Here is a 55,558-nt window from a genome sequence, read left to right as displayed (position 1 = left end):
CGCCGACGAGGCGGACGACGTCGCCTGTGTCTACTTCGGGGTACGCGCGGACGCCAGCCTCTTTGAACGCGGCACAGTCCACGACGGCGGTTTCGTCGCGCAGTTCGAAGACGGTCGGGCCGCTGGTCTGACTCGCGCCGACGATTTCGCCTTCGATTCGGACGCGTTCGCCGACTCGGTCGCTCAGGCTGTCGATGGTGACGCGCTCCAACGGTTCTTTGTGTTCGGAGACTGTCGCGCTACCGACCGCGTTTCCCGACCCGTCAGTGGTTGGTGCGGGTTCGGGTGTCTCGTTTTCTTCCTGTTCTTTCTCTTCGTTCGCTTCGCTCGATTCGGTTCGTGACTGTTGGTTCGACTGCTCTGAGTCGTCCTGTTCCGTTCGTTCGGTTTCGGATTCGTCGGGAAGGTACGTGTTTTCGGCGTCCTGAATCAGTTTGCCGCGGAACTCGCGTTCCGACTGGCGGATGGACGACCCGAGGTCGACGTTGCCGTTGTCACGGACGCCGAGAACTTGGATGAAAACGGTGTCGCCCGAGTTCCAGTCGATACTTTCGAGTCGCTGGTTCAGTTCGCTTTTGTGGAGGAGGCCGGTGACGTTTTTACCGATGTCAATGAAGACGCCGAAGTCGGCGAAGCCATCGACCGTACCTTTGTAGTATCGACCCACAGAGAGTTGCTGCGGGTGGTTTCCTTCGAATTCGAAGAGAACGTCCTGCTCGTGGCTCGAACAAATTGGGCCGTCGACAGACGTTCCGCAAATGACGCAGTTACCCATTTATACTGGGACAAAATAGTTCCGGCCTAAAACGGTTGTCGAAATCCCGGCGAACATTCGACCCTATCTGTTTCGGACGAACGGGGGTCAGTAGTAGTAAAACGAGAAGTCGTCGCCGCAGTGCTGACAGTCCACTCGTCTTCCTTTGAGGCGTTCTTGGTTTGCGTGTTCGGCCCCATCGGTGGTCGCTAGTTCGACCGCGGATGCCGTTCCGCAGTGCGGGCATCCGACGGACATGGCTGACTGGGACATACCGTTTCATGCGGGACGAAATGGCATAGTTATACTCTCACTAAGGCAAATGACATGGTTAATGCTAACATCTACCGTTCTGATTAGTGACCTGTTAAGCCTTTTCGCGGTGTCGATGTCCGATGAGGAGTGCAGTCATATTTATCGCGACCAGTATGAGAAACGTCTGTAACTGGCCGGGCGTGTTGAGGCCGGTTGCCAGCAGGGGCATATACAGGAATGGAAGTGCGACGGCCGTCCAAAAACCGATACGCTGAATCGGGGTCGAAAGCGAGTGGTCGGACGACTTCGCTTCCTCGTCGCTCGTCCGGACAGTCTTTGTCTCTGGGTCGGTAATCGTGGACATGCTCGCCACATCATGATACTACATACCATGATATTATTATAGGGTCGCTAACGTTTCGAAGGCACTGCAACACGAAAAAACACGCCGAAACAGGGTTTCGTTTTTCGCTTACTCGAAAACAGGACTGTCTTCTTCGAGATTTTCGATCTCGCCCGCGATTTTCCGGACGTGATCGGGAAACAGGGCGACCTGTACCTCGTTTCCGTCTTCGTCCTCGAACACGAGTTTGACGCGCTTGTCGCCGAACTCGCGTGCTTCTGCCGATTCGACGTTGAACAGTTTCGCCGTCCCTTTTTTATTCGTCGGCCCGACGTTTTTCAGCGACCCGTCTTTCAACTCGACCATGAAATTGTCCATACGCAGGTTGAGCATACCTGCGATACGCCCCCCTTGGCTTAATTACCACGGGACGACGCCCGCGAGGGAGGGGAAGACGGTTGCGAAGGCATCGAACCCGCGAAACCCATAGCCGAACACGAGCGCGGACGGAATCGCGGTGACGACGGCCGCACGGACGAGCGAGGTGTCGTGCACCTCGCTCGTCCCGACAGCAAGCAGTATCGCGCCGTACAGCGTGCAAGCCGCCCGTACTTTCGGGAACGGCAGTCCGGCGAGCAGGCAGGGAGCAACTGCGTAGCCGATGACTTGTACAGTTTCGCTGATTCCGCCGCGGTCGGGAACCAACGCCATCAGAATGACCGTCTGAAGCGCCGCCGTCAGATGGAGGGCGGCAGGCGCGATGAACAGGCCGACCACGATTAGCGCGAACAGTTTCGAGAGCAGGGAGTCGCCGACGGACACCCCACCGAACGCTATCCGAGAGGAAACCTCGATGAGCGTGACGAGCACACCGAACACCAGTCCCGGCGCTTGGTCGCCGGGCGCGACACCGACGTTGAAAAATCGTCTGGGCCGCACCATCACTTCGACCCACGCACGGACGATTGCCTGCGGCCCTCGGTCACGCCCTCCCGCCGGATTTTCGACCCACTGTGTCACAGTTTTTCTTAGTCACTTCGGAGGGTATGACAGTTCCGACACCGCGCTTCGTAGGATTCCTGTGCCCCCACCAAAATCGTCGGGTCGTCTACGTGTGCCGGTTCGCCGTCGATGAGTCGCTGATTCCGCGTCGCGGGTTCGCCACATTTCGCACAGATTGCTTGCAGTTTTTCGACGTACTCCGACACCGAGATGAGTTGGGGAAGCGGGTCGAACGGTTCGGCTCGGAACGTCTGGTCGGTTCCGCTGATGACGACGCGACGTTCGTCCTCGGCCAACTGTTCGCAGACAGAGACGAGTTCCGCGGAGAAGAAGTTCGCTTCGTCGATGGCGACGACCTGCTCGCCGTTCAGTCTCTCGGGAATCTCCCAAACGCCCTCGTCGTCCGGTTCGACGACCGTCGCGTCCCACGACGCGCCGTCGTGTGAACCGACAGTGTCCTCGCCGTACCGGTCGTCCAGCGCCGGTTTGAACACGGCAACTTCTTGGCCCGCGATTTCCGCGCGACGAAGCCGACGGAGCAGTTCCTCGGTTTTTCCGGAGAACATACAGCCGGTGATTACCTCGACCCACCCGCTGTTCGTGATTTTGTGCATATCCGAACTGCGCTCAATCCGACTTCAAAAGGATTGCTCATTCAATCGACCGCGCCGATATTTTCCTCGCTCTCGAAACTCGCCGGGCACGGTTCGATTTTGCAGTACCGAACGACTTGTCCACCGAGCGTCGCCACCCGCTCTGCCAGTTCGTCGTCGGTGAATTTCCCGTTCCGCACCGCGCTGTGTGCCCGCGGCACGGCGGCCTCGTAGGGCAACACCCACGCATCGAGCGACCGACACACCGACCGGAGGTGGTCCATCGCGGTAATCGGGAATCGCCCGCCCGAAACTGCGAGCAGACCGACCGTCTTCTGTTCGAACTCGTCGAATCCGCAGTAGTCGAGGGCCGTCTTCAGCGGCGAGGAGTACGACCCGTGGTACATCGGCGTCCCGAGGATGACCGCGTCCGCCTCGCGCACGCGACGTTTGAGTTCCACCGCATCGCCCGCCAGTCGGTCGTCCGCGTCGTACAGCGGCAGGTCGAACTCCCGCAAATCGAGGAGTTCGCCGGTTCCGCCTGCCTCTTCGACGCCGGAGAGTGCGCGAGAAAGCGCGACGCGCGTCGCGCTTTCGTCCCGGAGACTGCCGCAAATCGCAACGATGTGTGGTTGGTTGGGCATGAGATGAAATGGGTCGGAAAGAAGAAATAGATTGTAGTCGAGTCGGTCGTTCGACGATTCGAGGTTTCTATTGTCTCAGTCGCACTACCCAGTTTTTCCCTTCGTCGCTCCTCTCACTCTCCAACTCCACTAGCCCATCCTCAGCCAAATCCGAACACAACTCACGAAGCCACCCTTCACCATATTCTCCGCCGTAATCGACTCGGACGCGGGGGCCGAGTTTCGACAGCGGGAGTTCGTCGTACTCCTTCAAAATCGAGATGACGCGCCCGCGGAACTGTCTACGCGAGCCGTCGAATTTCGGTTGCGTGGGTACGTCGGGGGCCGTGAAATCGCCGATTTCGTAGGCGTGACACCATTCGCGCCACGGGCATCCCGCCGCATCGCAGGACGGTGTTTTCTTGCAGGCGACACCGCCGAGTTCCATGATGGCGTTGTTCCAGACGCGCGATTCGCCGTCCGGCATGAGGGCGGCGGCAGCTTCCTCGAACGCGGTGTCGTCGTCCGGTATATCGAAGGCGCGATAGAGAACGCGCTTGACGTTCGTATCGACCACCGCGTTTCCGTTGTTGAACGCGAACGAGGCGACTGCGTTCGCGGTGTATGGGCCGACGCCCTGCAAATTTTGGAGTTCTTCGGGCGTCTTCGGAAATTCGCCGTCGTACTCCGTGGTGACCTGCTTTGCCGACTCGTGGAGGTATTTCGCCCGGTTGTTGTAGCCGAGGCTGTGACTCGTCCAGAAGCCGACTACGTCCGAGCGGTCTGCCTCCGCGAGGGCTTCTGCGCTCGGCCAGCGGTCGAGGAAGGCTTCCCACGCGGTCACGACGCGCCCGAGTTGCGTCTGTTGGCTCATCACTTCGGAGACGAGGATGGCGTAGGGGTCGTCCGTCTCGCGCCACGGAAAACTTCGGTGGTCGTCCTCGTACCACGAAACGAGGGCATCGCGCACCGCTTCTCCGTCGTCCGGGAGCGACCACGACGTGTCGGTCATTGTCGAGGCTTTGTGTGGGTTCGGTTTACCGGTAGCGATTCAAGAAGACCGTCTCAGAGCAATCGATTTGACCTATGCCATCGCACAGCACACACAATCGAACAACCTGAAGGCTTATTGCCCGTTCGTTGCAATCTCCGGAAAATGCGCGTCCGGCCCTCCACACTGTTTCTCGTCGGCGTCGGAATTATCGTCGTCCCGGTTTCGCCGTTCGTCTTTTTCCGGAGTCCGACCGCGTGGATTGCGCTGGGCGGGACGTTCATGCTCGCCGGAATCGGAACTGCACTCCACCGAGGCCGCGGAAAGCGGTCGGCGCGCCAGTCGAGTCCGCAATCTCACCACTACATCATCTGTCCGCACTGTGCGACCCGCAACTTCGCCAGCCGAAACGTCTGTCGATACTGCGACGAGGAATTTTGACGCGAATCGAGAACGAAAACCGTATCCCACGCCCGACCCACAACCCGTCCATGAGTCTGGACGACCTGAACGACGACGTGAAAGCCGCCTACTCCGACCTCGATTCCGAACTTTCCGTCTCGCTCGACCGGGAAACGCGCAACGAACTCTCGATGCTCTCTGCGTCCCTCGACCCGGAGGACGAAGACGAACTGGTTCGTCGCGCGGTTCACCTGCTGTTCCAATCGACGGTCGAAACCGGAAAACTGGATTTCCACCTGCGGAACACCTACGACGTAACCTACGACGAGTATCTCTCGGGCATGACGTTCGAGGAGATGACCGGCGCGACGCAGTACCCGCAGCGCGACGACGAACGCCGGTATCAGTTCTAGCTAATCTTTATTGTCCCATCAGGCACCCGAAGACGACGGTTTCGCGGTGCGGCACCCACTCCACCAACCCTCCTTCTGCGAGTTTCGGTAGGTGGATGTGCCGAAGTGCCGTCCGCGCCCGTTTTTCGTCCGATTCGACACCGGCGGTTACGAGATGAGTCGCAAGTTCCGCCATCGTCGCCTTGCCGTCGTTTTCGTGCAAGTAGCCGATGACGGTGCGTCGGTGCTCCGAGGACAGCGCGTCGTACACCTCCGGCGGAAGGCGAAGGAGTGCGTTCAATCCGAGCGTCTGTATCGCACGTCGAAACGAGGATGTAATCCCCGTTCGCCTGCGAACGGCGGTTCGGTCGTCCCGTTGGTCGTCTCGTGTTTCGGCCATCGTAGTCAAAACCAATGGCGTAGCGAGAATAGGGCCACTGCCTGTTATAACAGTCCACTTTAATGGGGTCATGCCCGATTCGCGTTCGTCTCGAAGAGGACGGATTCGAGCACGCCGCCAGCACCGCGCCGAACGCGCTCGGAGACGGATTGCTGTGAGACGCCGATTTCGTCGGCGAGTTCTCCCAGCGTGACACCGCGTGGGACATCGAAGTAGCCGCGTTCGACGGCCAACAGGAGGGCTTCCCGTTGTTCCGGTGTTAGCCCGAACTCGTTTCGTTCGGTTTCGGCTTCCGTCGCAACGCGGTCGAGATGAAAGTCGATGTCGTGTTCGTCGCAGTACGTTTGAAACTCTGAGAGCGATTCGTGGTCGTTGAACCGAAGTCGAAACCGCCACAGGTCGTCGCCGTGCGCTTCGAGGATGGTCGCGCCGACTTCCGCGATTCCGTAGATGAGACTTTCCACGGCCTTGCTCCACTCGACTCGGTAGAGCACGCGGTTTCCCACTCTATCCAGCGAAACGAGATGTTCGACGTTTGGATTTGACTGTACGTCCTGCTCGAAGGCGTCGAAATCGGTGCCGATAGCCCAAAAAAACGGAAGCACCTGCCGCGATGCCGGAACCACTCGTTCCAGTTCGACGTGAACGTCCGTGTCGGTGAGGAGGGCAGTTCCGAGAAGGAACTGTTCGCCGAGAATCGAGAGGTCGGCCGTGACGCTCATGCGAAAGGGACGCCGCGAGAGAATATAGCCTTGTGTGGGGTACGAATCCTCGCGCTCGGGCGCGAGGATTCGCGTTCACGCCCTCGAAGACGCGCCGCGTCTTCGAGGGCGTAGAGGAAGAGGTTACGCTGCGTCTTCAATGGCGTCGAGCAGGAGGTTGACGCCGATTTCGATTTCGCGCTCGGTCACGTCGAGCGGCGGAAGGAGGCGGAGCGTCTTGTAGCCACACCCGAGGGTGAGCAGGCCGCGGGAGAGCGCGCCGTCTACGACCGCTTCCCGGCGGTCTTTCGTGTCGAACTCGATGGCCAGCATCAGCCCTCGACCGCGGATGTCGATGACGTTTGCGGGATTCGCGTCCTCGATGAGTTCGCGGGTCTGTTGGCCGCGTGCTTCGACGTTCGAGAGCAGGTCGTATTCCTGAATCGCGTCCATGCTGAGAACGCCCTGAAGCGACGAGAGAACGTCGCCAGCGCCCCACGTCGAGGAGAGTCGGCCTTTTTCCTCGGGGAACACGTCCGAGCGCGAGACGGTCGCGCCGACGCGGAGGCCTTTCGCGCTCGTGATTACGTCCGGTTCAAGTTCGAGGTGGTCAACGGCCCACATCTCGCCGGTTCGGCCCATGCCGGACTGGATTTCGTCCGCGATGATGTTTATGTCGTAGGTTTCCTGAATCTCGGCGATGTCTGCGATGAACTCGTCGTTCGGAACGCGGTAGCCACCCTCCCCCTGCACGGGTTCGAGGATGATGTAGGAGACTTCCTCGGCGTCGATGACGCCTTGTGCGGGGTCGAGTTTGTCGGCGATGGCGTTGCCGCCCGGGCCGTTCGTCTTCCAGCCGCAGTCACACTCGCCCCGGCAGGAACAGTACGGAACGCTCACGACGCCCGGCACTTCGGGATAGCCCTTTCGGTGAGCGACTTTCGAGCGGTTGAGCGAGAGCGCGCCGAGCGTCCGCCCGTGGAACGCGCCGTCGAAGGTGAACGCCCGGTGGCCGCCGCGGTTGTAGCTGATTTTGATGGCGTTCTCGACGGCCTCCGCGCCGGAGTTCGAGAGGAACACCGTGTCCATGTCGTAGTGACTCGTCGCATCGACCAGTCGCTCCATCAACTGCGTCGGGCCGGGGAACTCGGGGTCTTCCGGCGGCCAGCCGCCCGCGGCGTAGAAATCCTGACCCGCGATTTTCGTCGGGTCGGGCAGGTCGAACTCGTCGATTTTGTCCATGATTTTCGGGTTGTTGTACCCGAGTGGGGCGGCGGCGACGTGGCTAGTAAAATCGAGAAGGACGTTGCCGTCGACGTCGGTACAGAATGGGCCAGTCGCCTCTTCCGTAATGTCCCAGACGAAATCGTAGACGTACGTCGTCGGGGCGGCAAACTGGTGATGATAGTCAGACCACTGTTTCGCTTTCTTTCCGGGCATCTCCCGGACCTGTGGCTCGGCTGTTTCCCGGTCCATGTACCCGCTACGAAAAGCCCCGGTTTAAAAAGTTCGAAAGTTAGCTATGCGTATTCAAACCACGGCGACGATTGCGCTCGCCGCCGTTCCGATTAGGAGGACGCCGCTCCACACCGCAACTTTGTAGGCGAACTGACGATTCGGTGCCGAAATCGTCAGCGCCGCTTTGACGACGATGCTTGATGCAGTGGCCAACAAGATACCGAACACGGCGGTCTGCTGGTCGAGATTGCCGCCGCTGTAGAGCGTCACCGCGGAGGCGGTGACGCCCGCGCTCGAAACGAGTCCGGACAGCAGGGCCGTGATGTAAAATCCGGCTTCCCCGAACTGGCTTTTCGCCAGCGCGCCGCCGACCACGACGAACAGGAAGATGAGGCCGAATCCGAGGACGTTCCGGAGCGAGAACGGACTTTCGAGGTCGATGTCCATCTTCTGCGACCAGTCCGCCGAGTAGGCCGCGATGGCGACGCTCCCGATGATAATCGTTCCGAGCGGAATAATCGCGCCGTACAGCGTTTTGTCGGGGTTGCCGACCGTGAACGCCAGCGCGATGACGAGGTTACGAACCGCCATCGCGGCGTCGGCGAGCAAAATCGCGGCCACGCCGTAGGAGGCCGCTTCCGGTCGTTGCCGGACGTGGTCTAACATCGTCCCGACCACGGCAGTCGAGGACGCGAGGCCGCCGAAAAATCCCGTGACGGCGATGCCCCGCCCGCCGTAGGTTTCGACGATGGCGTAGTTGGCGATGCCGATACCGGCCACGGTGACGACCATCAACCAAACGAGGCGGGGGCTGACCATGACGCTCCCCATCTCGATTTCACCCGGCGGGAGCAGCGGGTAGATGACGAACGCGAGGATGGCGAACTCCCCCGCAGACCTGAGTTCTTGGCGCGACATTCCCCACGCGAAACTGTGGAGCTCTCGCTTCAACACGAGGAGGAGCGAGGATACGACGGCGACGGTGACGCCGACGAGGATGAATCCCTCCGCGACGAGGACACCGACGCCGAAGGTGACGAGCATCGACACGGAGGTCGTCAAGGACAGTCCGGTATCCTCCTCGTCGTCCAGCAAGCCTTGCACCGCGAGGAGAATCCCCTGCACGATGACAAGCAGGCCGCCGAGTGCGAGTAGAATATCCTTATCGACGATGGTGAACGCCGCACCGAGGAGACTGATGAGGGTGAACGTTCGAATACCCGCGGATTTCTGCGACCATTCGCGTTCGAGGCCGAGAAACAGACCGAGCGCTCCTGCGATAGCGATGCGGACGACATCGCTTTCCAACGTAGCCGACGCGAAAACGTCTTCTAATCCGGTCACTCTATAGACTATATAGTCGTACAGATAAAAGAATTGCTGCCACCGCGTTTCTTGCGCGAAATCTTTATGTTCTGGCAACAAACTTCCCTCGTATGGTCAGCGGATGGAATATTGACAAATCTCGTGCCGCGTGGTGGTCGATAGGCGCGGTACTCGGACTGGCGACGCTGTTCGTCGTCTACTCGTTTATCGGGACTTTCGTCTTCGGTCTGTTTCTCTACTACGCGACGCGTCCGGTGTACCGCCGGTTGAAACGCCGCATCCGACCGCCGAGTCTTGCCGCTGGCATCGCGCTGTTGGCGCTCGCGCTCCCAGCGATTTTGCTCATCGTCTACACGCTCGCCATCGCGGTGCAGGAACTCACCGCCGTCGCGCAGACGACGAACATCGCGTCGCTCCCGGAACCGGTTCGTCAGTACGCGAACGTCTCCGAAATCGCCCAACATCCGGAACAGTTCATCACTAACGGAAACAACTCCCGACTCATAGAGCAGGCGTTCGGTTCGACGCTCAGGTACCTCACGTTCATCGGGAACGGTGCCCTGCACCTGTTCGTGATGATAGCCATCGCGTTCTACCTGCTCCGCGACGACCACAAGCTTTCGCGGTGGTTCCGCCGGACGTTCTCCGACAGCGAAGGCGTCCTCGAAACGTACATCCAGCGGGTTGACACCGACTTCAACAGCATCTTCTTCGGCAACATTCTGAACGCCTTCATGACCGGGACGATTGGCGCGATTTCGTACAACATGCTGAACATGGTCGCGCCCGCCGGATTGGGAATCCCGTATCCAACGGTCGTGGGACTACTGACCGGGGTCGCCAGTTTGATTCCCGTCGTCGGGATGAAACTCGTCTACTTCCCCGTGACCGTGGTCGTCGGCGCGAACGCGCTCATGGACGGTGGGCCGGACGTGCTGTGGTTCCCCGTCGTGTTCGCCCTCGTTTCGTTCGTCATCGTGGACACCATCCCCGACCTCGTGTTGCGACCGTACGTGTCGGGACGGAATCTCCACGTCGGGATGGTGATGTTCGCGTACATCTTCGGCCCGCTGCTGTTCGGGTGGTACGGCATCTTCCTCGGGCCGATGATTCTCGTCCTCGTCGTCCACTTCGTGGAAGTCGTCCTGCCGGAACTCATCGCTGGCAGACCGATTCAACCGTGGGCGGTTGACCCGACATACATCCGCGGCGACGAACCGCTTCCACAACCGCCGCGCGACCCCGAAGAGGCGGTCAGCGCGGATATGGTCGGCGATGGCGGGAATGCGGAAGACGAAACGAAAACAGAAGGTAGCCCGCCGGAACCGACATCTTCGGACGACGAATCGACGAAATAACCGCAAATCGACTCGCGTTAGTGGTCGACGAACTGCCGTTCCCACTCCTTTCGTGCGTCGATGTGGTTCTTTCCGCGACTGGTGAGTGCGTAGTAGTTCGTCCGTTCGTCGCGTTTTCCTTTCTCCACGAGGTCTTTTTCGACGAGCGTGTCGAGGTTCGGATACAGTCGTCCGTGGTGAACTTCCGTATCGTAATACTGCTCTAAATCCTCTTGAATGGCCAGCCCGTGCGGTTCGCCGTTTCCGGCGATTACGTACAAAATATCGCGTTGAAACCCCGTTAATTCGTGCATCGTCAATATTGCCTATTTTTGTCTACATAGCATAAATATAACGGTTCCCGTACTTTTCTATCGGGAGTGTCTTTATCTTCGTGTGCCACCTTTGGGGAGATATGCCAGAAGAAGTCCTGTTCGAAACCGAGAACACACAGAGCCGAACCGAAATCGCACGATATCTTCGTGCTGTCGCGGATAAACTCGACGGTGGCGATGCGGTAACGCTAAAGGCGGGTAATCAGTCCGTTACGCTCGACCCGCCGACCAACCCCGTCTTCGAAGTGAAAGCAGAACGGGAAACCTCCTCGTCCGGCTCCAGCGAACTCAGCGTTGAGTTCGAACTCGAATGGAAAGAAGGCGACAGCGGTGGCGACGGCGGTGGTGGGTCGCTAGAAATCGAGTAAGTAACACTCCCTCTCGGTAAAAATCCGCAAAATCCGTTTTTGATTCGTTCGAAACGGCGGCGGCACCGAACGCTATCGGTTCGCGTAGTACACTATCGGTATTCAATCGAGATTCGTGTCAGAACAGTGCCGTCGCTTGGTAGGTAGTTTCGAAAGGAAAGCGGAACACGCGGGGATGAAAACACCCCGCGTACCGCTTGCCGCCCTGAATTGGTCCCCGCTGACGCTTCGGCCCTCCAAAGCGAAGCGTCAACTGCAACAAGACGGTGTAATGACTTAAAGGTAACGATTTAGATAACTCCCGCGCCGATGTAGAAAAAAAGTCAGATATGCTCTTCTTCGAGCACCCAGCCGATAGCGCGCTTGTAGTAGGTGAACATCTGCCGAACGCCCTCGTGGTTCATCTCCTCGCTGTCGAGCTGTTCTTTGAGGTATTCGTACTGGTCGCGGATTTCGTCTTCGTCCCTCATGCGTGGGCAGGATTTCGTGTTTCAGTCGGTTAGCAGTATCGGCATTTTCGAGACAGAGAGAAGGGATTTTTGCATCAGTTACACTGGCGAACTACATCGTTCTGTTTCGTCTGTCTGTACAACCGTAGGGAACCGTCGACGAAGTGTTGTAGGTTGTTCTGAAATAGAGTTTGCAAATCACGACTCCAGTGAAACCGCTACCGCACCGCAACCGCCCACGTTCCTCCCCAACCGACTCCCTACGGTCGTCCCTCGCGCGGTAATCTGGAGGCCTGCGGGCGGTGTGCCCGCAGGCTTCCAGACGCACGCGCCACCGGACCTGCGAAGATTCGTGAATTTGGACAAATCACACGGCGCGCGAAGGCGAACCGAATGGTTCGCCTGTGCGAGGGATGAGTGAACGAACGAAACGAGTGAGGAAATCGGCTGGGGAGGGCGTGGACGGTTGCGGTTTGATTGCAGTCGTGACTTACAATCGACTCGTTCGAAATAATTCATCACCAGTCTCCAGCGACTCATGCTCGCGTCTTGCTGGAGTCTCCCCTTTCAGATCATTTCCGTTCTAAACGCGAGAGTCCGTGCCAAATCGCATCAACCATTTTCTCTTCTCCCTCTCCAGAAGAATCGCCCCATCCGCGGGCAAGTGCGTCCTCCAACACGGCGAGCGAATGATTTTCGAAGTTGTTCATCGCGCGGAACTCTTCGAGGGCGTCTCGTTCTTCTTCCCCGAACGCTTCGGATGGCGTCCCCTCGAAAAAGCCGAGTTCGGCGAGCGTTTCGGCGACTGCCGCCGCCGTTTCACCTGACAACTCCCGCGTTTCGTCCGGTTCCGCGCGCTCCAGTAGGGTCACGTCGTAAATTTTGAACACGCGCTGCAGTTCGTCGATTGGGGCTTCGTGGTCGTCCACGCGCACGTCAACCCAACGGTCGTTTCGCCCGTCGTACCCGCCCTCGGGCTTGGCGACGTAGAGCGCCGCGCTCTGCTCGCCGCGCTTGTCGCCACCTGCGTCGTTGCCCGCGTGGAGCGCGGCGATGAGTCGCTCCGGAAGGCCGCCCTCGGTTTCCTCGAACGTCTCGGCCATGGCTTCGAGCGTTTCGCGGTTCTCCAAAATATTCCCCTGCACTGTGTAGTTCTCGCCCTGAATGTCACCCGCGTAGTCGAAGCAGTCGTCGCCCGTGAATGCCGCAATCGAGCCGTCCTGTCCGACGACGCCGACCTGCCGGGATTCGAACTCCGGGTCGGCCCCGGTGAGCTCCATCACGACTTCGTCGGCGGGTCGCCCGTCTCGAAGCAGGTCGAGTCCGTCCGGCCCGTAGGCGACGTTGGCGTAGCTCTGCGTGGCGACCGCGCCCGCGTCGGCACTGACGAAGGGGACGACGGCCCCGACGCCGACGAACTTCGATTGGACTGCGACACCGACCGCGTCCCGTTCGGGGTCGCGCGCGACGATGGAAAACGTCGATGGTCGTGACATACGCGGGAGAATGGGGGCAATCCCGAAAAGCGTTGACCCCGCGGAAACGCGAGTGGGGAGTTTACTCCGAACTCTCCTCCTTTCTCGCGGTGAGCGGTTGGCGCGAAACGAGTTCGCAGTCGAACTCGGGATGTTCCGCGAAATGGTGAACAAGCATGTGCCTCCGGCCGCCGGTTAATCCACGTTCTCCGGCGTCTTCAGCAGTGAACTCGGGCGGTAGTCGGTCGTACAGTTTCGCCACCGCGTCGAAATTCTGAAACACCTTCCGGTGCCCGGACGAATCCGCGCCTCTGCGCGAAACGACGTAACTTCCGTCGTCGCGGTGTTCGCCCACGGTGTTGAAAAACTCGGTTCGCTCGGTTAGTGCCCGTCCAAGCGCGTCCCGCAGACGGTCGGCTTCGCGTCTGGAGAGGTCGTGTTGCTCGCCACGAACCGTCACTGAAACGCCATTTTCGCCACCCGTGACAGAAACACTGTTTTCGGTGTCTGTAACAAAAACATCCTCTTCGGTGTCCGTAGCTGAAACCGGTGGCTCGCCGGGAGTGGAGACGTCGGTAGAACGAGTGGAATCTGTGCTATCCGTGGCCGAGAATTTCTCGACCAGTCGCCGGGAGGCGACTTACTCTATCCTCAGAGTGGGAATCACTCGACATCGTGCTAACAGATAGTCCGAGACGATTGATAAAGCTACGGGGAGATTTGGAGGGAGGTTACCGGAGGCGAGTCGAATCACCGACGGTCGAACCAAACCACGCCAACCATCAGTAGGTTGTAAGCGACCAATCCGGCGGCGAGCACGCCGACACAGAGGCCGACGAAGACGGCGACGACTGACACCGCTTCCACGCCTGCAACCGCGAACATCAACACGAGCAACACGCCGGTCATGAGCGCAAGCGGTGCCGCGTAGTCCGACCAGACCCCTGTGGAAATCGGCGCGCGAAGTTTCAGCAGTGGTTCTTGGCGTTCGTGTTTGCTCATAGGTTGTTTTTTATTTCGGATATAATTAAACTTCTGTCAGTTCGGAGCGGCCGCGTGAGAGTTTTCACCCCAGCACGAGAACGAAAGGACATGAAGATTCGAGGCACCCGCGAATGCCAAAACTGCGGCACGCAGTGGTCGTACTACGACACCGGGAGCGTGACCTGTCCGACCTGCGAGAGCATGCAGAGCGTCGGACTGGAAGACGACCGCGTTCAGCACACGGACAGCGCCATCACGCTCGATTTGACGGAAGCGCAGGAAGCGGTCGATGAACGCCCCCTCCGCGAAGTTTCGACCCTCGTAGCGGACACCGCGCGCGAGTACGTCACCAAACGCGGCTTCATCAAGGGTGGCGAACTGCAACCGCTGGACGACACTTATCTCGTGGCGCAGGAACTCAGACACATCGCAGACGTGTTCTCGCGCGCACTGGAAATCAGCGACGACGAGGAACTGTACTTTTTGTCCCTCCTTCGCGGGGCAGAGGCGGGGGAGCGCCCCGCCACGATGGACGTACCGGACTCACTGCACGAAGTCCGCACCCTCGCGGATTCGGAGTCGCTTCGGGAATATCACGACGAAATGGGCGAGTGGGTTCGGGAACACGACGTAAGCCGAGAAGGAAGGAATACGCTCGAAACCCTCGGAGAACACATTCGCCGTGCGCGCGCGCTCGAAGGTGGGTTGGACATCGACACGGCGGATGCACTGGTGTCGTCCGCACGCGACCTCGCGCGCTACTTCCGCGAGGGTGACGAGGATGCGTTGGTTAGCACGCGCGATACGCTCGGTCGAATCGAGTGAACGAACATTTGTGTTGCTTTCTTCTACTCGACATGAACTGCCGATTTTGATTCTCGAATCCAATTCCACAGTATCTGATAGAATATTTTACATAGCTAAATTATAAAGATTAAAGTCAGAGCACTCCGGATAATGTTTCGAAGCATGAAACAATCACGACGGACATTCCTCAAAGGCGCGACGGCAAGCATCGCAACGGTCGGCGGTATCGGCGCTCTCTCGGGGACGGGTGCCGCGGCGCGATACTCCATCGACAGCGACCTGACGAACACCGAGGATATTTCCGGCAGTGACCTCGATTACGCGATTCAGCAGGTTCGCTCCGACAGTCCGCTCATCGGACTCGGAAGTACGTGGGTCGATGTCGGCAATCAGGAAGGCATCAACGCGGTTTACATGGCCGCCCACGCCGCGTGGGAGTCCGCGTGGGGTACCAGCAACATCGCACAGGACAAGAACAACATCTACGGCTGGAAAGCGTACGACAGTTGTCCGTACTCCTGTGCTGAATCGTTCTCCACGAAATCGGAATGTATCCGCACGGTCATGCCCGTCATTCGAGACGAGTACCTGACCCCCGGTGGCGACCACTACTACTCGTCCTACGGCCCGACCCTGCGGGGCATGAATCAGGATTACGCGACGGACATCAGTTGGGCGGAGGGCATCCGCGACGTGATGAACTCACTCGCAGACCACATCGACTTCGGTGACGATGGTGGCGACGGCGGCAGCTACAGTTGGCCGGTGTACTCGCGCGGCGACAACGGCGAAGCAGTGTACTCGATTCAGTTCCTGCTCGAACATCACGGCTACAACCTCGCCCACGACGGAAGCTACGGCCCAGAAACCGAGAGTACGGTCGAGAGCTTCCAGTCCGCACAAGGACTCACCGTTGACGGCGTCGTCGGCCCGAACACGTGGAGCAATCTCATCGTCTACGTGACGAGTTCGAGCGACGACCCCTATTGGCCGACCTACGCGGTTCAGCACCAACTGAACTACGACGAAGGCTACAACATCTCCGTGGACGGCTACTACGGTCCGGAAACCGAGGGAGCTATCGAGAGCTTCCAGTCCAGCGCCGGACTTACAGTTGACGGCATGGCCGGCCCGAACACGTGGCAGGCCCTCGTCGACATCGGCAACTAACCGAAAAGAGTGGTCGGTAGGAGATTTTTTTCGAAACGCGGCTTACGGCAGTTCGACGTCGATGTCCGTCTGCTGACCGGCGGCCTTCACAGTGTTGTAGAGCAACATCGCTCTGGTCATCGGGCCGACGCCACCCGGAACCGGCGTAATCGCGCTCGCCTTCTCCTTCGCGCTGTCGAAGTCCACGTCGCCGACGAGTTCGTAGCCTTTCTCCGTATCTGCATCGACCCTGTTCACGCCCACGTCGATGACGGTCACACTGTCGGAAAGCATCGACCCGTCGATGAGTTCCGGGACGCCACAGGCCGCAACGACCACGTCCGCATTCCGCGTTTTTTCCGCGAGGGCGTCGGTGCGCGAGTGACAGACCGTCACCGTCGCGTTGCCGCCGTCTGCCTTCTGGATGAGCAAGTTGGCCAGCGGTTTGCCGACGATGTTCGACCGACCGACGATGACCACGTCTTTGCCTTCAGTGTCCACATCCGCCGATTCGAGGAGTTTCTGCACGCCGTGGGGCGTGCAGGGTTTGAATCGCGGGTGTCCCGCGACCAGCATGCCGACGTTTTTGGGGTGGAACCCGTCCACGTCCTTTGCCGGGTCGATGGCTCGGATGACCTGTCGGGAATCGACGTGGTCGGGGACGGGCATCTGCACGAGCATCCCGTGTACCTCTGGGTCGTCGTTCAGTTCCTCGATGGTGTCGTACAGTTCCTCGGCGGGCGCGTCGGGGTCGATTTCGACGTGGATGCCGTTGATGCCAACCTCCTCGCAGTCGCGCTGTTTCATCGAGACGTAGGTTTCGCTGGCTGGGTCGTCGCTCATCAGCACCGTCGCAAGCCCGGGTGTCACGCCCTCGTCGTTCAGCGCGTCGATACTCGCTCCGAGGTCGTTCCGAATCTGCTCGGCAACCGAGTTCCCGTCGATGATGTCCGTCATTGGCAAATCCTCCGGTACGAAGCCCCTTCAACATTCGGGTTCGTGCGTATTTTTGGCCTCAATAACCACAATATATACACAAACTTGCTCATGTGTGGGCGCGAAAAACGTTGGTCATTGTCGTACCTGTTGACCTCTCTTCACCGATTCGACTGAATCCGGTCTACCTGCTCGCGAGGATGGAACTGGTTCGTGGACTCGGTCTGGATTCGTATCCATCCCGGATAGATGGCGACAGTCACGTCCGCGAGCGATTTTCCGTCGGTGAAAACGATGTCCGCGCTTTTGAAACCCGCTAACTGTTCTGACATGCGTGATAACTCACCGCGTGCGTAGTTAAGTCGAATGCATAGAAAATAGGCGAATCTGCGGATTTCGGGTTACTCGTACAGCGGGTTCGCGTCGCAGAGCGCCTGCACTTCCTCCGCGACTTCCGCCTTCACGTCCTTGTCGTCTATATTGTTCACCACGCGTGCGATTAGGTCGCCGACGCGTTCGATGTCGTCCGTATCGAACCCGCGAGTCGTGAGCGCGGGCGTTCCGGCGCGGATACCACTGGCGACGAATGGCGAACGCGTTTCGCCCGGAACTGTGTTTGCGTTCAGGACGATTCCGACTTCTTCGAGGGCTTCCTCTGCATCTTTTCCGGTTACGTCCTCGTGGGATTCGCGCAGGTCAACGAGAACGAGGTGGGTGTCGGTGCCGCCCGAGACGAGGCCGAAGCCGTGGTCTTGGAGTGTCTCGCCGAGGACTTCCGCGTTCTCGACGGTTTTCGCAGCGTACTCCTCGAACTCGGGTTCGAGGGCCTCTTTGAATCCGACCGCCTTGCCAGCGACGTTGTGCATGAGGGGGCCGCCCTGCATACCGGGAATGACCGCCGAATCGACGGCGTCGGCGTACTCCTCGTCGCACATGATGATACCGCCGCGTCCCGAGCGAATCGTCTTGTGTGTCGAACCGGTGACGAAGTCCGCGACGCCGACCGGCGTGGGGTGTTCGCCCGCCGCCACGAGGCCGGTGATGTGGGCGATGTCCGCGAGGTGGTACGCGCCGACTTCGTCTGCGGCCTCCTGAATTCGCCCCCATTCGACTTCACGGGGGTAGGCCGAGTAGCCCGAAACGATGATGTCGGGTTCGAACTCGACGGCGTGGTCGTACAGCGCATCGTAGTCGAGATAGCCTGTCTCCGCATCGACCTTGTACTGTTCGACCTCGTACAGTTTTCCGGCGAAGTTGACGTGGTGACCGTGGCTTAGGTGGCCGCCGTGGGTCAGGTCGAGCGAGAGGATTTTGTCGCCGGGGTCGAGGACGGCGAGGTAGACTCCCATGTTCGCCTGCGACCCGCTGTGCGGTTGGACGTTGACGTGTTCCGCACCCCAAAGTTCTTTCGCGCGTTCGATTGCAAGCGATTCGACGGTGTCGATGTGTTCACAACCGCCGTAATATCGCTCGCCGGGATACCCTTCCGCGTACTTGTTCGTCAAGGTGCTTCCCTGCGCTTCCAGCACTGCTTCGCTGACGAAGTTCTCGCTGGCAATCATCTCCAGCGTGTCGCGCTCGCGTTCGACTTCCGCTTCGAGAGCGTCCGCGACTGCCGGGTCGACCGCCCGAACGTGGTCGTACTCCATGTGCAATCCCGCGACACGACGGCGTATAAGTTTACCTTTCGCTGAGTAGGGGACGAATCCCCGACAGAAATATAAACTAACAGTGAGATAACGATTCTATTACCGGTATGATTGAGTGGGAGGAAACGGATACCGGCCTTCGGGCGTTCGACCGGACGAAAACCGAGATTTCGGTAGGTGCGCCCGACTGGCAGAGTGGCGGGCGGGGGTGCGACATCGAGAGACCTATCGACGAAACCGCCGCCGGATACGCCTCAGAACTCCGATTTCCTCCGAATTTGGTGACGATTATCGACGTCGAATCGGACGAGCGACACCATCACGGAAGCGATACTGAGCTACTTGAGCTACCCGAGGGAGAATATTTAGCGAACATTCACGGGAACGTAAAGACGTATCTCCGGTTTTCCGGTCCCGCGACGATTCGGAAAACGTCCGATTTCGATGCGTTAATTGTCTCTTTCCACGATAGGATTCCGGTGACGCTTGGGTTCAGAAGCCATCACGAAATCCCAGTCGATACGATAACCGTTCCGCCGACGACAGAGGGATTGGCGACGGCGATTTCGTACGCCTCCTCATCGCACAAAGTAACCGGGGCAGACCGGTCATTTCCGACGCTTCGGGGCCATCCGCCACGGTTCGAAGTGGGCAACGAACTTCGAATACCCGAACCGGTTCGGAAAACCAAAAAAGACGCCGGAATCGAAATGCGCGTTCCAGACGATTTCGGGACCCTGTTCGTCACCGCGCCGCTTGCGTATTACCTGCAAGCGGACGTCATCGTCGAAAACCGGCCCACACCGGTTCTCCGGGCACCTTCGGTCAACTTCACATACACGTTCAGTCCGCTTCCGGATTATCAACACGAAGTCGCGGAGATGCTCCGGCAGGTGTTTTTCATCGACTGCCTCGTCCGAAACGCCGGGCCGTATCACTGGAATCTCGCGGAGATGTCGCTTCTGGACGAGCTCGAGCTGGATTCAGAGACGATTTATAAATCGACGCCCGCCGAACAGCTCGTCGCCTACGACCTCTGTGAGTTCGGGCGAATCGACGACGAACTGCCGGATTGGCATCTGTCGATGTACGTCGAACCGTCGGTCGAGAACATCTCGACGCTTCCATACCTGCTTGCGAACCTCAGTCTCATCTACCTTCCCAATTCGTCGAATCTCAACCGGAACGAACTGTTGGACGCCTCGCTCGGCGACTTCTACCGCAACGCGCCGAGCGAGGTGAACGAATCGAGCGAACTGAACGTTACCCAGCGCGCAACTGCTGGCGGCGGGTCGTATCGAGCGATGCGCGCGGAAGAGGTCACCTCGGTCGAGCGAATCAACCCGACACTGCACCGCGGCCGGGTTCACGGCTGGCTCGCCGAGGGCGTCCCCATCGACGTGTTCAAAGCCGACCCGAGCGCCTACGAAAATCGGTTCGCGTATTTAGACCGCGACAGCGACGACATCGAAGTGGAGTTAGTGCTGAACGACGAGGAGATGGGCGACGAACACGAAGACGCTGCCGACATCTATCTCGACCGCGCGGAAGACCTTCCCATCGAGGTCACCATTCACGAGAATTTGACCCGCGACGAACTCGCCGAGTTGTTGGAGACGCCGTGTGACTACGTCCACTACATCGGTCATTGCGAAGAAGACGGACTTCGATGCCCGGACGGCAATCTCTCGGTCGAAGATATCGAGGAGAGCAAGGTGCAGACGTTCTTCCTCAATGCCTGCGGGTCGTACTACGAAGGGATGGAACTCATCAAGAAGGGGAGTGTCGCGGGCGCGGTTACGTTCAACAAGGTGCTGAACAAGCAGGCGGCGAAAGTTGGCGTGTCGTTCGCTCGGCTTCTGATAAATGGGTTCAGCATCCAAGACGCGCTTCAACTTGCGCGACGGCGTATCATGATGAACAAGGATTATGCCGTTGTCGGCGATGGAACGCACATTTTAACCCAGTCCGATAACTGTATGCCGTTTTTAGGGAATGTTGAGCGACTTGGAGAAAAATTCCGTATTACATTCAATTCGCTCTCGGTATCGATGATCGGCGGTATATATCAACCGTATATTGAAAATAATAATGAATCAAACCTACACGAAAATGAATCTAGTTTCGTTTTAACCGCGAATGAACTTCGTTCGTTTCTCAAACGAGCTGAAATGCCTATTCTGTACGATGCAGAACTGTATTGGTCGGAGGAAAGTCAACTTCTTGACCAAATAACTCAGTACTAAGGCCCTGCACTGGAACCAGCGCCCGCGAGTGGGTCTACAGCAGTTTGAAGATACGTATACCCCAGCACCAACCCGAAAGCCGCGTTCATTGCTTTTGGATGCCGAACAAACCACTCTCGAATTTTATCCCGCATGACATATGTTGATACTTCACATCCACACTTCATTCTTTCGGACTGTTCATGGGGACTGTAATTGGTAATTAGCGATTACTCTCCGTATTTATTCTAAGAGCGTCGTTCAGCAACGCCTGCGCGTGATGAAAAATTTAATTTTTCGCCGTCTCCGACTCTCTTCGAACGGATTCTCAGAGTTGTAATATTCCGAAGGGTTTCTGGCTTTCAGGGTGGTATTATTGGAATTACACGATTATAATTACAGCATTGACTAATTGTTCATGCTACATAACCTATGATTTCCGTCGATTTTGAGCGTTAAAATTAAATAGACGAATCTCGTCCCTCCGAATATGGAAACAAAATCGAACCTCTTGAACCAAAGCGTCCACGAAATCCTTCGTGCCGTCATAGACGAAGGCCCAGAAGTGATGGTTGTCGTCAACCCATCCGGTAGCGCCATCGAAGAACTCATCGACGCCGCAACCGAATACGACGGCGACCTTCCCGAGATGCGCATGCTCGCGGACGAGGGCACGCTCAAAAACGTGATGGAAGACTTCATCATCGCCAGCAACGCCGCAGACCTCATCGACGAGGGTGCGCTCACCCTCCGCACGACGGACGATTCCTCCGGGAACTCGCTCCTCGTCACCGACGATGTCGTCATCGCACTCGTCACCGCGGGCGACCGCGTGGGCGGACTGACCTCCGACGACGACGAGTTCGTTGACGCGGCTTACAGCACTTACACGTCGCACTGGGAAGACGCGAGCGACTTCTCGCTCCGCACGCCGCCAATCACGCGCGTCCGCGAGACGCTCGGCGACGAAATCAGCCCCGAGGCGGAAGACGACTTCAACAGCGTCCTCTCCTCGCTCGAAACCGCCCGCGGAGACGGCGACGGTCTGGACGAAGTGACCATCAGCCTCCTCGTCGCGGCGAAGAACGAAGCCCTGCTCTACGACATCAGCAAATGGGGCGAGGACGTCGGCATCGCAAGCAAAGCGACGTTCTCCCGCACGAAGACGAAGCTCGAAGACATGGGCCTCATCGGCACGGAGAAAGTCCCAATCGACGTCGGTCGCCCACGCCTCCGCCTGAAACTCGCCAACGACGAGCTTCAGACGGCGGACACCGACCAGCTCGCAAGCGTCGCGCAGGGCATCCTGCACTAACTCCCACTGCAAACTTTTCCATTTTTCACGGTCACCAGCGATAGCTATCCGTCGCGTTTTTGCCACCTCCCCGTCTCGTCCCGCGCATGAGCAACCTGCTGGGCGTCGTCGGAACCGGCCCCGCGGCCGACGCCGTAATCGCTGCGCTTTCCGATACGGATGGAACCGTTACCGAAATCGAGGCAGACGAAGTAGCGGACGTGGATTTCGCCGTGGTCGTCGGCGAAGTCGGGTCGAAACGATTTGCGCGTGCAAATCGTTCCGGAACGCCATGGCTCGCCGTCGAACTCGGTGGCGTCGGTGGCCACGCAGCTCCGGATGTCGAGGCCGCAGTGTCGGGCTTCGCGCCCGAAACTGCGTGTTTCGAGTGTCTTCGCGCGCGCGTCGCGGCAAACGCGGAGAATACTGACGAGACGGACCAAAAAATCGACACCTCGACGGCCCGATTCGCCGGAGCACTTGCCGGACGTGAAGCGGTGACGCTTCGCGCAGGGGGACAGTCCCCGGTTCTCGGTGGTGTCGTAGAGATTCCGCACGCAGAGCGCCGACTGCTTCCGGTGCCGAACTGTCCCGTGTGTGGCGAGAGCCGTAATCGAACCCTCGGTATCGACCACACCGAGCGAACGCTGGACGAGGCGGTTTCGCACGCCGAAATCGCGCTTGACGAGCGCGTCGGAATCGTCCAATCGCTCGGCGAGGTGTCCTCGTTTCCGGTGCCGTACTATCTGGCGAACAGCTGCGAGACGACGGGATTCAGCGACGCGCAGTGTGCGGAGCAATCAGCAGGTGTCGCGGGCGACTGGGACGAGGCGCTGATGAAGGCGTTGGGCGAGGGGATGGAACGCTACTGCGCGGGTATTTACCGCGAATCGGAGTTCGGCGTGGCTCGGCCGTCAGTTCTCGACGACACGATTTCGCCCGCGAAGTTCGTCCGCCCTGCTGGATGGGTGGAACCGGGGAACGACGAAATCGCGTGGGTTCCGGGGCGAGATTTGGAAACGGGCAACCCGGTTCATCTCCCAGCGGAGTTCGTTCATTTTCCGCCGCCCAACGAGCGATTCAAGCCAGCCATAACGACGGGGTTGGGGTTGGGCAACTCGACCACGGAGGCCCTACTGTCCGGGTTGTACGAGGTAGTCGAGCGCGATGCGACCATGCTCGCGTGGTACTCCTCGTTCGAACCGCTCGGTCTGCACGTCGAAGACGGGAAATTCGAGGAACTGACGAAGCGAGCACGCGCGGAGAATTTGGACGTCACTGCCCTGCTCGTGACCCAAGACGTGGATGTCCCTGTCGTCGCGGTAGCAGTGCATCGGAAAGATGAATGGCCGAAATTCGCGGTTGGGTCGGGTGCGAACCTCGACCCGGATTCCGCGGCGCGGTCTGCGCTCGCGGAGGCCCTCCAGAATTGGACGGAACTGAAACTGATGGGGCCGGAGGAAGCCGCGAATGCAGAGGGTTCGATTGCCCACTACGCGGAGTTCCCGAAACCGGTTCGGGAGTTCGTCGCGCCGGAAACGACGATTCCGAGCGACAGCGTCGGAAAGTCGGTACCCGCAGGAACCGACGAACTACAGGCTGTCGTTTCGCGGGCGAGCGAAGCCTTCGATGTCTATGGTGCTCGTCTCACGACACGAGACGTGGAATCGCTCGGCTTTGAGGCGGTACGTGTCCTCGCCCCCGAGGCACAACCGCTGTTTACCGGGGAGTCCTTTTTCGGCGAACGTGCTCGAACCGTGCCGGAGGAACTCGGATTCGATTCGAAACTCGACAGGGAGCCACATCCGTATCCGTAGTTCTCGCTTTCTCGGTGATTCGAACGAGTTGCGCTATGCTAGCGAAACACACAGGATTTATATTAGATGTGGTCGTAGCTATCGTAGTGGTGAACTATTAATCATGCATAAAACGTGTTACACGTCGGATTTGGTGATAGTATGACGACGGAGTTCGACCTGACCTGCGCGACGTGTGGTTCATCTTTGTCGAAAAAGAGCGTTTCAGTAGACCGACTGGGATTCCGCAACGTCGGGTCGGTCGATGTCGCGGCGTGTGGGAACTGCGGCGACCAGTACTTCCCGGAATCGACGCTCGAACGACTTCGTTAGATTCCGAACGCCGCCCGGAGCATGTCGCGCGTACCGGGACCCAGACCGACCGCCAGAATCGCAATGAGCAAGAGAATCGCGTAGCGCGGACTTTCTTCGAAGATCTGCTCGTCGAACACCCAGACGACGGCGACTGCCGCGACGATTTTCACGAGCAAAAACGGCCACGCGGTGCCGATAACTGACGTTATCGAACTCGGGAGGACTGACGACGTGATGTCCACGATTCCCTGATTGACCGGGTGTTTCGCGGTGTACTCGCCCGCAAGGCCGAGTTCCAGCGCCCAATCGAGGACGGCGACGTTGGCCACGCCGTCAACGGCGTGGCCCCAGATGACGACCGCGCCGATAGCCCCGGTTCCGGCGTTGATGCCGGGTTCGAATCGCTCGATTGCCATCCACGTAAGCGCGGTGACTACGGTTGCACCGACGAGGACGACGACGAGGATTTGCGGATAGAAGCCGACCGCTTCGGTCGTGACGGTGAGATAGAACAGGTAGCCAATCGTGGCTGCAAGTGCTAGTGTCCCGATTCCGGCAAGGGAGTACTCGTACCCGCCGAGGATTCCCCTGCGGGCCGCCGTGACGCTCACGACGACGGCGAGGAGCGTGATGGCGAAGACGGTGAAGTAGATTATCGGGCTGATGATGAGCGTGTTCCACGGGAACGGAATCGCACCGCCGCCGACCTGTTGGAGCGCGTTGTCGGCGTCTTCGACGACTCGGAGTGCCCCGCCGAACAGCATGAAGGGGAACAGGGCATAGAAGAGACTCTTGTCCCGTCCGATGCCGAGTCGTCGGAGGAGGAACACGAGTCCGACCAGTGCGATGATGAGCGTCACCGCGTAGCCGATTTCGGAGACGAGGGTGTAGCCGGGTTCTGCGACCGGTTCCGGAAGTGTGGCGCAGGTTCCGGCGTCGGAGACGAATCTCGTCGTTCCACCTTCACGAACTGCACACGGTGCGTTTTTGGCGTCGGCAACCACCGGCCCCCAGAAATAGTGCCAAATAAAGCCGTCGTACACCTGTTTCGGGAACGCGAGCGCACCACCGACCAGTGCGACGATGGCGGCGGCGACGGCACCCGCCCACGTTCGTTCGTTGTCGATTCCTTCGCTTGCGGTGTCCATATCGCACGAACCGGAGCGAGTGGGTTTTACAGTTCCGGTATCGTTACTCTTCGTTGTCGATATCGAGCGGCAGTTCTTCGCTTTCGAACGGCGACCCGAGGACGACCATCGTCTGGGAACGCGAAAACCCGTCCATCTGGGCGATTCTGTCGAACATCAGCTCGCGGAGGCTGTCTGCATTTTCCGCGTACACGCGCGCCATCACGTCCCACGACCCCGTCGTGAGATGCACTTCCTGAATCCCGTCGATGTTTTCGAGCTTTTTCAGAGTGTCTTTTTCTCGGCCTTGTTCGACGCGAAGGCCGATGAACGCGGAGATGCCGAGCGAGATTTCTTTCGGGTTTACGTTCGCGTGATAGCCCGTGATTACACCTGCTTCTTCCATCCGGTTGACTCGGTCGTGAACTGTCGCACTGGACATGTCGATTTGGCGGGCGATTTCGCTGAACGGAGTTCGTGCGTCGTTCTGGAGTGCTTTGAGAATCGCGCGGTCCGTATCATCCAGGTTCATATCGCTACCGAAATGCCCCAATGATAAATATCTGTACCACTCGCCGGAGTCCGGTTGCAGTATTCCGAACTGTGCGTGATTACCCTCCTACTTTCCCCAATGCGCTTCGGCCTCACGGGCCGCGGCCAGCACCTCGTCGTGTGCCTCGCCGTTGGACGCCACCAGCCCTCTGCTCTCGGTCGTCCACGGTTCGCCGTGAATGTCGGTCACCTGCCCGCCCGCCTGTCGAACCATGTGGACGCCCGCGACGGTGTCCCACGGATTCGGAACGACGTTCGTAACCGTTCCATCTAGTGCGCCGCTGGCGACCATCCCGAGGACGATTTGCGCACACCCGAATCGGCGCATGTCACCGAATCGTTCGAGGATTCCACGGACCGTCGCGGCGTACTCGTCCCGGCGGTCGAAATCCCACCAAATCGTCGGGCAGACCGTAAACGTCTCTGGGTCGGTGCGGTCACTGACGGTCACTCGTTCGCCGTTCAGATACGTCCCTTCCGAGTCGGCGGTGTAGACGTCCCCGAGCGCGGGGCAGACGTTTGCGGCAGCAATCGCCTCGCCGTCACGGACTGCGGCCACGCTAGTCGTCCAAATCGGAATCCCGCGGACGAAGTTGTTCGTGCCGTCGATTGGGTCGATTATCCACACGTCGCCCTCCGCCGGGACTTCTTTCAGTTCGTCGTCCTCCTCGCCGACGATTGCGTCGTCGGGGTATTCGTCGTGAATGACCTCGATAACCCGGCGTTGGCTCTGGCGGTCTGCCTCCGTCACCACGTCGGTTTTGTTCGATTTCGTCTCCACTGCGATGTTGTTCCGGAAACCTTCAGCGGCTATTTCACTTCCCGCGGTGGCGGCGCGTTCTGCGAGTTCGAGTCGCGCGTTCGCATCGGTCATGCTGTGAGAGGTGTGGTGCGATGGAAAAGGAGTGTCGTTTTCTGTGTGTCGGATTCGGCGCTCCGGGTTCAGATTCGGAACGTTTTAAGTCACCCAGCGTGGAGTAAAAACTGCGTGCGAGGGTAGCCAAGCTCGGCCAACGGCGGCGGACTCAAGATCCGCTCCTGTAGAGGTCCAAGGGTTCAAATCCCTTCCCTCGCACTCATAACAGAGTGCAGGAAGACCGCATCGGAGCGCTCTTCCCTCGCAAAAACCTCAAACGGGCCAATAAACAGGCTCTCGCAAAAACCTTCTGCGACGTGAACTAGTTCAGTAGAGAGTTCTCTGATGTGGAATTGGTGGCTTTGGAGGCACTGTTTGGTCTGATGGTTTTTCGAGAATGGTACGGCTTCATGATTTCGTGAGATTCACGCTAGCCCGTGGTTTTGTCGGGGTCGTGCTAGGTACTCACGACTCCAAATAACCGCCACATCACCACGACAGCCACACCCTCCCCAACCGATTCCCTTACTCGCTGTCGCTCGTTTCAGTCATCCCTCGCACGCTTTCGCTCGCCTTCTCGGAGGTACACTCCTCGACGGCTTGCCAGCGCGCGCCACAGAGCTTGATTACCCAGCCGAAAGGGTGCGCCAGCGCGTTCGGCGAGTGACGAACGATCGTGAGGCACGAGCCCAAACCCGCGCTGGCGGGGAGGAGTGGGGAGACTGCGGTGGCGGAGGCGGTTCCTGGTGGATGAAGGGCGAGCGACCGGAGGGAGTGAGGGCTTCGTTTGGAGTCGGGAATAGCAGACAGATACAGAGAATAATCTCATTCGCAGAAGCGAGCGCTTCGTTTGGAGTTGAGGGTAGCTGGCGACAATGCGAATCCAAAACCATCAGATAGCATCCAAACTTCTCCACACTAGTTCCCTCAAAACTCCTTGCTAGGCGAACGTTAATGAGGCCGGAACGACAAACACCATCTATGAGCACTGACGCCGCGCAAAGTGGGGAGACGCCGCAAATCGAGGTGACCGAAACTGCCGCCGAACAGGCCCTTAACTTGCTGGATAGCGAGGGCTTAGACCCCGGAGTCGCCGGACTGCGCCTGTTCGTCCAACAGGGTGGCTGTGCCGGACTCTCCTACGGCATGCGATTCGACGACGAACCGGAATCCGACGACACGGTCTTCACGCACCACGACCTGCGCGTGTTCGTTGACCCTGCGAGCATGAACTACATCGAGGGAAGCGTCGTAGACTACGAAACCGGCTTGCAGGGCGCTGGCTTCCACGTCGATAATCCGAACGTCGTCTCCGAATGCGGCTGTGGCGAAAGCTTCCGGACGTAGTCAGCTTACGGAAAATAACTCGCTTCTCGCGGCGTCCGATTACTCTTCTAGCTCGAATGCGACCGTCACTTCGGCTTGGTACTGCCGACCTTCGACCGAGGCGATTTCGACGCCGAGATGGTCTACTTCCACCCATTTGACGTTGTCGAGCGTCTCTTCGGCTCGGTCGATGGCGTCGTCCGCGGCGGCGTCGAAACTCTCGTCACTGGTTCCGATGAGGGTGATTTTCTTGAATACCATAGCGTCCTCCCATTTTCCGCCGCAGGTAAAAGTCGCATTGGCCGTTTACCGGTATGTTTGTTCGTTCCACTCCGACACTCATTTCCTCAGTCGTCCCGCCGCCCGTACTCCGTGCCGCGCATCTGGCCGTCGAGTCGGTCGGTCAGCGCGCCGACCACGTCGGAGAGGTACGCGGTGCCCCAAATCGCGGTGATGAGACCGCCGACGGTGTCGAACATGAGGTCGAGCATCGTGTCTTCCAGTCCGTACTGGGTCAACACCGTTTTTCCGCCAAAAACGACCGCCAGTCCGCTGACGCCGAACTCGATGACCTCCCAGATGACGCCGAAGGCGACCACGAACATGAGGATGAACACGAACATGAATCGCGGCGGGAGATAGACATCGTCGTAGTGGGCGTCCAGCGCCCGAACTGTCGCGTAACCGACCGCGGCGACGATTGAGGCGGAGAGGAGGTGTGTAAGGTGGTCCCACCACCAGACGTTCTGGTACGGGCCGAGGGTGCCAACAGCATGGAGAAAAACGGCGGTCGTAATCCACAGCGTCAGTCCGGCGTCCATCGGAATCTGATAGTCGCGTTCGAGAACTGCCGGGATGAGTGTGATGGCGAACGCTATCCCTGCATTGACCATGATTCCGAGGTTGCCCCTGTCCAGTCCGACGAAGAAGATGCCGACGAGGCTCAACTCCATCACGCGGGTCAACTGTCGCTGTCGTCGGGGCGAAATCCCGAGTTGTTCGCGAATCTTCATCGTATTTGCTCCTGAACGTCGTTCGGCAGTCGCGTCCGAGGCGGTGCGACCCGCCGAAAGTACAGTTCGAAGACGATGCCTGCGACGACGCCGATAGCCGTCGCGTAGACGAAGTCCCACATCAGCAGGTGTTCGCTCTCGATGAATGCGGTGCCGAGGTAGATGTCGGAGAGCCATTCGATGACCGCCCAGACGCCCGCCGTCGCAATCGTGGCGATGACGACGAAGAGGACGGCGAACCAGTGTGTCATCCGAACCGGCGTGAAAACGTGCAGTTCGACGGCGACGATGAGCGCGAGTGCGGCCACCGAGAGGTACGTCGCCACCCGTGTCGTGAGCGCGAGCGTTGCGAGCGTGCGCCCGAGGACGGGAAGCGCGGCGAGAAGCAGCACTTCCCACGGAAGCATCGCATCGGCGTTTCGGTAGGAAAGCGGGGGAATTACCGCCACCACGAAGACGAATCCGGCGAAAATAGCCCACAGGAAATCCGCCTGAAGCAGACTCGCTACCACGACGACGAGCAGAAATCCGACCAAAGTCCACGCCAGTCCGGCGTTGACCCGCTCGTTCTCCACGAGCGCGCCCAACCGACCGATTCGCTGTGCCATATCGACCGATAGGGCTGCCGTTGGTAAGAAAGGTTAGGCCGTGATGTAGGCACCTGCGTAGGCCAGTACCGCGACCGTAACCGCGGCCATGCCGGTGCAGAGCCACGCCCGAGGGTCGCGCTCGACACGGAACGAACGCAGTGGATACAGTTTCGGGCCGACGCCAACGGCCCCGACCGCGAGCACCGAGAAGACGAAGTGGTACGAAACGTCGAGCGTCGGTGCCGGAAGGAACAGCGCGGTGAGTGCGTAGCCTGCGCCGAGCGTTGCTCGCCCGTGAACGTGACCGAGGAGGCGCTTCTCGTGGTCGCGGTGGCCGTCGCGCAAGCGGAAGTACGCGAAAACGGCGAGCCACGCGGCCGCCAGTTCCACGCCGAAGATCGCGAGCAGGTTCAGCGTCGGGTCGGGAGGATACAGGGCGACCCGGTTGTGAAGCAGGACGGTGTCGAAGGGGTAGAGGAACTGCGGCGGTTCGCCCGTGAACACGTCGCCGAAGGGGTGGGACAGCAGGCCGAACGCCGCCGCGAGGAGTAGCTCTCGGGGTTGGAGGTCGGTGCGAGCATCCACGGCGAGTGCGAGTGCTGTTCCCGCCAGTACGAAGACGAGCATGACGCCTCCACCGAGGACGCCGCTTTCCGCGAAGCTAATCCAGACGAGCGCCGAGAGAATCACTGCGCCAACCGCTCTTTTATCCCTTCTTCCAGTGAGCAGGACGAAACCGGGGGCCGCGACGAGCGCGACGACGAGCGAATGTGTCACCGCCCTGTGGACGAGTTGTGAACTCCCCCAAAACGCGTTGGTCATCGACCACACACCGCCGAATCCGGCCTGCGCGAGTCCGACCAGCGCGTAGGCCATGTCTACGTCGGGAATCGTGGCGAACGCGCCCGCGACCACGCCGAACGTGAGCGCGCGCTCTGCGGGCCAGTATCGGTTGGCGACGAGTGCCGCCAGCGCGAAGGCTAGCAGAGCGTGGCCGACCATCATGGGAGTTCCTCTTCGCATTCTGTGACTATAAACTTCTCTCCGAAAACGGACGGGTCGCCTATCGGCCCAATCCTTCCCGCTGAACCGCGGAAATCCCGCGAGAAAGCGATGTCAGTGCGCGTTCGAGAACGTGTGCTGTATCCTGAACTGGCGGGTCGGGATGCTGACGCAGTTCGGCGAGCGACTGCTCGAACACCCGTTGCATCATCTCACCGATGTCGATGTGACGATAGGGGTTGCGCGACATCAACTGAATTCCCAGATGTGCGATGTCCGCAACGTCGCGGCAGATTCGCGCGCATTCGCCCAGTTGCGGCCCGCGTTCTGCGCACCAGTCCGAACACCACTCCGCGGTCGTTTCGAGCTTCTGGAAATCGTCGAGAACCAGTTCGACTTCGCTCGTCAGGTGGTCTTCGAACTTCTCTTTGCCGCCGATTGGTGCGGTAGGTTGTTGGGCCGTCTGTTTGCCGACAGCACTCGGTTCGTCTTCCATCTGCTGCGGTTGCCCGGTTTGCATCTCGTTTGTTTGCCCTCCCGTCGAACCTGCCTGCCCTCGCGTTCCGCGCGACCCCATCCGCGTTTCGCTCACCTGTCGATACCCGCCGCGCTGACTGTGCTGTTGTGCCATGGTGGTTCCCCGGACAGGGTACCGCCGAGACGAAAATAAGACGATGTGACCGTTTCGGCCGGTTCGCCGCCGAAACCGTCGATTCGAGGCAGTAACGAACGGCACTCCGGAACGAACCCGCTGCTATCGTCGGTGTCGGCAATCGTCCTGCACGAATGGCACGCAAAAAAGAGTGCGACCTTAGAATTGCGACTGCTGGACGGGCGACTGCTGCATCGGCGATTGCTGTTGAGTAGACGACTCTTGTCCGCTCTGAAGCCCGTCGAGCAGTCGGTAGGTCGAATCGACGGCTCGGGAAAGCACTGTTGCACACTCCTGACAGTGCGCGTGCGGGTGCTGTCTGCACTCGTCGGCGCATTCCTCGGCGGCGCGCGCGAACACTTCCGCGACTTCCGGCCCGAAGACCGAATCGCGGGAGATGAGCTTCGCGTTCAGCGTCCCGAGGTCTGCAACGTCGCGGCAGAGTCGGATGCAGTTTGCCATCTGTGGCCCTTCGTCGATGCACTGGTCGGCACACCAGTCACACACCTTCGCGGCCTTCTCGAAGTCTTCGAGCGCGATTCGCATCTCGCCCGGCAGTTGGTCTTCGAACTGGCCAACCTGTTGTGTCGTTTGTTGGCCTTGCTGGGTCATTCCCTGTTGACCCATGCCTTGCTGACCGATTCCCTGTTGGCCCTGCTGACCACCGGGAATCTGGCTCTGTTGTTGTGGTTGGCCATACTGCTGTCCTTGCATCTGGCGCTGCTGTTGTGGTTGGCCGTGTCGTTGTGTCTGCGGTTGACCGTACTGCTGACTCTGGCCGTGCTGCTGTCCGTGTGAACCCTGCATGTGTCTCTGTTGTGCCATTGTTTTCCTCCGCCCAGCAACGTGCTGGGGTGTCCCGGCATACACGGATAGCCCGAATAAACTGCGGCGACTGTTTCTACCGTTCGGAAACCGTTCGACCGGAGAAACGCCGCGTTGCCCGATTCAACGAGACGTTGGACGCGGGGTGCCGGGAAGGCGGGGTTTTTGGTACCTCGCGTGATACTGTGGCGCATGGAAAAGCCCACCGTAGGCGAGTTGACACCACCAGACAGGACGCTGATGGGCCCCGGCCCGAGCGAAGTGCATCCCCGCGTGCTCAGGGCGATGAGCACGCCGTTGGTCGGTCATTTAGATCCGTCGTTTATCGAGGTGATGAACGACGTGCAAGACCTGCTCCGATACACCTTCCGAACCGACAATAAGTGGACGATTCCGGTGTCCGGAACAGGGTCGGCTTCGATGGAGGCCGCGATAGGCAACGTGGTCGAACCCGGCGACACCATGTTGGTTCCGACGAACGGCTATTTTGGCGGGCGGATGGAATCGATGGCGAAGCGCGCAGGTAGCGAGGTCGTCCACGTCGATGCGCCGTGGGGTGAACCCCTCGACCCGGAAGATGTCCAAGCCGCGTTCGAAGAACACGACCCGGACGTGTTCGGCTTCGTTCACGCCGAAACGAGTACGGGCGTTGTTCAACCCGACGTTTCTGAACTCACAGCCATCGCGCACGACCACGATGCGCTCGTGATTGCCGACTGCGTCACCTCCCTCGGCGGCGTCGAACTCCGTGTTGATGAATGGGGCATCGACGTGGCCTACTCCGGCCCGCAGAAATGCCTCTCCTGTCCACCGGGTGCGAGTCCGCTGACGCTCAACGACCGTGCGATGGACAAAGTTCTGTCGCGCGAGGAACCCGCCCGGTCGTGGTATCTCGACCTTAGCTTACTCGAAGGCTACTGGGGCGACGAACGCGCCTACCACCACACCGCGCCGATTACGAACGTCTACGCGCTCCGCGAAGCTCTCCGCCTCGTTGCCGAGGAAGGCATCGAAGCGCGATGGGAACGCCACCGAGAGATGGCTGGCGCGCTCAAGGCGGGCGTCGAGGCGATGGGAATCGAGATGAACGCGCCGGACGACTACTGGTTGCCGAGTCTCAACGCGGTTCGCGTCCCTTCGGGCGTCACGGACACTGACGTGACCGACTACCTGCTGGAGCAGTACGACCTCGAAATCGCGACTGGACTCGGGGATTTGGACGGCGAAATCTTCCGCATCGGTTGTATGGGCTACTCCGCCCGTCCCGAGACGGTGTCCTATCTGGTCAGCGCGCTCGGCGATGCCTTGGAAAAACAGGGTGCCGACGTGGACGTGGAGGCCGGATTATCCGCGACGAGCAGCGCGCTCGGGAAGTAAACTCTCAGTAGTTGCGAGACGAGGGCGGACGAACCAGTATTTCGCCCGAACTTTTCACCGTCACCTCGTGGCCGCTGTAATCGAACGTCACGCTTCCGTCACTGCCCGAGCCGTCCTCGATAGAGCCGACAAGTGCGTCGAGCGCGTCGGGATTGATGGCGTCGTACAACGGTTCGAGGGCATCCAAGTCACCATCGCCAGTTGCAGTTGGAATGATTTTTCGATTGGAAACCGCAGAAACAGCAGATAGAACCGCCTCAGTCGGTGTTTCGTTCGGCTGGCGCTGGTACGAGAACTGTTCTGTGCCGCCGTCTTCCAGTGCTGTTGCCTTTGGGGACATCTGATGCATCCGAGCCTAGCGGGGGAGCTGAAGTATCGCCTTTCGTTGGCTACTCAACGCTTTAAGTGTCCGGGGACGAGACGAGGGTGTGACGGAGGAGGTTCGTCAGCCCTCGCCGCAGGAGCGTCGAAACGGCTTGGTCGGAAATGTCGAACTCCGCGGCGATTTCTCGAAGCGTGATTTGTCGCGGTACCTCGAAAAACCCTTCTTCGACGGCGTACAACAGGATTTCTCGCTGTCGCTCGGAGATGCCGTAAGACGCTTCGCCGGGGTCGTCCGCGCGATAGATTCGTTTGAGTTGGAGCGAAACGTCGCGTTCTTCCAATCGGCTCTGTAACGAGAACAGCACGTCCCGGTTGGGAATCCGGGCGCTGATGTGCGTTCCATCGTCCGTGGCCCGCACTTCGAGAAACGTGATACCGTGTTCTACTGCGATTGGATAGACGAGGGAGGTTTCACCTTCCTCCGACAGCGCCACGCGATACAGTCGCCGCCCGCTGCTTTCGGCGAGAATCTCGAACGCTTCGACAGTCGGGTCGTTCGGTAGTTTTCTGTCGATGGTGTCGAAGTCGTCGCAGTCCACCCAGCAGACGAGGGCCGGTGCCTTTCCCGACCGGAGTTGCAAATCCTCTATATCGACGACCAACCCGGTGACGGCACGGCGCGTCTCCGCCAAAATCGGCGTGGAGAGGTCGAACTCTGCTATGACGTTCATCGCTCGAACGTTTCCGAAGGACGGACTGAAACAATAAAACACTACCCCGAAACGAGTATTTCCGTCTCTGTCTCCTTCTCCTACTCGAACCGCTTGCGCACGCTTTCCGCGTGCGCTTCCAACCCTTCCGCCTCCGCGAGGGTCGTAATCGTTTCCGAAATCGAATCGAGGGCATCCTCGTCCAATCGCTGAACAGTGGTCGAGCGGAGGAAGGTATCGACCGACAGCCCACCCGTGATTTTCGCCAGACCGGTCGTCGGTAGAACGTGATTCGTCCCTGAGGCGTAATCGCCCGCCGCGACCGGGGTGTACGAACCCAAGAAAACGCTTCCCGCGCTGTCGATGCGGTTCAAAAGCTCCTCGTCGTTTTCGGCCTGAATCGAGAGGTGTTCTGCGGCGTACTCCTCCGCGAACAGCAGACCCTCGCTCATCGACCGGGCGACGAACACGCCGCTGTCGTCGTTTTCGAGCGCGACCCGAATCACGTCCTCTCGCTCGCGTTCGCTCGCCTGTCGGTCGATTTCCTCGATGATTTCCTCGGCAAAGTCGGCGTCGTCGGTCACCGTGACCACCGGGGAGTTTTCGTCGTGCTCCGCCTGCGCGACCATGTCGCTGGCGACGTGTTTCGGACTTGCCGACGCGTCCGCGAGGACGAACAGTTCGCTCGGCCCGGCGAGGAAGTCGATTGCCACGTCGCCCTGCACCTCCGCTTTCGCCGCCGTGACCCAGCGATTGCCGGGGCCGACGATTTTCTGCACGCGGTCAACCTGCTCGGTTCCGTAAGCCATCGCGCCGATAGCCTGCGCTCCGCCGACGCGGTACACCTTGTCCGCGCCCGCGGCGTGAATCGCGGCCAGCGTGATGGGGTTCTGCGGTTCCCCCGGCGGCGTGGCCACGGCGACCTGCTCCACTCCGGCGACTTTCGCGGGGATGACACCCATCAGCGCGCTGGAGGGGTACGCCGCGGTGCCGCCCGGTGCGTACACGCCGACGCGCTCGATGGGGCGGAATCGGCGGCCGAGTTCGCGCCCGTCGAAGTCCTCGCGCCAGTCTTCTGGCATCTGGGCTTCGTGGAACTCGCGGATGTTTTCCGCGGCGTCTTCGATGGCCTCGCGCACGTCCGCGTCGATTTCCTCGTAGGCGCGTTCGGCGTCGTCCGTGATGTCGATGTTGCCGACTTCTACGTCGTCGAACTCGCGGCAGAACTCTCGAACCGCCACGTCGCCCTCGGTACGCACTCGGCCGATGATGTCGCGCACGTCGCTCCGGACGCTCTCGATTCCGGCGTCCCGGTCGAACAGCGCGCGGCGCTCGTCCGGCCCGAGGTCTGCGATTTCCTGCGTGTTCATGGCGTGGTGTTGGTGGGGGTGTAAAAAACGATTTGCGCTCTTGGACTAGGATCGTTTTTCGAGCTGTGGGGGCGCTGGCGAAATTCATCATCGGCTATTGGGATAGTTGGTGTGCTAGCTGTTGTTGACGACAAATACCGCGTGACTGGGGATTGTACGGAAAGAAAGCAAGTCACGACAACAAATACCGCAACCGCCACCGCACCGTCCCACGAACCTCCCCAACCGATTTCTTCCCTCGTTTCACTCGGTCAGTCATCCACCATCAGAGGCAAGCTCTGATGAGCCATTCGCTCGCTCCTCCGTCGCTCACGAAGACCTCGCACGCTGTCAGCACGAATCTCCGGACGTGAAGTCCTCCGGCTCGTTCCAGCGCGCGCCACAAGGCAAATTCGGGAGTTCGAAATCTTCACAAACCATCATGGCGCGTGCGCCAGCAGGCCCGAGGCGCTTGCCGCCGAGGGCCTGCGTGGGTTCGCGCGAGGGATGAGTGAGCGAATCGGTTGGGGAGGAATGTGGGCGGTGGCGGTTTCAGTGGAGTCGTGATTTGTTCCCGACTCTCCACCTCTCACTGTCGTATTGCTGATTTCGTTGTAGCTTCCCCGACTATTACCACTCACTCCTCGTGTGTTGGCTGAAGAAGTTCCACATCCGACGATTCGCGTCCGGGCCGCCCGGCGCGGTGTACTCCCCACCTGCGGTTCCGCCCGACCACGCATGGCCCATGCCGTCCACTTCCCAGTACTCCACCAGATTCGTGCCTGAGTCGTCGTGATACTCCGAAACCGTGTAGCTGAACGAGTCGGATTGTCCGTTCGTCACCGAATCCGGGGTCGTATCGACGTTGTCGTCGTTCGCGCCGTCTTCCGCGAGGTCGTTGGTCTGAATCGCCTGAACCGTCGCTTGGTCGCCGTTTATCGGCACGACTGTGCCATCCGCGGTTCCGTGGAAGACGATGGTCGGGAGCAAACTCGTAATCCCGTAGTATTCCATCGCGTCGTAGGCGTCGATACCCTTCGCGTAGGGGTCTGGCCCGCCGTACTCCATCGCCGCCGTCGCCCCGGTCACGGTGTCCGCGGCGTCGTATTCCAGTGCGGAGTGGATGCCGCCCGCCGCGTAGATGTCGGCGTACTCGGCAAGCAAGTTCGGAACCATCGCCCCGCCCGCCGACAGTCCGGCGACGTACACCCGTTCTGCATCGAGACTGTGCGCGTCTGTCGTTTCTTGTGTCATCCCGGCGATGACCGCGGCCTCACCGTTTCCGCGGACGGTGTTCGCGTCGTAGAACCAGTTCCAGCACTGTTCGCTGTTTCGGGCATTGTACTGGTCGGGGTAGATGACGACGAAGCCCTCTTCGTCCGCGACTTCGTTCATACCCGTTTCCACGCGGAACTGGTCTGCGTCTTGGGTACAACCGTGGAGCATCACCACGAGGGGTGACCCTGCCCCCGCCGAATCGGGAACGTACTTCCAGTAGTCGAACCCGCTGTAGTAGTGATTCGTGTACGAGCCTTCTGCCGTGGCCGTGCTTGCGCTTCCAAGGATGCCCGCGGTGGCAACCGTTCCACCGACCGACCGGATGAGTGTTCGTCTGTCGAGTTTCATGATATGGCGTATCGTACCAATGTTTTTGGGTAAAATCTAACAATGGGTTAATATGTAAATATCAGTCGGCTCGAATCGAGAAGCGTTTCGCTATCGAGTTGTAGAATGTCGCCCGGAACACTAACTTCCAGCCTCATCCCGAGGCGGCGTGCCGCGTCGGCTGGCAAACCCTCGTGCCGGGCGGGTGGACGAACCACCAAGCACCGAGACGCAGTTACCATCTCGGCAGGCGAGTTTGAGAACTGCCACGTTCGAGCCGGTTCCACCGGATCAAAGGGTGATTTCAGAGCAATCACCACGCTCACTGAACTGTCGCGCACCCGGGTTCTCCGCTCGGTCATCGCTCCCGAAGTGGGACTGCTCCGGCGGGGACTGAGGTACGCAAAGAATAGGTTAGCGTCGAACCCGATAAGGGCTTTCGGGTTATCTCCTACTAGACACTGTCATAAATGCGATAAAATCGCAGTTTCTCGTCCGAATTTAGATGGTGTACTCCGATTCCTTCAACTGGACGTAGCCGCCGTTGCGATAGCGATATTTGGTTTTCTTGTACTTGGCGGCGACTTTAGCGGCCTTAACACCCGACCCGAACTTCGACCGGAGAAGTCCCTTTCCTTCCGATTTGAGCAGACTGTCCGCCATCGAAAACGTGTCGTCCCAATCGTCCGGGCCGTAGTCCGCGACGATATCCGCGAAGGAGACGTTCCGGAGGATTTCGTCGCCGATTGCGGCCTTCCATTCGTCGTTGTACGATTCGAGCGAATCGGTCGCGGCGAGTTCTCCGGCGATTTTGCCGGTTCGAACCGCAACGTGGTAGCCGCCTTCGTGGAACGCGCTGGTGGTACCCATCGCGCCGCCAGCGACGGCGATTCCGGCTTTGACCGGCGATTCGATTGGTTTGGTCGAGGAAATCGGGTAGGTTTCGGTGCCGCCGGATTTCCCGCGGTCTTCGACCAGCGGGAAATCCGTCTCGATGTCGTACTCGTCGCCGTACTCGTGTTCGAGGAGTCTGCGGATGTACTCCCCGGCGCGGGGCAGGCTCTCGTCGTCCTCGTTCAGCAGGACGTAGGATTCTGGATTGTCGATGTTGTCGATGTTCATCCCGATTGGCATCGTGAGGCCGACGCGTGCCACCGTGCCGTCGTTCGGGAACACCCACGGATACGCCGTCTCGCCGGGAATGTAGCCCCACCAGAATTTCAGCGCCGAGCGTTCGAACAGTTCTTCGGGAATCTCCCGATACTCCTGATAGGCGATGTGGTTCGCCGTCGGCGGGCTGAGGTGGTCGCTCACCGAGCGCCCCTCGGGCATGAACTGGTCGAGCGCGGAGAGCGTGATTCGGCGCTGTGGGCCGTCGGCGAGAATCAGATATTTTGCGGCAATGTCCTCGCCGTCGGCCAGTCGGAGGGTATGGCGGTACTCGGCGTCGAGGTCGGTTTCGGCGCGCTTGACGCCGACGCCGACGCGGTACCCTGCCCCGGCGTCCTCCGCGCGCTCTCTCAGCCAGTCGTCCATCCACGTGCGGTTGAAGGTGAATCCCATCTTGGGGTACGAGGCTTCGATTCCCGTTCTGCGGAGAACCGCGTTCTCGTTCGGGCCGAGAAACTCCACCCTGTCGAGTTCCTGTAGGATGATGTGGTCGGGAATCTCCCGATAGTCTTCGTCCATGATGTCCACCCAGTAGTCCAACATTCCGGCGGCATCGGTGGAATCTGGGCCGAGGAACTCTCGGTCAGCGCGGGGGACGCCCTGTTCCAAGACGACGGCGCTCGCACCGTGCGTCGCGGCTTGCTCCCCTGCCGACATCCCGGCGGGACCGCCGCCCACGACAGAAACGTCAAATCGCTCCATACGGCTACCGTACTCAACATGGGGTACTAAATTCTTGACCTTTTGTCCGGCGAATGGATTTTCGTTAAGTTGTGATACGATTTCATCAGGTACGGTTTTCACGATTCCCCACACAGAAAACGGTATGATGGAGTTCGAATATCTCGATGTCGAGCGCGTCGGCGACATTGCCCGCGTGACCATGAACCGCCCCGAAACGCACAACGCGATGAACCGCGAGATGGCGAACGAACTGCGAACTGTTACGATGGCTCTACACGACGACGATTCGCGCTGTATCGTCCTCACGGGAACCGACGGCGTGTTCAACACGGGTGCCGACCTGTCGGTGCTGTCGGGGAATTCGGACGACGCGCGCATCCTCCGAAAAATCGCGTCGAGCCTGCATCGCTCCATCGAAAATCTGGTTCGCGCGCCGAAACCGGTCGTTACGGGCATAAACGGCGTTTCTGCTGGCGGTGGGTTCGGACTCGCGCTTTCCGGCGACATCGTCCTGCTCGCGGAGGAATCCCGACTGGAGTTCGCGTACCCGAAAGTCGGCCTGACGGGAGACGGCGGTTCGACGTACTTCCTCCCGCACCTCGTCGGCCTGCGCCGGGCGAAGGAAATCGCCCTGCTTGACGAACCGATTGCTCCCGAGGAGGCCGTGGATACAGGACTCGCAACGGAAGTCGCGGACGACTTCGACGCTAGACTCGCCGAACTCGCGGAATCTCTCGCGGACGGGCCGACTCGCGCCTACGGCACGACGAAACGCCTGTTCAACCGCGGACTGGGCCGCGACCTGTCGGCGCAGATGGCGAGCGAAACCGACAGCATCGCCCGGATGACCGAAACTGACGATTACGAACGCGGACTGGCGGCGTTCTTCGAGAAGGAGACGCCGGAGTTCGAAGGGCGATAGAATCGGATAGCGAACGAACACGATGTATTTCGAACCGAAACACTGATTTCCCCGCTTCCGTAGGATTGTGCAATGCAGGCAATTGTCAATGGAGAGGTTCGCACGGTTTCCGAAGCAGGCACTATCGAAAACGGAACCGTGCTGTTCGAGGACGGCAAAATCGTCGCGGTCGGCGCGGATGCGGACGTTGACGTACCCGATGACGCCGAAGTCATCGACGCTGGCGGAAAGCCGGTCACGCCGGGACTCGTGGAAGCCCACAGCCACGCCGGGATGGGCGAGTGGGGCGAACCGGAAGACGGCGACGTGAACGAACTCACCGACCCGGTGACGCCGCACGTCAACGCGCTCGACGGCTTCCACCCGCGCGACGAGGAACTGCAACACGCCTATCAGGGCGGCGTGACGACTGTCAGCGCGCGCATGGGAAGCGCGAACGTCGTCGGCGGAATCATCTGCTCGATGAAAACCTACGGCGACCTCGCCGACGAGATGCTGATTCAGGAGGACGGCATGAAAGCCGCGATGGGTGAAAATCCGAAGCGCGTCCACGGCGACCAGAACGGGCGCGAACCCACCACGCGGCCCGGAATCGCCGCCACCCTCCGACAGGCGCTCATGGACGCCGAAGGTTACGTTTCCCGGCGCGAGAAAGCCGAGGAAGAGGGCGACCCCTTCGACCGAGATTTGGGGCTCGAAAACCTCGCCCGCGTTGTTGAAGGTGACCTCCCGCTTCGCGTCCACGCCCACCGCGCGGACGACATTGCGACAGTCTTTCGTATTGCTGATGAGTTCGGCATCTCTGACCTCTCCATCGAACATGCAACCGAGGGCCACGTCCTCGCCGACGAGTTCGTAAAACGCGACGTGCCAGCCATCGTCGGCCCTTCTCTCTATTCGGGCGCGAAATACGAACTCTCGAACATTACGTTCGAAACCGCTGGAATCCTCCACGAGGCGGGCGTGAAAGTCGCCATCCAGACCGACGCGCCGGTACTCCCGCAGGAGCATCTGGACGTCTGTGTCGGCTTGGCGATTCGAGAAGGTCTTCCAGAGGAAGTTGCTTTGGAAACCGTGACGCGCAACCCCGCCGAAATTTTGGGAATCGAAAGTCGTGTTGGAACGCTTGAAGAGGGTACTGATGCTGACGTTGTCGTGTGGGACGGCGAACCCTTCGAGATTACGTCGGATGCCGAGCACGTTTTCGTCGATGGCCAGCATGCGTACGATTCGGAGCGCGACGACCGCGACCCGCGTGACGAATACGCGTGGTGAAATCTCGGCGGAGAGAGTTTCGGAACTAGTTCTGTTTTACATCGGATTGGTGGATTCAAAGAGAGGTATTCTCCGAGTATGTTCTCGCCGGTGTTTGTTCACGAAAGGCGAAGAGGAAGTCTCGACTTCACTGAAAACCGCCACCGCACAGCGACAGCCACACGCCTCCCCAACCGATTCCTTCGTCACTGCGTTCCTCAGTCATCCCTCACGCGGCTTCAGTGCAGAGCCTCGGACGTGAAGTCCTCGGCTCTACACCAGCGCGCGCCACGACGCAAATACGGTGTTCTCGAAACTATCAATACCACAGTGGCGCGTGCGTCAGCAGACCCGAGGCGTTCACCGCCGAGGGTCTGCTAATTTCCGCGCGAGGGATGAGTATCGCAGGGAGTGAAACGACCGAGAAACGCAGTCGGTTGGGGAGGCGTGTGGTCGTCGCTGTGCGGAGGCGGTTCCATTGGAGTCGGGAATAGCTAGCAACATCGTGCAAACCTCTGTAACCAACTGACCACTATCTGAACCAACAATGAGACGAACAACTGGCGACCCAGTCCCACCACAAAACGACACCCCAACTCTTCGCAGCAATCGATAGAATTTTTCGGTGAGACACTATACAAAACCTCGTGAATATACGGGGGACTGTCGCCGAGTTGGGCGAGGTGCGAACCGTGACCACCAGGTACGGCGAGCGCGAACTCGCGGAAATACTCGTTAAACCGGACGACGACGCACCGAAGACGGTGACGCTGTGGGGCAAGTGGACGGAGAGCGCGGAACTCCTCGAAGAAGGAATGGAACTGCTGGTGACGGACGTAGAGGAGTCCGAGTACGACGGGGAGACGACATACGCGACGAGCAAGGAATCCTACGTCGTGGTCGAACCGGGATTTCTGGTGAACGTGACTGACGTTCGCTCGTGGGTGCAGTGCCCCCGGATGTACTACCTGAACAAACTGTCCGGAATCCCACTCAACTATCCGGTCATCAAGGGAACCATCGTTCACGAGGTGTTCGGCGACCTGCTCAGGGGGCGCGAGTTGGACGACTCGATAGGTGAACGAGTGGAAGAGGCAGGACTGGAACTCGGCCTGCTTGGCCGCGAAACCGAAGAGGTTGCCGGCGAAGTGCGCCAGAACGCCGCCGCAATCGAGGGCTGGTTGGAACAGGGCGTGCTTGACGACACGGACGACTGGCGAAGCGAATACACGCTCATCAGCGAGCGATTCGGCATCAAAGGACGCTGTGACGCCTTGCGGCGCGGAATGCCCGTCGAGTTGAAGACAGGTAAAAACACGAACCGTGACCCACGGTTTCAGGACAAGATTCAGGCTGCCTGCTACGCCCTGCTCCTGCAAGAGCGCGGTGTTCCGGCGGATACGGGAACCCTGCTGTATACGAAAAATTCCGCGCTGGACAGAACCGAGGAGTCGGGTGACCTCTCGCCCGCGAAGGAGTTCTCGATTGCGAAGGGACTCCTCGAATTCGTCGTTCGAACACGCAACGAAATCGCGGCCATGGAGTTCGACATGGGCGTTCCGACGGGCTACGAAGCGAACGCGAAATGCCAGTACTGCTTCGAGAAGGACACCTGCATGGTCGTCTCGGGGCGACTCGGGCAGGAGTCGAAGGCCGGGCAAATTGGCACGCCGATTCCGGAACACGAACGCGAGTACTTCGACCGAAAATACCGCGAAATCGAGGAGGAACGACGAGCGACGCACGCGGAGTACGCCAAGTTGTGGAAACAGACCGCGGAGGAGCGCGCGGACGACGACCGCGCGCTCATCGACTTGGAACCCGCAGGGCAAACCCAAATCGAGGGTGGGCGCTGGGAACTCCGCGCGAAGAAGACGGACGATTCGGTTTCGAAAATTCGGGAGGGCGACGTGGTGTTAGCAAGCGATGGCCACCCAGTAGACGGCCACGGGGAACTGGCGCGAGTGAAGCGGTTAGGAGACGAAATCGTCGTCACGACCGACGAACCAGTCGAACTACGCCGACTGGACGTGTACCCCTCCGAACTGTCCGCGGATAGGATGCTCACCGCGCTTCACGACTGTCTGCTGAAGGGCGACCCGCGACGGAAAGCCGTCCTGTTCGGGGAGCAGGAACCCGAATTTGCGGAGCAAAGCGAAGCCTACATCCAGAACAACGAATCGCAGAACGCGGCGGTCAATTTGGCGGTCAACGCCGAGGACTGCGCGCTCATCCACGGGCCGCCCGGAACCGGGAAAACCTACACCATCGCGAGAACGATTCGGGCGTTGGTCGAGGATGGCAACCGCGTTTTACTCTCGGCGTTCACGAACCGCGCGGTGGACAACGCGCTCGAAGCCTTGCGCGAACAGGGGTTCGAGGATGTAATCCGCGTCGGTACGGAAAATGGGGTCCGCGAGGACATGCAGGACATTAGGTTGGAGTACGGCGGCGACCCCGGAACGCGCGCCGCGGAACTCAAACAGGCGAGCGTCGTCGCCGCGACGACTGCCACCTGTGGCTCGCGTATCATGCGCGAACAGGCGTTCGACGTGGCACTGGTGGACGAAGCCTCACAGTTGACCGAACCGGCGACGCTCGCGGCAATCAACCTCGCGGAGGGGTTCGTTCTAGTCGGTGACCATCACCAACTTCCGCCTGTCGTCAGGGCTGAGAACGACCTCTCCGAATCGCTGTTCGAGCGACTCGTAGAACAGTATCCCGACGCATCGGTCATGCTCGAACGCCAGTATCGGATGGCCCAGCAGATTCAGGCCTTTTCGTCGCAGGAGTTCTACGACGGGGTGCTTCGACCCGCAAACGGCGAGGTCGCTGGCCAGCGACTCGCCGACCTTCCGGGTGTTTCTGCCGAATCGCTCCCTGCGCAGTTGCAGGGGTGGGTGACCTTCGTCGAACCCGATGGACGAGCAGTCGGCAACACGAATCCGGAGGAGGCAGAGCGCGTGAAAGAACTCGTCTCTCGATTCGTGGGTGCGGGTGTTCAGCGGGAGGACATCGGCGTCATCGCCCCGTTCCGGGCACAGGTCGCGGAAATCTCGCGCCGGGTTCCGGATTTGGTCGCGGTCGATACGGTGGACAGGTTCCAAGGGTCGAGCAAGGAGGTCATCATCGTTTCCTTCGTCGCGACGGGCGATTTGGACAGTCCGATTTTCGACGATTATCGCCGGGTGAACGTCGCGCTCACGCGAGCGAAAAAGGCCCTCGTCCTCGTCGGCGACGAAACCGCCCTGCGTTCGTCCCCGTTGTACGACCGAATGGTGGATTGGGCGACGTGAACGTTTTCGTGAGTCGGATTCGTATTCGAGTGTGTGAACTCCGCAAATCTCTCGAATCTCTCGCTTCCCGACTGCAACGTGGCAGTTCTCGAACCCCCCGGCGGAACTGCGGTTGACCCGCGCGAGGCCGCCGAGGAGGCGGTCGAAAATCCACACGGACCACCGCTCTCCGAAATCGTCTCTCCCGACGAAACGGTCGCAATCGTCGTCACGGACGTCACTCGCGCGACTCCGGACGATATTCTGTTGGACGTGCTTCTCTCGGAACTCAAAGAGGCGGGCGTGCCCCGAAACCAAATCACGGTCGTCATCGGCCTCGGTCTGCACCGGCCAATGACGGATACAGAAATCGCAGACGCCCTCGGCGAACACGCCGACCTCGCCGAGAATCACAACGCCGATTCGGTGGTCGAAGTCGGTCGGGTAGAATCGGGCGAAACCGAAATCCCAATCGAACTGAATCCGACAGTTGCGAATGCCGACCGGGTGCTTTCGACGGGAATGGTCGAACCCCACCAGTACGCGGGCTTTTCGGGCGGAGCGAAGACCGTGGCCATCGGCGCGGGCGGCGAATCGCTCATTCGCTACACGCACGGCCCGGAGATGCTCGCGCATGATGGCGTTCGACTTGGCCGAATCGAAAACAATCCCTTCCGCGAAACGCTTGACGAGGCGGGCGACGTAATCGGCGTCGATTTCTGTCTGAACGTCACGCACGGGCCGGACGGGGTTCTCGGTGCCAGTGCAGGACACCACCGCGACGTGGTTTTCGACCTCGCAGAAACCGCGAAGGAGGTGCTGTCGGTTCAGGTCGAAGGGAAATTCGATGCCGTCGTCGCGGGCGTTCCAGAAGCGAAGGCCACGAACCTCTATCAGGCGACCCGCGCCGCGACTTACGTCGTCCTCGGCGACCGGAATCCACTGCGCTCCGGCGGCCGCGTCGTCGTTCCCGCCGAACTCTCGGAAGGTGCCGGAGAGGGCCGCGGCGAAAAGCGATTCTACGACCGACTCGCCGGTGCGACCGACCCCGAGAGTTTGTACGAGGAAATGCGCTCTGGATACGAACCGGGCGCACAGCGCGCGTTCGTCGTGGCACGCGCCCTGCGCGGCCACGACGTGTACGTGACGGGAAGCGAGCATCCGGAAGTCGTCGAGGACTGTCTGATGCACGCCCGCGAGTCGGTCGCGGACGCCATCGAACCCAGGAGCGACGTGTTGGTCGTTCCGAACGCGCTTGAAACGCTGCTGGTTCGACCCGTGAGGGATTGACTGGAACCCGAGTTCACCAGAGGACGTGCGGCCAGACGAACCGGAACAACAACCAGATGAGTCCGGTGAGGATGGCCGTCATCAGCAGGTTGAGAATCACACCGGCACGCATCATCTGGCTCTGTTTCAGATAGCCGCTCCCGAAGACGATGGCGTTCGGCGGCGTGGCCACGGGTAATGCGAACGCGAAACTCGCCGCGATGGCTCCCGAGACGGAGAGGAAGACGGCCGCGGCTACGTCGGTGAGACCGAGCGTGGCCGCGAAGACGCCCCCGATGCTGATGAGAATCGGGATGATGATGGTCGCGGTCGCGGTGTTGCTCGTCATCTCGGTGAGGAAGATGACGAGGAGCACCACTGCGCCGACCACGAGGACGATGGGCGCACCCGTGAGCGACGTGAAGACCGAGTCGGCGATCCACTCCGTTGCGCCGGTCGTGGCGAGGGCGTCCGCCAGCGCGATACCGCCGCCGAATAGGAGGATGGTAACCCAATCGATATCGACGAGGTCGTCCCATTCCATCGTATCCGCCAGCACGAGCGCCGGAATCGAAAGTAGTCCGACGACGACGTAGTAGAGGATTCCCTGATGGCCCTCGACCCCGAAGACGCTCGTTCCCTCGCCACCGAAGAGCGTGACCGCCCACGCCGACGGCAGGTACGGCCCGAGGAAATCGCCCAATCCGCCGAGAACCCAGAGGAACGCGGTTGCGGTGAAGATGGCCGCAACGCGCTTACCGCGGGGACTGAGTTCCCCCTCTTCGGCGAGATACCGGCGGGCCTGTTTCCGTGCGTCGCTCACGTCCTCGACCTGCGGCGGATACAGGACGTACGTGAGCACGTACCAGACGACCGGGAGCGTGATGGCCACTATCGGAACGCCGATGATCAACCACTGCGCGAACCCGATTTCGTACCCGAGGATTTCGTTCAGTTGGGACGCGAGCACCGCGTTCGGCGGCGTTCCGATGAGCGTTCCGACGCCGCCGACGCTGGCGGCGTAGGCGGTTCCGAGGAGCATCGACACCTGAATGTTCGAGAACTCGTCCGGCGCCGCGATTCCCCCGTCGGTGGCGGTAACGTCGGTGTCGTCCACCGTCTCGCTCGCCGCTTCGACGTTTTCGCGCCCGAGGACCTGAGAGAGAACGCCGAGCGCGATGGGCGTCATCATCGCGGCGGTCGCGGTGTTCGATACCCACATCGAGAGGAAGGCCGTCGCCAGCATGACGGCGAGGACGAGTCGGCGCGGTGACGACCCCATCACGGACATCATCCACAGAGCGATTCGCCGGTCGATGTCGTACTTCTGGAGCGCGTTCGCAAGCATGAACCCGGCGATGAACAGGAAAATGAGGTGGTCCGCGAAGCCAACCAGCGCCTCGTCCAAATCGGCGTAGACGCCGAAGACGGTGAGGAGGATGGGTATCGAGAGCGCCGTCACGGCCAGCGGGAACGCTCCCGTGACCCACAGCAGTCCCGCGAAGAACATCGTTGCAAGCGCGAACTGCCCCCGAGTCGAGAGTCCGGCAGGACTCGGAGCGCCTGCGATGACTGCGGTTCCGAACAGTGCGATGACGAAGAGGAGGAGGCGACGGCGGGGATTCGACTGTCTTGTCATTGCTAACCACACCCAATTGAATCCATTAGGATTATTCTTTTGGCCGTTTCGAATACAATTTATATCGATATCCCTTGTGGTATCCTCGTTTCGACCGACTCCTTTGTCCTCGTGTCGGCGCTTCGTTTCTCAATCCGTTCCGGCAATTCCCCCTCCGTCCTCGATTCGCTCCAACACGCGCTCGTGGAACTCCTGTAATACCGCGCTTTCGTCCTCCGCGAGCACCACGTCGCTCGCCATCAGCGTTGCGAGGCCGAACGCGCGCGGTGTCGGGGACTGCACCCGGTGTTGGGCGACCTCGATTTCGCCCGCCTGTATTTTTCCGAGGATTTCCTCGACGGCGGAGAGCGCGAGTTTGTCCTCGATGATTTCCCGATACGTCTCCTCTATGACGGCGAACTCGTCCAACTCGTCCGCAAAGCCGAGCAGCATCTCGCTCGACACCTGTTGCTCGCTGGCGGATTTCTCGTATCCTTTGTAGCGTTTGAGAATCATCAGCGAGCGCGTGGCGTTGATGCGGAAATAGCGCTGGAGTAGGTCGGTGCCGGAGAGCGCAGATCGCAAGTCCTCGCGCAGTTCGTCCGGCGAAATATCGCGGAGGATGGCCGGAACGTCCACCTTTCTGTTCAGCGGCATGGAGACGGTAAAGCCGTTGTCCGCGACCGCCACCGTGACGTTGGTGTTTGCCGACTGGGCGCACCGGTAGGCGACGACACGGGAGAGGCCGTCGTTGAACTTTCGTCCGTAGTTCGAGTGAACGTAGTAATGGCGTTTGTACTCGTCTCTGTCCATCTCGATTTCGACCGCGAGACGGGTTTCGGTGCTGACGCTTTCGGAACCGGCGTAGCGAACCTGCTCGTCGAACATTCGGGCGATTGCGCGGACGCTATTTTCGTCCAGCGGGAACCCCCGAAGCCACACCCGAACCGCCGGTTTGCCGCGGTCGGACAGTCGCGAGAGGAGTTCACCCTGAAAGGCGGCGATTTCCCGTCCGAGGTCGTAGGAAAGCGGCAGTCGCTCGGAAAACCACGAAGGGACCGTCGGGCGGGCGTTGGTTCGGTCGGCGTACACCTTCGACCCGCGGCGGTATCGGTATTCGAAATGCTGGCCGCCGAGGACGAACACGTCGCCCTTTTCGAGCGTGTCGAGGTAATTCTCGTCCAAGTCGCCGACCCACTCGTTGTCGGCCCGGGTGACCACGTCGCAGGAAAACGAATCCGGTATCGTCCCGATGTTGGTCATGTAGATTACGCGGGCGAGTCGGCCGCGCTTTCCCATCAGCATTTCATCGACCGGATACTCCGGATAGTGGTACTCGCCGTCCGGCGGGTCGTTGCCGTCGCGCCAGACCTTCGCGTAGACGTTTTTGTCCTCGAGTCCGTCGTAGTCCGCGGTCAGATAACGAAGAAGTGATTCCCACTGCTCGTCGTCGTAGTTTCGGTAGGGGTAGGCTCGCTGGAGCGTGGCTTTCAGTTCGCTCTCGGGCCGAATTTCGTTGATTGCCATCCCGTAGACGTGCTGGGCCGCCACGTCCTGTGCCTGCTCGGGGACGAACACGCGGTCTACGAAGCCCGCTTCAGCCTTCTTCAGCATGACCGCACACTCTATCAGTTCGTCCCTGTCGAGGGCGATAACTCGGCCAGTAACCGTCTGCCCGAGTTGGTGGCCTGCGCGTCCGACGCGCTGGAGCAGGGAGGCGACGCTTTTCGGGGAGCCGATCTGCACCACCAAATCGACGTGGGGCATGTCGATACCGAGTTCGAGGCTCGTGGAAGTCGTCACCACGTCCAAGTCGCCGTCTTTCAATCGCCCCTCGATTCGCTGGCGGGCCTCCTTTGAGAGACTGCCGTGGTGACAGCCAGAATTGTCCTCGTCGTAGCCGTCGAACTGCTCGCGGAGGTTCTGTAACACGCGCTCCGCGCCGGAGCGCGTGTTGGTGAAAACCAACGTGTTCGTGTGGTTTCGGATGAGGTCGTTCAGTTGGTGGTAAAACCGGTCTTGGACGGTTTCCCGAGACGTGTGGATGAGGTCGTCCGTCGGGGAGTGCAGTTCGAGGTCGAATTCGCGGACGAATCGCGTGTCCACGATTTCGTACTCCCGACTCTCTCCACCGGGCGACTTTCGACCGACCAGAAACTCCGCGATGTCCGAAAGCGGTTCGACAGTCGCAGAACAGCCGATTCTCGTCGGGGAGTCCTGTGCGAGATTTTCGAGTCGTTCCAAACTGACAGACAGATGCGTCCCTCTTTTTCCGTCCGCGAGGCTGTGGATTTCGTCCACCACGACGTATTCGACGGTTCTGAGCTTTTCCTTGAATTTCGGCGAATTGAGCAGAATGGCGAGGGTTTCCGGCGTCGTGTTGAGGATGTGCGGCGTCTCCTTTAGCATCTTCTGTCGTGCAGAAGAATCCGTGTCGCCGTGTCGAATCGCGTGGCGAACCTCGCTTACTGGCGAGATGGTGTCTGAAGCGTCGTCGATGCTGTCTGAGTCGGAAGAATCGGCGGCACTCGCCGCCGATTCTTCGCATTCTCCAACCAAATCGTCGCTCGCCATCTTTTCCCGGATGCCCGACAGCGGCACTTCGAGATTTCTGTGGATGTCGTTCGCCAGTGATTTCAGCGGGGAAACGTAGAGACAGTACACCGAGTTTTCGAGTCCGGATTCGCGCTCCCGGCGAAACAGTTCGTTCAGAATCGCGGTAAAGGAGGCGAGTGTTTTCCCGCTTCCAGTCGGGGAGGCGATGAGAGCGTTTTCCCGCTCGTGAATCAGCGGAATCGCGTCGCGCTGTGGCGGCGTGAAGAACCCGCCGTTTTCGGGGACGAACTCGCCGAACGCTTCGACCCACCACTCTCTGACTGCCGGTTCGAGAAGGGCCAACACATCCTCGTCCGCGAGTTCGACCGATTCCGGGTCGAACTCTACCCCCTCGCGGGCCAACAGCGTTCTCCCATCCATTTGTTCCGGATTGGAAGCGGGCGACAAAGAGGGTTATGCCAGCGGAGTGAAAGTGAAATCCGTCTGTTCGGAGCGTGAGGGCCATCTGGTAATCCGGAGTGGTTCCGTTATCACTCATATACCCTCGTCGGCGAGTCGGTCGATTCGGGAGAGCGCGCGCTGGCAGACCGGGACGTAGCCCACCGCGAAAAGCGGGAGGGAGAACACGACGCGACAGCCGTTTCGGTCGGCCAGCTCTTCCACTCGATGGCCCGTTGCTGGAAGCCCTGCGACATCCCACGACCAGTAGAACTCGTCGTAGGTCGTGATTTCGAAGGGCAGTTCGAGTCCGAACGGCGTTTTGATTCTCCCGCTCGAACCAAGTCGAATGGTTCTATCGGCACACTCCACCGCCCACACCGATGGCCCCCATTCCGGCCAACAGGCCGTATCGGTCAGCACGTCCCAGACGCGCTCCGCCGAGGCGTCGATTTCGCGCGAAACCGCGAGATAGCGTCCGTTGGAATCCCGTTCGACGCGAACCTCGTTCTGCATGGCTGAAAGACGGCCGGCAAATGCAAATCGTTAGTGGCGCGACTCCCTCGAGCCGACGCCCAACGTTACCTTCCAGCACGGCTGAACCTTTTTCACCCTCCCGCACGGGACTCCACACATGCGAGTCACATTCCTCGGCACGGGAAGCGCGATGCCGACCGGCGAGCGGTTTCAAACCGGCCTCGTCGTCGAAGACGACGGAAATCGCCTCCTCGTGGACTGTGGCAGTGGCGTCCTCCACCGCCTTCAGCAGTCGGGAATCGGTTACGAAAACATCTCTACCGTTCTGCTGACTCACCACCACGTAGACCACGTCTCAGACCTCCTCCCGCTGCTCAAAGCCCGCTGGCTTTCGGGGGAAGAACATCTCGAAGTCGTCGGTCCGAAGGGCACGAAAGCCCTGCTCGACGGCCTGCTCTCGGTTCACGACTATCTCGACGGCCGGGTCGAACTCCAAATCCGCGAAGTCGGCGCACAGGAGTTTTCCGTCGCGGGATTCGACGTGGAAGGCTTCGAAGCACGACATTCGATGCCCTGCCTCGCCTACCGATTCGGCGACGATTTTACTTTTAGCGGCGACAGCGAGGCGTTTTCGGGACTCACAACGTTCGCGGACGGCTGTTCCGTCCTCGTCCACGACTGTTCGTTCCCCGACGAGGTGGACGTAGCGAACCACCCGACGCCGACACAACTCGGCGAGGCGCTTTCCGGTGTGGACATCGAACGGGTGTATCTGACCCATCTCTATCCGCACACTGACGGCAAACACGAGGCCATGGTGTCCTCGGTTGCGAAGAACTACGACGGCGACGTTCGATTCGCGGAAGACCTGTTTTCGGTCGAAATCTAATCGCGGTTTTTCTTCGTCCGGGGTTATCTACCGCTCGACCGTGCTCTCTCGCGGTTTCGCTTCAGCATCCGATTTCTCGCTGTCTCCTCCGACGTGAATCACCTGCTCGGGCACGGTGAAACTGGTGACACCGAACGGCAGTTCCCGGTCACGAATCGTCACGATTCGTCGCAAACGAAGTTCCCCATCCACATGCAGTTCGTCGCCGTCGAACCGACGTTCGAGTCGGAGGGTTCCGGAACCCTCCGACTCGATTTTGGACGTTCCGATGTTTTTCGGAAGCGAGTCGAAATCGTCCGTCCAGACGAGATTACAGGCCGTTTCGCCGCCCTCCGTGTGACCGAATCGAATCGTTCCGCCGATGATTCGCGCATCGAGCGTGCTGTCGTTGTCGAACCCTAGTTCGACAACGACGGAGCGACCAGACTGATGCGAATCGCTGTCGCTCCCGGACTCCCCATTTCGCTCCGCGCGAACGTCGGCGACGGAGAGGTCGTCAACCAGCGGGCCGAACAGTTCGTGTTCGTACCTGTCGGAGAGTTTGAGGCCGACGACTGGAACCAGTCTGACGAGATAGTACACCGCCACGATGGCTAACTTCCCCACCAGATACAGCCACATTGAGCCGAAATTTGGTTCGGATTTCGGTTAAACGTTCCTGCCGATGGAAAAACAATATGATACTGTCTGTCGTACTGTAACGAATGGACGCCCAAACCCTGACTGCCGGAAACGGCGCAGTGATTCGAATCGTCCTCTATCTGTTGGTTTTCTGGCCGACCGTCGGCTACTACGTCTACTGGGATTCGGCCCGCCGCGAGCACAATCACCCGATTGCACGAGGAATCGCTGTTGGCTTTCTCGGTCTCGCGGGACTCATGCTGTACGTCTATCGTCGAAATTACTCTAATCGGTAGCGGAGCAAAGCCGCGATTCCGCCGAGGTTCGACAACTGCTCGCCCGGCGCGAATTCGTGGGAAAAGACAGTCACGTCCCCGCCTTTCCTCTCTACGTCGGTGATGACCTCGTTCACGTCGATAGCCCACTCGCCGCCCGCTTCGTCCTCGCCGAGCGCGCCGCGCTCCTTTCGCAGACGTTCGTCCAGCACGAGTAGGCGTTCGACCGCACCGAAGTCGGCGGCTTTCGCTACCTCCTCGATACCGTAGGCGGCTTTCGCACCCTCCGCCATTCGCCGCATCAGTTCGTCGATGAGTTCCGCTTCTTCGCCGATTCGCGTTTCTTCTTGTACCTCGGCGACGGCACCGCGTTTCAGCACTTCGTGGACACCCCTGTCGCCGACCGCACTCACGTCTACTTGCGTGATAAGGTCGGTCAACTCGGAATAGTTCTCCGCGATGTGGTCGTAAGCGTCCTGTTTCGTGAACCCCGGCCCGGCGAGGATGATTGCGTCCACGTCGAGGTGGGACAGCGCCGACGCCAACTGCTCGAACAGTTCGGTTCGACCGCCCGCGTACTCGCCTTTGCCAGTCGTTCCGGTGAACGATGTGTACTCGTCGGCGCCGTACTGCGCGACGGTGTGAATGTGGGCTTGACCTTCCTCCACCGTGGCGATGGCGACATCCGGGTTTTCGGTCGCTTCCACGGCGTCGTCCAGTCTGTCCAACTGGTCGCGTTTCCACTCCTTCTCGATGGATATCTTGTCTCGTTCTTCGACGTTTATCGTGTGATGTAGGCCCAACTGGTCTTCTCTCGAACAGTCCGTGATAACGCCGCCGACGCGAACGCGGTTGGCGAACCGATGAAACTCGACGTCCTCCACGTCGAGCGTGATGTGCATGTGTTCTCGCTCGCCGCCCGTGTCGCGCATCTGGTCGTCCGCGCGCTGTATGCGCCGGGTGGTGTCGCCTGCGACGCTGTCACCCGGTTCGAGAAGATAGGTGAGATGCCAAAGGTCGTCCAGACTCTCGGGAACGAGCGTGATTCGCTCGCGGTTCCCGTCGAGGGACGTTCGGTCGTGTATCTGCATGGCTGAAACTGCGTTTTCCGATGATAAGTGCCCTGCTATTCGGAGCGTTCGGTCGTGCGGTTTGGAAGCTATCAGACAGGCTTAAATGCGACCCATCTGATATACCATCTGGTATGTTAGAAGACGCATTATCGTATCCAACGAAAGGGGACAACGGCCTCGCACGGTTGCTCATCGGCGGCGTCCTGTTGTTTTTTCCATTTTCATCATTCTCGGATTTATCGCGATGGGCTACGTCATCGAGACGCTGGCCGCCGTTTCGCGCGGTGAAGAAGTGCTTCCGGCGTTCGAGGATTGGGGTAACCTGCTCGTGCTGGGTCTGAAATCGTTCGTCGTCAACATTGCCTACACGATTGTCCCGACTCTCATCATCATCGTGTCGCTCGTCGTCGGACTCAGCGGCGCAGGTAGCACGGACACGAGCGGATTGGGTGCCGGTTTGGGTATCGTCTCCCTCGTCGGCGTGCTGGTTGGATTCTTCCTCTCACTGCCAATTGCGTACATCATCCCGGCGGCCTACACGAATCTCGGACGAACCGGAAAGATGGGTTCGGCGTTCGACTTCGAGACGCTCAAACCAGTCGTAACTACCAAGAAATACTTCTTCGGCGCGCTGTTTTCGTTCTTCATCTTCATGGCCGTTGGCATCGTGTTTACCATCGTCTCCTTCTTCACGCTCGGCCTCGGCTACGTGTTCTACCCGTTCGTCATGTTCTGGGTCTACCTCGCCGGAAGCTACATGTTCGGCCTCGCATTCAAGGAGACGACACAAAACCAGCAAAATCAGCCGCCGGAAACGAACGTATCGTTCGCGAACTGAAAACCGCTTTTTTTACTCTCCGTTTTCCGACCGTCGGGAGCGTCTGCGCTGTTCCCGCCACGCCGCGGCTTCCGCCCCCCATTCGGGCCGTTCGTCGATGCCGCCCGCGACGACTTTTCTGTCGTCTTTTTCTCCCTCGTCCATTCGTCGGTTCTCGTTTCGGCGCTCTTCTATCCGTCGCCTATTCGGTTCGATTCCAATTGGTTCGGATTCGATTCGGATGGGTCGGTGCTGTTCGTCCGTCACCGGACGGCCGGTTGCCATCGCGTAGCCACGCCCGAAGCAGTAGGCGGCGGCCACCTGACAGTAGAAGTTGATGCCTGCGCCGACGAGGTGACCGATGCTTTGAACGGCGCTCACGAGTGTCGAATCACCGTAATCGCCGAGGAGAACGCCCATCGCGATGGTTCCGCCGAGAAGAGTGTAAACGACCGACCCCGTGCCGACGAAACAACACCCGACGAACCAGCGACACAGATACCGCGTATCGAACGAAACCGACCGAATCGTCCCCCAGTCGAGCGCGGCACGT

General features: G+C 59.8%; 60 protein-coding genes and 1 tRNA gene (2 of these 61 only partly in view). 20 read left to right on the top strand and 41 right to left on the bottom strand.

Going from position 1 to position 55,558, the window contains the following annotated elements; all coding sequences use genetic code 11:
* The 8 genes from BW974_RS09390 to BW974_RS09360 form a co-directional block, all read right to left on the bottom strand.
* Positions 1-775 carry the beginning of a DHH family phosphoesterase gene (locus tag BW974_RS09390; protein WP_076429872.1) on the bottom strand. Its footprint begins 1,301 nt before the window's first position, so 775 of the gene's 2,076 nt are visible here — the first part of the coding sequence; its start codon is at positions 773-775; the stop codon falls past the left edge of the window.
* A gap of 87 nt (positions 776-862) precedes the next feature.
* On the bottom strand, positions 863-1,027 hold the full coding sequence (locus tag BW974_RS25555) for a hypothetical protein (protein ID WP_175609655.1): 165 nt from the start codon (positions 1,025-1,027) through the stop codon (positions 863-865).
* A gap of 94 nt (positions 1,028-1,121) precedes the next feature.
* A complete protein-coding gene (locus BW974_RS09385) occupies positions 1,122-1,373 on the bottom strand; it encodes a DUF8028 family protein (RefSeq protein WP_076429871.1) in 252 nt (83 codons plus the stop codon).
* Between the two features lie 108 nt (positions 1,374-1,481).
* Positions 1,482-1,745 (bottom strand): hypothetical protein, encoded by a 264-nt coding sequence (locus BW974_RS09380; protein WP_076429870.1) that lies wholly within the window; start codon positions 1,743-1,745, stop codon positions 1,482-1,484.
* A gap of 27 nt (positions 1,746-1,772) precedes the next feature.
* The gene (locus BW974_RS09375; RefSeq protein ID WP_076429869.1) at positions 1,773-2,372 is read right to left on the bottom strand and encodes a YIP1 family protein; all 600 of its coding nucleotides are present in this window, start codon (positions 2,370-2,372) and stop codon (positions 1,773-1,775) included.
* 8 nt (positions 2,373-2,380) lie between these two features.
* On the bottom strand, positions 2,381-2,968 hold the full coding sequence (locus BW974_RS09370; protein WP_076429868.1) for a thymidine kinase: 588 nt from the start codon (positions 2,966-2,968) through the stop codon (positions 2,381-2,383).
* A gap of 41 nt (positions 2,969-3,009) precedes the next feature.
* Entirely contained in the window at positions 3,010-3,591 is a 582-nt protein-coding gene (locus BW974_RS09365; protein WP_076429867.1) for an NADPH-dependent FMN reductase, read from the bottom strand.
* 67 nt (positions 3,592-3,658) lie between these two features.
* Entirely contained in the window at positions 3,659-4,582 is a 924-nt protein-coding gene (locus BW974_RS09360) for an HhH-GPD family protein (protein ID WP_076429866.1), read from the bottom strand.
* A 144-nt stretch (positions 4,583-4,726) separates the two neighbouring features.
* Here BW974_RS09360 and BW974_RS09355 point away from each other — a divergent pair, with 144 nt between their 5' ends.
* Positions 4,727-5,002, top strand: coding sequence for a hypothetical protein (locus BW974_RS09355; protein ID WP_076429865.1), 276 nt, complete (start codon positions 4,727-4,729; stop codon positions 5,000-5,002).
* Positions 5,003-5,052: 50 nt separating this feature from the next.
* Complete coding sequence (locus BW974_RS09350) at positions 5,053-5,376, top strand: ribbon-helix-helix protein (RefSeq protein WP_076430326.1); 324 nt, start codon at positions 5,053-5,055, stop codon at positions 5,374-5,376.
* Positions 5,377-5,383: 7 nt separating this feature from the next.
* Here the strand turns inward: BW974_RS09350 and BW974_RS09345 are convergent, their stop codons facing one another.
* The 4 genes from BW974_RS09345 to BW974_RS09330 all read right to left on the bottom strand — a co-directional run bounded on the left by BW974_RS09345 (position 5,384) and on the right by BW974_RS09330 (position 9,258).
* Positions 5,384-5,755 carry a DUF7344 domain-containing protein gene (locus tag BW974_RS09345; protein WP_076429864.1) on the bottom strand — a complete coding sequence of 124 codons (372 nt, stop codon included), beginning with the start codon at positions 5,753-5,755 and terminating at the stop codon, positions 5,384-5,386.
* 68 nt (positions 5,756-5,823) lie between these two features.
* Positions 5,824-6,477, bottom strand: coding sequence for a helix-turn-helix domain-containing protein (locus tag BW974_RS09340; RefSeq protein WP_076429863.1), 654 nt, complete (start codon positions 6,475-6,477; stop codon positions 5,824-5,826).
* A 123-nt stretch (positions 6,478-6,600) separates the two neighbouring features.
* Positions 6,601-7,932 carry an aminotransferase class III-fold pyridoxal phosphate-dependent enzyme gene (locus tag BW974_RS09335; RefSeq protein WP_076429862.1) on the bottom strand — a complete coding sequence of 444 codons (1,332 nt, stop codon included), beginning with the start codon at positions 7,930-7,932 and terminating at the stop codon, positions 6,601-6,603.
* 54 nt (positions 7,933-7,986) lie between these two features.
* Positions 7,987-9,258 (bottom strand): MgtC/SapB family protein, encoded by a 1,272-nt coding sequence (locus BW974_RS09330; RefSeq protein WP_076429861.1) that lies wholly within the window; start codon positions 9,256-9,258, stop codon positions 7,987-7,989.
* A 92-nt stretch (positions 9,259-9,350) separates the two neighbouring features.
* Between BW974_RS09330 and BW974_RS09325 the strand changes: the two genes are divergently transcribed.
* On the top strand, positions 9,351-10,598 hold the full coding sequence (locus BW974_RS09325) for an AI-2E family transporter (protein WP_076429860.1): 1,248 nt from the start codon (positions 9,351-9,353) through the stop codon (positions 10,596-10,598).
* Positions 10,599-10,615: 17 nt separating this feature from the next.
* Here BW974_RS09325 and BW974_RS09320 read toward each other — a convergent pair whose 3' ends face one another.
* Positions 10,616-10,891: a PadR family transcriptional regulator gene (locus BW974_RS09320; protein ID WP_076429859.1), complete on the bottom strand. Its 276-nt coding sequence runs from the start codon at positions 10,889-10,891 to the stop codon at positions 10,616-10,618.
* A gap of 101 nt (positions 10,892-10,992) precedes the next feature.
* Here BW974_RS09320 and BW974_RS09315 point away from each other — a divergent pair, with 101 nt between their 5' ends.
* Complete coding sequence (locus BW974_RS09315) at positions 10,993-11,280, top strand: amphi-Trp domain-containing protein (RefSeq protein ID WP_076429858.1); 288 nt, start codon at positions 10,993-10,995, stop codon at positions 11,278-11,280.
* 323 nt (positions 11,281-11,603) lie between these two features.
* Here the strand turns inward: BW974_RS09315 and BW974_RS25550 are convergent, their stop codons facing one another.
* From BW974_RS25550 to BW974_RS09300, 4 genes are all read right to left on the bottom strand, one after another.
* On the bottom strand, positions 11,604-11,750 hold the full coding sequence (locus BW974_RS25550; RefSeq protein WP_175609654.1) for a hypothetical protein: 147 nt from the start codon (positions 11,748-11,750) through the stop codon (positions 11,604-11,606).
* A 551-nt stretch (positions 11,751-12,301) separates the two neighbouring features.
* Positions 12,302-13,225, bottom strand: a complete 924-nt coding sequence (locus tag BW974_RS09310; RefSeq protein WP_076429857.1) for a DUF1028 domain-containing protein — start codon at positions 13,223-13,225, stop codon at positions 12,302-12,304.
* A 61-nt stretch (positions 13,226-13,286) separates the two neighbouring features.
* The gene (locus tag BW974_RS09305; RefSeq protein ID WP_076429856.1) at positions 13,287-13,664 is read right to left on the bottom strand and encodes a DUF7528 family protein; all 378 of its coding nucleotides are present in this window, start codon (positions 13,662-13,664) and stop codon (positions 13,287-13,289) included.
* A gap of 290 nt (positions 13,665-13,954) precedes the next feature.
* Positions 13,955-14,206, bottom strand: a complete 252-nt coding sequence (locus BW974_RS09300) for a hypothetical protein (protein WP_076429855.1) — start codon at positions 14,204-14,206, stop codon at positions 13,955-13,957.
* Between the two features lie 90 nt (positions 14,207-14,296).
* Between BW974_RS09300 and BW974_RS09295 the strand changes: the two genes are divergently transcribed.
* Entirely contained in the window at positions 14,297-15,013 is a 717-nt protein-coding gene (locus tag BW974_RS09295) for a DUF7117 family protein (RefSeq protein ID WP_076429854.1), read from the top strand.
* Positions 15,014-15,157: 144 nt separating this feature from the next.
* Positions 15,158-16,165 carry a peptidoglycan hydrolase gene (locus BW974_RS09290; RefSeq protein WP_175609653.1) on the top strand — a complete coding sequence of 336 codons (1,008 nt, stop codon included), beginning with the start codon at positions 15,158-15,160 and terminating at the stop codon, positions 16,163-16,165.
* A 42-nt stretch (positions 16,166-16,207) separates the two neighbouring features.
* On the opposite strand, the gene BW974_RS09285 is transcribed toward BW974_RS09290, so the two are convergent.
* From BW974_RS09285 to glyA, 3 genes are all read right to left on the bottom strand, one after another.
* On the bottom strand, positions 16,208-17,101 hold the full coding sequence (locus BW974_RS09285; protein WP_076429852.1) for a bifunctional methylenetetrahydrofolate dehydrogenase/methenyltetrahydrofolate cyclohydrolase: 894 nt from the start codon (positions 17,099-17,101) through the stop codon (positions 16,208-16,210).
* A 140-nt stretch (positions 17,102-17,241) separates the two neighbouring features.
* Complete coding sequence (locus tag BW974_RS25545; protein ID WP_175609652.1) at positions 17,242-17,412, bottom strand: hypothetical protein; 171 nt, start codon at positions 17,410-17,412, stop codon at positions 17,242-17,244.
* Between the two features lie 69 nt (positions 17,413-17,481).
* Complete coding sequence (gene glyA, locus BW974_RS09280; RefSeq protein ID WP_076429851.1) at positions 17,482-18,729, bottom strand: serine hydroxymethyltransferase; 1,248 nt, start codon at positions 18,727-18,729, stop codon at positions 17,482-17,484.
* A gap of 107 nt (positions 18,730-18,836) precedes the next feature.
* Between glyA and BW974_RS09275 the strand changes: the two genes are divergently transcribed.
* The 4 genes from BW974_RS09275 (at position 18,837) to BW974_RS25540 (ending at position 24,377) form a co-directional block, all read left to right on the top strand.
* Positions 18,837-20,975: a CHAT domain-containing protein gene (locus tag BW974_RS09275; RefSeq protein ID WP_076429850.1), complete on the top strand. Its 2,139-nt coding sequence runs from the start codon at positions 18,837-18,839 to the stop codon at positions 20,973-20,975.
* Between the two features lie 469 nt (positions 20,976-21,444).
* Positions 21,445-22,269, top strand: a complete 825-nt coding sequence (gene tbsP, locus BW974_RS09270) for a transcriptional regulator TbsP (protein WP_076429849.1) — start codon at positions 21,445-21,447, stop codon at positions 22,267-22,269.
* Positions 22,270-22,355: 86 nt separating this feature from the next.
* The gene (locus BW974_RS09265; protein ID WP_076429848.1) at positions 22,356-24,065 is read left to right on the top strand and encodes a YcaO-like family protein; all 1,710 of its coding nucleotides are present in this window, start codon (positions 22,356-22,358) and stop codon (positions 24,063-24,065) included.
* 141 nt (positions 24,066-24,206) lie between these two features.
* Positions 24,207-24,377 carry a hypothetical protein gene (locus BW974_RS25540; protein WP_175609651.1) on the top strand — a complete coding sequence of 57 codons (171 nt, stop codon included), beginning with the start codon at positions 24,207-24,209 and terminating at the stop codon, positions 24,375-24,377.
* Here BW974_RS25540 and BW974_RS09260 read toward each other — a convergent pair.
* From BW974_RS09260 to BW974_RS09250, 3 genes are all read right to left on the bottom strand, one after another.
* Positions 24,374-25,507 (bottom strand): DUF63 family protein, encoded by a 1,134-nt coding sequence (locus tag BW974_RS09260; protein ID WP_076429847.1) that lies wholly within the window; start codon positions 25,505-25,507, stop codon positions 24,374-24,376. The two genes, BW974_RS25540 and BW974_RS09260, sit on opposite strands and share 4 nt — an antisense overlap.
* Before the next feature lie 43 nt (positions 25,508-25,550).
* Entirely contained in the window at positions 25,551-26,018 is a 468-nt protein-coding gene (locus tag BW974_RS09255) for an Lrp/AsnC family transcriptional regulator (RefSeq protein ID WP_076429846.1), read from the bottom strand.
* Positions 26,019-26,105: 87 nt separating this feature from the next.
* Positions 26,106-26,912, bottom strand: a complete 807-nt coding sequence (locus tag BW974_RS09250) for an inositol monophosphatase family protein (protein WP_076429845.1) — start codon at positions 26,910-26,912, stop codon at positions 26,106-26,108.
* A gap of 116 nt (positions 26,913-27,028) precedes the next feature.
* Between BW974_RS09250 and BW974_RS09245 the strand changes: the two genes are divergently transcribed.
* A tRNA-Leu gene (locus BW974_RS09245) sits at positions 27,029-27,113 on the top strand.
* Positions 27,114-27,419: 306 nt separating this feature from the next.
* Here BW974_RS09245 and BW974_RS25535 read toward each other — a convergent pair.
* Entirely contained in the window at positions 27,420-27,587 is a 168-nt protein-coding gene (locus tag BW974_RS25535; RefSeq protein ID WP_175609650.1) for a hypothetical protein, read from the bottom strand.
* Positions 27,588-27,875: 288 nt separating this feature from the next.
* Here BW974_RS25535 and BW974_RS09240 point away from each other — a divergent pair, with 288 nt between their 5' ends.
* Positions 27,876-28,241, top strand: a complete 366-nt coding sequence (locus BW974_RS09240) for a HesB/IscA family protein (RefSeq protein WP_076429844.1) — start codon at positions 27,876-27,878, stop codon at positions 28,239-28,241.
* Positions 28,242-28,280: 39 nt separating this feature from the next.
* Here BW974_RS09240 and BW974_RS09235 read toward each other — a convergent pair whose 3' ends face one another.
* The 6 genes from BW974_RS09235 to BW974_RS26465 form a co-directional block, all read right to left on the bottom strand.
* On the bottom strand, positions 28,281-28,481 hold the full coding sequence (locus BW974_RS09235) for a dodecin (RefSeq protein WP_076429843.1): 201 nt from the start codon (positions 28,479-28,481) through the stop codon (positions 28,281-28,283).
* Positions 28,482-28,567: 86 nt separating this feature from the next.
* Positions 28,568-29,233, bottom strand: a complete 666-nt coding sequence (locus BW974_RS09230) for a DUF2238 domain-containing protein (RefSeq protein ID WP_076429842.1) — start codon at positions 29,231-29,233, stop codon at positions 28,568-28,570.
* Positions 29,230-29,841 carry a hypothetical protein gene (locus BW974_RS09225; RefSeq protein WP_076429841.1) on the bottom strand — a complete coding sequence of 204 codons (612 nt, stop codon included), beginning with the start codon at positions 29,839-29,841 and terminating at the stop codon, positions 29,230-29,232. The genes BW974_RS09230 and BW974_RS09225 overlap by 4 nt, the downstream gene beginning before the upstream one ends.
* A gap of 33 nt (positions 29,842-29,874) precedes the next feature.
* Positions 29,875-30,828, bottom strand: coding sequence for a metal-dependent hydrolase (locus BW974_RS09220; protein ID WP_076429840.1), 954 nt, complete (start codon positions 30,826-30,828; stop codon positions 29,875-29,877).
* Between the two features lie 58 nt (positions 30,829-30,886).
* On the bottom strand, positions 30,887-31,456 hold the full coding sequence (locus BW974_RS09215) for a four-helix bundle copper-binding protein (RefSeq protein ID WP_245799979.1): 570 nt from the start codon (positions 31,454-31,456) through the stop codon (positions 30,887-30,889).
* Positions 31,457-31,636: 180 nt separating this feature from the next.
* Positions 31,637-32,302, bottom strand: coding sequence for a four-helix bundle copper-binding protein (locus BW974_RS26465; protein ID WP_245799977.1), 666 nt, complete (start codon positions 32,300-32,302; stop codon positions 31,637-31,639).
* A gap of 192 nt (positions 32,303-32,494) precedes the next feature.
* On the opposite strand from BW974_RS26465, the gene BW974_RS09205 reads away from it, so the two are divergent.
* Positions 32,495-33,679, top strand: coding sequence for a pyridoxal-phosphate-dependent aminotransferase family protein (locus BW974_RS09205; protein ID WP_076429839.1), 1,185 nt, complete (start codon positions 32,495-32,497; stop codon positions 33,677-33,679).
* Positions 33,680-33,683: 4 nt separating this feature from the next.
* Here BW974_RS09205 and BW974_RS09200 read toward each other — a convergent pair whose 3' ends face one another.
* From BW974_RS09200 to BW974_RS09180, 5 genes are all read right to left on the bottom strand, one after another.
* Positions 33,684-34,019, bottom strand: coding sequence for a HalOD1 output domain-containing protein (locus BW974_RS09200; RefSeq protein ID WP_084186223.1), 336 nt, complete (start codon positions 34,017-34,019; stop codon positions 33,684-33,686).
* Between the two features lie 61 nt (positions 34,020-34,080).
* On the bottom strand, positions 34,081-34,734 hold the full coding sequence (locus BW974_RS09195) for a helix-turn-helix domain-containing protein (RefSeq protein ID WP_076429837.1): 654 nt from the start codon (positions 34,732-34,734) through the stop codon (positions 34,081-34,083).
* Between the two features lie 80 nt (positions 34,735-34,814).
* Positions 34,815-36,083, bottom strand: coding sequence for a histidinol dehydrogenase (gene hisD / locus BW974_RS09190; protein ID WP_076429836.1), 1,269 nt, complete (start codon positions 36,081-36,083; stop codon positions 34,815-34,817).
* A 609-nt stretch (positions 36,084-36,692) separates the two neighbouring features.
* Complete coding sequence (locus tag BW974_RS09185; RefSeq protein ID WP_076429835.1) at positions 36,693-37,688, bottom strand: extracellular catalytic domain type 1 short-chain-length polyhydroxyalkanoate depolymerase; 996 nt, start codon at positions 37,686-37,688, stop codon at positions 36,693-36,695.
* Positions 37,689-38,168: 480 nt separating this feature from the next.
* Complete coding sequence (locus BW974_RS09180; protein WP_076429834.1) at positions 38,169-39,539, bottom strand: NAD(P)/FAD-dependent oxidoreductase; 1,371 nt, start codon at positions 39,537-39,539, stop codon at positions 38,169-38,171.
* Positions 39,540-39,663: 124 nt separating this feature from the next.
* Here BW974_RS09180 and BW974_RS09175 point away from each other — a divergent pair, with 124 nt between their 5' ends.
* From BW974_RS09175 to BW974_RS09160, 4 genes are all read left to right on the top strand, one after another.
* Entirely contained in the window at positions 39,664-40,443 is a 780-nt protein-coding gene (locus BW974_RS09175; protein ID WP_076429833.1) for an enoyl-CoA hydratase/isomerase family protein, read from the top strand.
* Between the two features lie 72 nt (positions 40,444-40,515).
* On the top strand, positions 40,516-41,718 hold the full coding sequence (locus BW974_RS09170; protein ID WP_076429832.1) for an amidohydrolase: 1,203 nt from the start codon (positions 40,516-40,518) through the stop codon (positions 41,716-41,718).
* 626 nt (positions 41,719-42,344) lie between these two features.
* Positions 42,345-44,993 (top strand): AAA domain-containing protein, encoded by a 2,649-nt coding sequence (locus tag BW974_RS09165; RefSeq protein ID WP_076429831.1) that lies wholly within the window; start codon positions 42,345-42,347, stop codon positions 44,991-44,993.
* A 33-nt stretch (positions 44,994-45,026) separates the two neighbouring features.
* Positions 45,027-46,262 (top strand): lactate racemase domain-containing protein, encoded by a 1,236-nt coding sequence (locus BW974_RS09160; RefSeq protein WP_076429830.1) that lies wholly within the window; start codon positions 45,027-45,029, stop codon positions 46,260-46,262.
* Between the two features lie 13 nt (positions 46,263-46,275).
* On the opposite strand, the gene BW974_RS09155 is transcribed toward BW974_RS09160, so the two are convergent.
* The 3 genes from BW974_RS09155 to BW974_RS09145 form a co-directional block, all read right to left on the bottom strand.
* Entirely contained in the window at positions 46,276-47,880 is a 1,605-nt protein-coding gene (locus BW974_RS09155) for an SLC13 family permease (protein ID WP_084186222.1), read from the bottom strand.
* Between the two features lie 129 nt (positions 47,881-48,009).
* Positions 48,010-50,835, bottom strand: a complete 2,826-nt coding sequence (locus tag BW974_RS09150; protein WP_076429829.1) for an ATP-dependent helicase — start codon at positions 50,833-50,835, stop codon at positions 48,010-48,012.
* 114 nt (positions 50,836-50,949) lie between these two features.
* Complete coding sequence (locus BW974_RS09145; protein ID WP_076429828.1) at positions 50,950-51,369, bottom strand: SRPBCC family protein; 420 nt, start codon at positions 51,367-51,369, stop codon at positions 50,950-50,952.
* Positions 51,370-51,487: 118 nt separating this feature from the next.
* Between BW974_RS09145 and BW974_RS09140 the strand changes: the two genes are divergently transcribed.
* A complete protein-coding gene (locus BW974_RS09140) occupies positions 51,488-52,219 on the top strand; it encodes an MBL fold metallo-hydrolase (protein WP_076429827.1) in 732 nt (243 codons plus the stop codon).
* Between the two features lie 27 nt (positions 52,220-52,246).
* Here BW974_RS09140 and BW974_RS09135 read toward each other — a convergent pair whose 3' ends face one another.
* A complete protein-coding gene (locus BW974_RS09135) occupies positions 52,247-52,840 on the bottom strand; it encodes a hypothetical protein (protein WP_076429826.1) in 594 nt (197 codons plus the stop codon).
* Positions 52,841-52,923: 83 nt separating this feature from the next.
* Here BW974_RS09135 and BW974_RS09130 point away from each other — a divergent pair, with 83 nt between their 5' ends.
* Positions 52,924-53,136, top strand: a complete 213-nt coding sequence (locus BW974_RS09130; protein WP_076429825.1) for a hypothetical protein — start codon at positions 52,924-52,926, stop codon at positions 53,134-53,136.
* Here BW974_RS09130 and BW974_RS09125 read toward each other — a convergent pair.
* Positions 53,121-54,206, bottom strand: coding sequence for an mRNA surveillance protein pelota (locus BW974_RS09125; RefSeq protein ID WP_076429824.1), 1,086 nt, complete (start codon positions 54,204-54,206; stop codon positions 53,121-53,123). The genes BW974_RS09130 and BW974_RS09125 overlap by 16 nt on opposite strands.
* A 106-nt stretch (positions 54,207-54,312) precedes the next feature.
* Between BW974_RS09125 and BW974_RS09120 the strand changes: the two genes are divergently transcribed.
* Positions 54,313-55,026 (top strand): DUF4013 domain-containing protein, encoded by a 714-nt coding sequence (locus tag BW974_RS09120; RefSeq protein WP_368275037.1) that lies wholly within the window; start codon positions 54,313-54,315, stop codon positions 55,024-55,026.
* Between the two features lie 12 nt (positions 55,027-55,038).
* On the opposite strand, the gene BW974_RS09115 is transcribed toward BW974_RS09120, so the two are convergent.
* A protein-coding gene (locus BW974_RS09115) for a DUF4013 domain-containing protein (protein ID WP_076429822.1) crosses the window boundary here: on the bottom strand, positions 55,039-55,558 show its 3' portion. Its footprint extends 425 nt past the window's final position; 520 of the gene's 945 nt are visible here — the last part of the coding sequence; its start codon lies beyond the right edge, outside the window — the gene reads right to left on this strand; it ends in the stop codon at positions 55,039-55,041.

The sequence above is a fragment of the Haladaptatus litoreus genome (assembly GCF_900156425.1).
GTDB classification, from domain to species: Archaea; Halobacteriota; Halobacteria; order Halobacteriales; family Haladaptataceae; genus Haladaptatus; species Haladaptatus litoreus.
The sequence above is the reverse complement of the archived record's forward strand: the minus strand, read 5'-3'. Positions and strand labels throughout refer to the sequence as shown.

Coding starts and splice junctions, on each gene's coding strand:
- BW974_RS25555 (WP_175609655.1), bottom strand. CDS start 1,027: ATGTCCCAGTCAGCCATGTCCGTCGGATGCCCGCACTGCGGAACGGCA.
- BW974_RS09385 (WP_076429871.1), bottom strand. CDS start 1,373: ATGTCCACGATTACCGACCCAGAGACAAAGACTGTCCGGACGAGCGAC.
- BW974_RS09380 (WP_076429870.1), bottom strand. CDS start 1,745: ATGCTCAACCTGCGTATGGACAATTTCATGGTCGAGTTGAAAGACGGG.
- BW974_RS09370 (WP_076429868.1), bottom strand. CDS start 2,968: ATGCACAAAATCACGAACAGCGGGTGGGTCGAGGTAATCACCGGCTGT.
- BW974_RS09365 (WP_076429867.1), bottom strand. CDS start 3,591: ATGCCCAACCAACCACACATCGTTGCGATTTGCGGCAGTCTCCGGGAC.
- BW974_RS09360 (WP_076429866.1), bottom strand. CDS start 4,582: ATGACCGACACGTCGTGGTCGCTCCCGGACGACGGAGAAGCGGTGCGC.
- BW974_RS09355 (WP_076429865.1), top strand. CDS start 4,727: ATGCGCGTCCGGCCCTCCACACTGTTTCTCGTCGGCGTCGGAATTATC.
- BW974_RS09350 (WP_076430326.1), top strand. CDS start 5,053: ATGAGTCTGGACGACCTGAACGACGACGTGAAAGCCGCCTACTCCGAC.
- BW974_RS09345 (WP_076429864.1), bottom strand. CDS start 5,755: ATGGCCGAAACACGAGACGACCAACGGGACGACCGAACCGCCGTTCGC.
- BW974_RS09340 (WP_076429863.1), bottom strand. CDS start 6,477: ATGAGCGTCACGGCCGACCTCTCGATTCTCGGCGAACAGTTCCTTCTC.
- BW974_RS09335 (WP_076429862.1), bottom strand. CDS start 7,932: ATGGACCGGGAAACAGCCGAGCCACAGGTCCGGGAGATGCCCGGAAAG.
- BW974_RS09325 (WP_076429860.1), top strand. CDS start 9,351: ATGGTCAGCGGATGGAATATTGACAAATCTCGTGCCGCGTGGTGGTCG.
- BW974_RS09320 (WP_076429859.1), bottom strand. CDS start 10,891: ATGCACGAATTAACGGGGTTTCAACGCGATATTTTGTACGTAATCGCC.
- BW974_RS09315 (WP_076429858.1), top strand. CDS start 10,993: ATGCCAGAAGAAGTCCTGTTCGAAACCGAGAACACACAGAGCCGAACC.
- BW974_RS25550 (WP_175609654.1), bottom strand. CDS start 11,750: ATGAGGGACGAAGACGAAATCCGCGACCAGTACGAATACCTCAAAGAA.
- BW974_RS09310 (WP_076429857.1), bottom strand. CDS start 13,225: ATGTCACGACCATCGACGTTTTCCATCGTCGCGCGCGACCCCGAACGG.
- BW974_RS09300 (WP_076429855.1), bottom strand. CDS start 14,206: ATGAGCAAACACGAACGCCAAGAACCACTGCTGAAACTTCGCGCGCCG.
- BW974_RS09295 (WP_076429854.1), top strand. CDS start 14,297: ATGAAGATTCGAGGCACCCGCGAATGCCAAAACTGCGGCACGCAGTGG.
- BW974_RS09290 (WP_175609653.1), top strand. CDS start 15,158: ATGAAACAATCACGACGGACATTCCTCAAAGGCGCGACGGCAAGCATC.
- BW974_RS09285 (WP_076429852.1), bottom strand. CDS start 17,101: ATGACGGACATCATCGACGGGAACTCGGTTGCCGAGCAGATTCGGAAC.
- BW974_RS25545 (WP_175609652.1), bottom strand. CDS start 17,412: ATGTCAGAACAGTTAGCGGGTTTCAAAAGCGCGGACATCGTTTTCACC.
- glyA (WP_076429851.1), bottom strand. CDS start 18,729: ATGGAGTACGACCACGTTCGGGCGGTCGACCCGGCAGTCGCGGACGCT.
- BW974_RS09275 (WP_076429850.1), top strand. CDS start 18,837: ATGATTGAGTGGGAGGAAACGGATACCGGCCTTCGGGCGTTCGACCGG.
- tbsP (WP_076429849.1), top strand. CDS start 21,445: ATGGAAACAAAATCGAACCTCTTGAACCAAAGCGTCCACGAAATCCTT.
- BW974_RS09265 (WP_076429848.1), top strand. CDS start 22,356: ATGAGCAACCTGCTGGGCGTCGTCGGAACCGGCCCCGCGGCCGACGCC.
- BW974_RS25540 (WP_175609651.1), top strand. CDS start 24,207: ATGACGACGGAGTTCGACCTGACCTGCGCGACGTGTGGTTCATCTTTG.
- BW974_RS09260 (WP_076429847.1), bottom strand. CDS start 25,507: ATGGACACCGCAAGCGAAGGAATCGACAACGAACGAACGTGGGCGGGT.
- BW974_RS09255 (WP_076429846.1), bottom strand. CDS start 26,018: ATGAACCTGGATGATACGGACCGCGCGATTCTCAAAGCACTCCAGAAC.
- BW974_RS09250 (WP_076429845.1), bottom strand. CDS start 26,912: ATGACCGATGCGAACGCGCGACTCGAACTCGCAGAACGCGCCGCCACC.
- BW974_RS09240 (WP_076429844.1), top strand. CDS start 27,876: ATGAGCACTGACGCCGCGCAAAGTGGGGAGACGCCGCAAATCGAGGTG.
- BW974_RS09235 (WP_076429843.1), bottom strand. CDS start 28,481: ATGGTATTCAAGAAAATCACCCTCATCGGAACCAGTGACGAGAGTTTC.
- BW974_RS09230 (WP_076429842.1), bottom strand. CDS start 29,233: ATGAAGATTCGCGAACAACTCGGGATTTCGCCCCGACGACAGCGACAG.
- BW974_RS09225 (WP_076429841.1), bottom strand. CDS start 29,841: ATGGCACAGCGAATCGGTCGGTTGGGCGCGCTCGTGGAGAACGAGCGG.
- BW974_RS09220 (WP_076429840.1), bottom strand. CDS start 30,828: ATGATGGTCGGCCACGCTCTGCTAGCCTTCGCGCTGGCGGCACTCGTC.
- BW974_RS09215 (WP_245799979.1), bottom strand. CDS start 31,456: ATGGCACAACAGCACAGTCAGCGCGGCGGGTATCGACAGGTGAGCGAA.
- BW974_RS26465 (WP_245799977.1), bottom strand. CDS start 32,302: ATGGCACAACAGAGACACATGCAGGGTTCACACGGACAGCAGCACGGC.
- BW974_RS09205 (WP_076429839.1), top strand. CDS start 32,495: ATGGAAAAGCCCACCGTAGGCGAGTTGACACCACCAGACAGGACGCTG.
- BW974_RS09200 (WP_084186223.1), bottom strand. CDS start 34,019: ATGTCCCCAAAGGCAACAGCACTGGAAGACGGCGGCACAGAACAGTTC.
- BW974_RS09195 (WP_076429837.1), bottom strand. CDS start 34,734: ATGAACGTCATAGCAGAGTTCGACCTCTCCACGCCGATTTTGGCGGAG.
- hisD (WP_076429836.1), bottom strand. CDS start 36,083: ATGAACACGCAGGAAATCGCAGACCTCGGGCCGGACGAGCGCCGCGCG.
- BW974_RS09185 (WP_076429835.1), bottom strand. CDS start 37,688: ATGAAACTCGACAGACGAACACTCATCCGGTCGGTCGGTGGAACGGTT.
- BW974_RS09180 (WP_076429834.1), bottom strand. CDS start 39,539: ATGGAGCGATTTGACGTTTCTGTCGTGGGCGGCGGTCCCGCCGGGATG.
- BW974_RS09175 (WP_076429833.1), top strand. CDS start 39,664: ATGATGGAGTTCGAATATCTCGATGTCGAGCGCGTCGGCGACATTGCC.
- BW974_RS09170 (WP_076429832.1), top strand. CDS start 40,516: ATGCAGGCAATTGTCAATGGAGAGGTTCGCACGGTTTCCGAAGCAGGC.
- BW974_RS09155 (WP_084186222.1), bottom strand. CDS start 47,880: ATGACAAGACAGTCGAATCCCCGCCGTCGCCTCCTCCTCTTCGTCATC.
- BW974_RS09150 (WP_076429829.1), bottom strand. CDS start 50,835: ATGGATGGGAGAACGCTGTTGGCCCGCGAGGGGGTAGAGTTCGACCCG.
- BW974_RS09145 (WP_076429828.1), bottom strand. CDS start 51,369: ATGCAGAACGAGGTTCGCGTCGAACGGGATTCCAACGGACGCTATCTC.
- BW974_RS09140 (WP_076429827.1), top strand. CDS start 51,488: ATGCGAGTCACATTCCTCGGCACGGGAAGCGCGATGCCGACCGGCGAG.
- BW974_RS09135 (WP_076429826.1), bottom strand. CDS start 52,840: ATGTGGCTGTATCTGGTGGGGAAGTTAGCCATCGTGGCGGTGTACTAT.
- BW974_RS09130 (WP_076429825.1), top strand. CDS start 52,924: ATGGACGCCCAAACCCTGACTGCCGGAAACGGCGCAGTGATTCGAATC.
- BW974_RS09125 (WP_076429824.1), bottom strand. CDS start 54,206: ATGCAGATACACGACCGAACGTCCCTCGACGGGAACCGCGAGCGAATC.